The organism is Kocuria sp. KH4, assembly GCF_053711175.1.
Genome location: NZ_JBSJYX010000002.1, coordinates 111,144 through 166,396 on the forward strand (window position 1 = coordinate 111,144; position 55,253 = coordinate 166,396).

General features: G+C 73.1%; 49 protein-coding genes (1 of these 49 only partly in view). 14 read left to right on the forward strand and 35 right to left on the reverse strand.

All coding sequences use genetic code 11. The annotated features are described in order from the left end of the window. Positions 1 to 48 precede the first annotated feature (48 nt). The 3 genes from ACWCOM_RS02630 to ACWCOM_RS02640 form a co-directional block, all read right to left on the reverse strand. Positions 49 to 1,284, reverse strand: a complete 1,236-nt coding sequence (locus tag ACWCOM_RS02630) for a heparan-alpha-glucosaminide N-acetyltransferase domain-containing protein (RefSeq protein WP_454547181.1) — start codon at positions 1,282 to 1,284, stop codon at positions 49 to 51. Positions 1,285 to 1,452: 168 nt separating this feature from the next. Continuing rightward, a complete protein-coding gene (locus tag ACWCOM_RS02635; protein ID WP_454547182.1) occupies positions 1,453 to 2,703 on the reverse strand; it encodes an MFS transporter in 1,251 nt (416 codons plus the stop codon). A gap of 3 nt (positions 2,704 to 2,706) precedes the next feature. Next, positions 2,707 to 3,066, reverse strand: a complete 360-nt coding sequence (locus ACWCOM_RS02640; protein ID WP_454547183.1) for a universal stress protein — start codon at positions 3,064 to 3,066, stop codon at positions 2,707 to 2,709. A gap of 286 nt (positions 3,067 to 3,352) precedes the next feature. Between ACWCOM_RS02640 and ACWCOM_RS02645 the strand changes: the two genes are divergently transcribed. The 3 genes from ACWCOM_RS02645 to ACWCOM_RS02655 are packed head-to-tail and all read left to right on the forward strand — an operon-like array spanning position 3,353 to position 6,394. After that, positions 3,353 to 4,309, forward strand: coding sequence for a tripartite tricarboxylate transporter substrate binding protein (locus tag ACWCOM_RS02645; protein WP_454547184.1), 957 nt, complete (start codon positions 3,353 to 3,355; stop codon positions 4,307 to 4,309). Positions 4,310 to 4,311: 2 nt separating this feature from the next. Beyond that, positions 4,312 to 4,887 carry a tripartite tricarboxylate transporter TctB family protein gene (locus tag ACWCOM_RS02650; RefSeq protein ID WP_454547185.1) on the forward strand — a complete coding sequence of 192 codons (576 nt, stop codon included), beginning with the start codon at positions 4,312 to 4,314 and terminating at the stop codon, positions 4,885 to 4,887. Between the two features lies 1 nt (position 4,888). Further along, positions 4,889 to 6,394, forward strand: coding sequence for a tripartite tricarboxylate transporter permease (locus ACWCOM_RS02655; protein ID WP_454547186.1), 1,506 nt, complete (start codon positions 4,889 to 4,891; stop codon positions 6,392 to 6,394). A 58-nt stretch (positions 6,395 to 6,452) separates the two neighbouring features. Here the strand turns inward: ACWCOM_RS02655 and ACWCOM_RS02660 are convergent, their stop codons facing one another. The 10 genes from ACWCOM_RS02660 to ACWCOM_RS02705 form a co-directional block, all read right to left on the reverse strand. Next, complete coding sequence (locus ACWCOM_RS02660; protein WP_454547187.1) at positions 6,453 to 7,979, reverse strand: NCS1 family nucleobase:cation symporter-1; 1,527 nt, start codon at positions 7,977 to 7,979, stop codon at positions 6,453 to 6,455. Between the two features lie 189 nt (positions 7,980 to 8,168). Next, positions 8,169 to 9,632: a rhamnulokinase gene (locus ACWCOM_RS02665; protein ID WP_454547188.1), complete on the reverse strand. Its 1,464-nt coding sequence runs from the start codon at positions 9,630 to 9,632 to the stop codon at positions 8,169 to 8,171. A 28-nt stretch (positions 9,633 to 9,660) separates the two neighbouring features. Beyond that, the gene (locus ACWCOM_RS02670) at positions 9,661 to 11,706 is read right to left on the reverse strand and encodes a bifunctional aldolase/short-chain dehydrogenase (protein ID WP_454547189.1); all 2,046 of its coding nucleotides are present in this window, start codon (positions 11,704 to 11,706) and stop codon (positions 9,661 to 9,663) included. Between the two features lie 113 nt (positions 11,707 to 11,819). Then, entirely contained in the window at positions 11,820 to 12,992 is a 1,173-nt protein-coding gene (gene rhaI, locus ACWCOM_RS02675; protein WP_454547190.1) for an L-rhamnose isomerase, read from the reverse strand. Continuing rightward, positions 12,989 to 13,372 carry an L-rhamnose mutarotase gene (locus ACWCOM_RS02680; RefSeq protein ID WP_454547191.1) on the reverse strand — a complete coding sequence of 128 codons (384 nt, stop codon included), beginning with the start codon at positions 13,370 to 13,372 and terminating at the stop codon, positions 12,989 to 12,991. Before ACWCOM_RS02680 ends, rhaI begins: the two co-directional genes overlap by 4 nt. A 36-nt stretch (positions 13,373 to 13,408) precedes the next feature. After that, on the reverse strand, positions 13,409 to 14,884 hold the full coding sequence (locus ACWCOM_RS02685) for an arabinose isomerase (RefSeq protein WP_454547192.1): 1,476 nt from the start codon (positions 14,882 to 14,884) through the stop codon (positions 13,409 to 13,411). Between the two features lie 89 nt (positions 14,885 to 14,973). Then, positions 14,974 to 16,029 carry a rhamnose ABC transporter substrate-binding protein gene (gene rhaS / locus ACWCOM_RS02690; RefSeq protein ID WP_454547193.1) on the reverse strand — a complete coding sequence of 352 codons (1,056 nt, stop codon included), beginning with the start codon at positions 16,027 to 16,029 and terminating at the stop codon, positions 14,974 to 14,976. Positions 16,030 to 16,096: 67 nt separating this feature from the next. Further along, a complete protein-coding gene (locus ACWCOM_RS02695) occupies positions 16,097 to 17,155 on the reverse strand; it encodes an ABC transporter permease (RefSeq protein ID WP_454547194.1) in 1,059 nt (352 codons plus the stop codon). Continuing rightward, a complete protein-coding gene (locus ACWCOM_RS02700; protein ID WP_454547195.1) occupies positions 17,148 to 18,200 on the reverse strand; it encodes an ABC transporter permease in 1,053 nt (350 codons plus the stop codon). Before ACWCOM_RS02700 ends, ACWCOM_RS02695 begins: the two co-directional genes overlap by 8 nt. Then, positions 18,197 to 19,720, reverse strand: a complete 1,524-nt coding sequence (locus ACWCOM_RS02705; protein WP_454547196.1) for a sugar ABC transporter ATP-binding protein — start codon at positions 19,718 to 19,720, stop codon at positions 18,197 to 18,199. The genes ACWCOM_RS02700 and ACWCOM_RS02705 overlap by 4 nt, the downstream gene beginning before the upstream one ends. A gap of 194 nt (positions 19,721 to 19,914) precedes the next feature. Between ACWCOM_RS02705 and ACWCOM_RS02710 the strand changes: the two genes are divergently transcribed. From ACWCOM_RS02710 to ACWCOM_RS02720, 3 genes are all read left to right on the forward strand, one after another. Continuing rightward, positions 19,915 to 20,973 (forward strand): LacI family DNA-binding transcriptional regulator, encoded by a 1,059-nt coding sequence (locus ACWCOM_RS02710; protein ID WP_454547317.1) that lies wholly within the window; start codon positions 19,915 to 19,917, stop codon positions 20,971 to 20,973. A gap of 178 nt (positions 20,974 to 21,151) precedes the next feature. After that, positions 21,152 to 21,652 carry an RNA polymerase sigma factor gene (locus ACWCOM_RS02715; protein ID WP_454547197.1) on the forward strand — a complete coding sequence of 167 codons (501 nt, stop codon included), beginning with the start codon at positions 21,152 to 21,154 and terminating at the stop codon, positions 21,650 to 21,652. Next, on the forward strand, positions 21,649 to 22,269 hold the full coding sequence (locus ACWCOM_RS02720; protein WP_454547198.1) for a methylated-DNA--[protein]-cysteine S-methyltransferase: 621 nt from the start codon (positions 21,649 to 21,651) through the stop codon (positions 22,267 to 22,269). Before ACWCOM_RS02715 ends, ACWCOM_RS02720 begins: the two co-directional genes overlap by 4 nt. Positions 22,270 to 22,378: 109 nt before the next feature. On the opposite strand, the gene ACWCOM_RS02725 is transcribed toward ACWCOM_RS02720, so the two are convergent. After that, positions 22,379 to 23,830, reverse strand: a complete 1,452-nt coding sequence (locus ACWCOM_RS02725) for an amidase (RefSeq protein ID WP_454547199.1) — start codon at positions 23,828 to 23,830, stop codon at positions 22,379 to 22,381. A gap of 135 nt (positions 23,831 to 23,965) precedes the next feature. On the opposite strand from ACWCOM_RS02725, the gene ACWCOM_RS02730 reads away from it, so the two are divergent. Both ACWCOM_RS02730 and ACWCOM_RS02735 read left to right on the forward strand, forming a co-directional pair. Then, positions 23,966 to 25,750: an N-acetylglutaminylglutamine amidotransferase gene (locus tag ACWCOM_RS02730; RefSeq protein ID WP_454547200.1), complete on the forward strand. Its 1,785-nt coding sequence runs from the start codon at positions 23,966 to 23,968 to the stop codon at positions 25,748 to 25,750. A 152-nt stretch (positions 25,751 to 25,902) separates the two neighbouring features. Next, a complete protein-coding gene (locus ACWCOM_RS02735) occupies positions 25,903 to 27,204 on the forward strand; it encodes an Nramp family divalent metal transporter (protein WP_454547201.1) in 1,302 nt (433 codons plus the stop codon). A 16-nt stretch (positions 27,205 to 27,220) separates the two neighbouring features. Here the strand turns inward: ACWCOM_RS02735 and ACWCOM_RS02740 are convergent, their stop codons facing one another. The 5 genes from ACWCOM_RS02740 to ACWCOM_RS02760 form a co-directional block, all read right to left on the reverse strand. Further along, positions 27,221 to 28,297, reverse strand: coding sequence for an SDR family oxidoreductase (locus tag ACWCOM_RS02740; protein WP_454547202.1), 1,077 nt, complete (start codon positions 28,295 to 28,297; stop codon positions 27,221 to 27,223). A gap of 176 nt (positions 28,298 to 28,473) precedes the next feature. Continuing rightward, on the reverse strand, positions 28,474 to 29,439 hold the full coding sequence (locus ACWCOM_RS02745) for an AraC-like ligand-binding domain-containing protein (RefSeq protein ID WP_454547203.1): 966 nt from the start codon (positions 29,437 to 29,439) through the stop codon (positions 28,474 to 28,476). Positions 29,440 to 29,520: 81 nt separating this feature from the next. After that, positions 29,521 to 30,009: a hypothetical protein gene (locus tag ACWCOM_RS02750; protein WP_454547204.1), complete on the reverse strand. Its 489-nt coding sequence runs from the start codon at positions 30,007 to 30,009 to the stop codon at positions 29,521 to 29,523. Continuing rightward, positions 30,006 to 31,586 (reverse strand): APC family permease, encoded by a 1,581-nt coding sequence (locus tag ACWCOM_RS02755; RefSeq protein WP_454547205.1) that lies wholly within the window; start codon positions 31,584 to 31,586, stop codon positions 30,006 to 30,008. Before ACWCOM_RS02755 ends, ACWCOM_RS02750 begins: the two co-directional genes overlap by 4 nt. A 3-nt stretch (positions 31,587 to 31,589) precedes the next feature. Continuing rightward, the gene (locus tag ACWCOM_RS02760; protein ID WP_454547206.1) at positions 31,590 to 33,653 is read right to left on the reverse strand and encodes a primary-amine oxidase; all 2,064 of its coding nucleotides are present in this window, start codon (positions 33,651 to 33,653) and stop codon (positions 31,590 to 31,592) included. 381 nt (positions 33,654 to 34,034) lie between these two features. On the opposite strand from ACWCOM_RS02760, the gene ACWCOM_RS02765 reads away from it, so the two are divergent. Then, a complete protein-coding gene (locus ACWCOM_RS02765; protein WP_454547207.1) occupies positions 34,035 to 35,210 on the forward strand; it encodes a zinc-dependent alcohol dehydrogenase in 1,176 nt (391 codons plus the stop codon). Between the two features lie 69 nt (positions 35,211 to 35,279). On the opposite strand, the gene ACWCOM_RS02770 is transcribed toward ACWCOM_RS02765, so the two are convergent. Further along, complete coding sequence (locus tag ACWCOM_RS02770) at positions 35,280 to 36,563, reverse strand: saccharopine dehydrogenase NADP-binding domain-containing protein (RefSeq protein ID WP_454547208.1); 1,284 nt, start codon at positions 36,561 to 36,563, stop codon at positions 35,280 to 35,282. Between the two features lie 107 nt (positions 36,564 to 36,670). Here ACWCOM_RS02770 and ACWCOM_RS02775 point away from each other — a divergent pair, with 107 nt between their 5' ends. Continuing rightward, a complete protein-coding gene (locus tag ACWCOM_RS02775; RefSeq protein ID WP_454547209.1) occupies positions 36,671 to 37,555 on the forward strand; it encodes a tryptophan-rich sensory protein in 885 nt (294 codons plus the stop codon). Here ACWCOM_RS02775 and ACWCOM_RS02780 read toward each other — a convergent pair. After that, positions 37,552 to 39,471, reverse strand: coding sequence for a glycoside hydrolase family 15 protein (locus ACWCOM_RS02780; protein WP_454547210.1), 1,920 nt, complete (start codon positions 39,469 to 39,471; stop codon positions 37,552 to 37,554). The two genes, ACWCOM_RS02775 and ACWCOM_RS02780, sit on opposite strands and share 4 nt — an antisense overlap. A gap of 34 nt (positions 39,472 to 39,505) precedes the next feature. Between ACWCOM_RS02780 and ACWCOM_RS02785 the strand changes: the two genes are divergently transcribed. Next, on the forward strand, positions 39,506 to 40,861 hold the full coding sequence (locus tag ACWCOM_RS02785) for a glucose-6-phosphate dehydrogenase (protein ID WP_454547211.1): 1,356 nt from the start codon (positions 39,506 to 39,508) through the stop codon (positions 40,859 to 40,861). A gap of 41 nt (positions 40,862 to 40,902) precedes the next feature. Here ACWCOM_RS02785 and ACWCOM_RS02790 read toward each other — a convergent pair whose 3' ends face one another. After that, positions 40,903 to 41,811, reverse strand: coding sequence for a PIG-L deacetylase family protein (locus ACWCOM_RS02790; protein WP_454547212.1), 909 nt, complete (start codon positions 41,809 to 41,811; stop codon positions 40,903 to 40,905). A 385-nt stretch (positions 41,812 to 42,196) separates the two neighbouring features. On the opposite strand from ACWCOM_RS02790, the gene ACWCOM_RS02795 reads away from it, so the two are divergent. Continuing rightward, positions 42,197 to 42,418 carry a hypothetical protein gene (locus ACWCOM_RS02795; RefSeq protein WP_454547213.1) on the forward strand — a complete coding sequence of 74 codons (222 nt, stop codon included), beginning with the start codon at positions 42,197 to 42,199 and terminating at the stop codon, positions 42,416 to 42,418. Between the two features lie 98 nt (positions 42,419 to 42,516). Here the strand turns inward: ACWCOM_RS02795 and ACWCOM_RS02800 are convergent, their stop codons facing one another. Continuing rightward, positions 42,517 to 44,016 carry an FAD-dependent oxidoreductase gene (locus ACWCOM_RS02800; protein ID WP_454547214.1) on the reverse strand — a complete coding sequence of 500 codons (1,500 nt, stop codon included), beginning with the start codon at positions 44,014 to 44,016 and terminating at the stop codon, positions 42,517 to 42,519. A 190-nt stretch (positions 44,017 to 44,206) separates the two neighbouring features. Here ACWCOM_RS02800 and ACWCOM_RS02805 point away from each other — a divergent pair, with 190 nt between their 5' ends. Beyond that, entirely contained in the window at positions 44,207 to 45,274 is a 1,068-nt protein-coding gene (locus tag ACWCOM_RS02805; protein WP_454547215.1) for a spore photoproduct lyase family protein, read from the forward strand. Positions 45,275 to 45,370: 96 nt separating this feature from the next. On the opposite strand, the gene ACWCOM_RS02810 is transcribed toward ACWCOM_RS02805, so the two are convergent. From ACWCOM_RS02810 to ACWCOM_RS02835, 6 genes are all read right to left on the reverse strand, one after another. Further along, complete coding sequence (locus ACWCOM_RS02810) at positions 45,371 to 45,721, reverse strand: cupin (RefSeq protein WP_454547216.1); 351 nt, start codon at positions 45,719 to 45,721, stop codon at positions 45,371 to 45,373. Positions 45,722 to 45,753: 32 nt separating this feature from the next. Then, the gene (locus ACWCOM_RS02815; RefSeq protein WP_454547217.1) at positions 45,754 to 46,269 is read right to left on the reverse strand and encodes a methylated-DNA--[protein]-cysteine S-methyltransferase; all 516 of its coding nucleotides are present in this window, start codon (positions 46,267 to 46,269) and stop codon (positions 45,754 to 45,756) included. Positions 46,270 to 46,278: 9 nt separating this feature from the next. Then, entirely contained in the window at positions 46,279 to 47,007 is a 729-nt protein-coding gene (locus ACWCOM_RS02820; RefSeq protein WP_454547218.1) for a hypothetical protein, read from the reverse strand. A gap of 4 nt (positions 47,008 to 47,011) precedes the next feature. Beyond that, positions 47,012 to 47,293 (reverse strand): DUF3253 domain-containing protein, encoded by a 282-nt coding sequence (locus ACWCOM_RS02825; RefSeq protein WP_454547219.1) that lies wholly within the window; start codon positions 47,291 to 47,293, stop codon positions 47,012 to 47,014. 86 nt (positions 47,294 to 47,379) lie between these two features. After that, the gene (locus ACWCOM_RS02830; RefSeq protein WP_454547220.1) at positions 47,380 to 48,462 is read right to left on the reverse strand and encodes an alkene reductase; all 1,083 of its coding nucleotides are present in this window, start codon (positions 48,460 to 48,462) and stop codon (positions 47,380 to 47,382) included. 121 nt (positions 48,463 to 48,583) lie between these two features. Then, the gene (locus ACWCOM_RS02835) at positions 48,584 to 49,399 is read right to left on the reverse strand and encodes a helix-turn-helix domain-containing protein (RefSeq protein WP_454547221.1); all 816 of its coding nucleotides are present in this window, start codon (positions 49,397 to 49,399) and stop codon (positions 48,584 to 48,586) included. A 79-nt stretch (positions 49,400 to 49,478) separates the two neighbouring features. Between ACWCOM_RS02835 and ACWCOM_RS02840 the strand changes: the two genes are divergently transcribed. After that, positions 49,479 to 50,003, forward strand: a complete 525-nt coding sequence (locus ACWCOM_RS02840) for a VOC family protein (RefSeq protein ID WP_454547222.1) — start codon at positions 49,479 to 49,481, stop codon at positions 50,001 to 50,003. 271 nt (positions 50,004 to 50,274) lie between these two features. Here ACWCOM_RS02840 and ACWCOM_RS02845 read toward each other — a convergent pair whose 3' ends face one another. The 6 genes from ACWCOM_RS02845 to ACWCOM_RS02870 all read right to left on the reverse strand — a co-directional run. Further along, positions 50,275 to 51,144 carry a fructosamine kinase family protein gene (locus ACWCOM_RS02845; protein ID WP_454547223.1) on the reverse strand — a complete coding sequence of 290 codons (870 nt, stop codon included), beginning with the start codon at positions 51,142 to 51,144 and terminating at the stop codon, positions 50,275 to 50,277. A 75-nt stretch (positions 51,145 to 51,219) separates the two neighbouring features. Next, positions 51,220 to 51,552 carry a protealysin inhibitor emfourin gene (locus ACWCOM_RS02850; protein ID WP_454547224.1) on the reverse strand — a complete coding sequence of 111 codons (333 nt, stop codon included), beginning with the start codon at positions 51,550 to 51,552 and terminating at the stop codon, positions 51,220 to 51,222. Positions 51,553 to 51,627: 75 nt separating this feature from the next. Then, entirely contained in the window at positions 51,628 to 52,986 is a 1,359-nt protein-coding gene (locus tag ACWCOM_RS02855) for a M4 family metallopeptidase (RefSeq protein WP_454547225.1), read from the reverse strand. 26 nt (positions 52,987 to 53,012) lie between these two features. Then, the gene (locus tag ACWCOM_RS02860; RefSeq protein WP_454547226.1) at positions 53,013 to 53,402 is read right to left on the reverse strand and encodes a hypothetical protein; all 390 of its coding nucleotides are present in this window, start codon (positions 53,400 to 53,402) and stop codon (positions 53,013 to 53,015) included. 205 nt (positions 53,403 to 53,607) lie between these two features. Beyond that, entirely contained in the window at positions 53,608 to 54,498 is an 891-nt protein-coding gene (locus ACWCOM_RS02865) for a hypothetical protein (protein ID WP_454547227.1), read from the reverse strand. Positions 54,499 to 54,691: 193 nt separating this feature from the next. Further along, a protein-coding gene (locus tag ACWCOM_RS02870; RefSeq protein WP_454547228.1) for a DUF6318 family protein crosses the window boundary here: on the reverse strand, positions 54,692 to 55,253 show its 3' portion. 131 nt of this gene lie beyond the right edge of the window; the window shows 562 of its 693 coding nt (coding positions 132-693); the start codon falls outside the window, past its right edge; the stop codon is at positions 54,692 to 54,694.

A 55,253-nucleotide genomic window follows, 5' to 3' on the forward strand; every position in this document is an offset into this window, starting at 1 on the left:
GGTCGCGGCGGCCACGGCCGGTGGGGCCGCCCCGCCGGGCTGCGGCGCCTAGGCCCGCCGGCGCCCGGAGGCCAGGACGAGGCCGCGCCCGGCGCCGGCCACCCGGGCCACGACGCGCTCGAGCGGGCCCCGCCCGTAGGCCCGCTGCCACGCCACCGCGAACAGGGCGGCGACCCCGGCGTGGATGAGGAACCACAGCAGGGGCACCTCGTAGTGCAGCATGGCGGCCAGGGCCAGCAGGTGCGCGGTGTAGAGGGTCAGGGTCATGGAGCCCATGGCGCTCAGGGGCAGCAGCCACGCACCGACGACCCGCGCGAGCAGGAGGAGGGCGCCCAGCACGGCCGCGCCGGAGCCGAGGTCGTGCAGCAGGGCCACCGGCGTGTTCGTGTGCGGACCGGGGATCAGCAGCCACCACCACGACGTGTCGGGCAGGACGGGGTCGGGGCCCCACACGATGATCTCGTCGATCCGGTCCTCGCCCAGCCAGGGGGTGGAGCTCATCAGCCGGTCGTAGCCGCCGGACCGGAGGACCAGCACCCAGTAGACCAGCCACGCCCCCACGGCCAGGACCAGGCCGGCGCCGAGCAGCCGGGCCTGGACGTGCAGCGAGCGCAGGTTGAGCCGGCCGATGCCCATCCCGGCGAGCAGGTAGGTCAGGTACGGGACCGCGGGGTAGGTGCCGGTGAGCAGCACCTGGGAGAGCACGGTGCCGGGGTCGGACAGCACCCCGGTGAGGGTGGGGTTGTAGGTCGCCGGCGCGGGGAGCACGCCCCGCAGGGCCTGCATCAGCACGGGACCGGCCACGGCGGTCACGCCGGCGAGGACGAACAGGGTCCGGGCGGGCAGGTGCAGGAACGGGACGGCAAGCAGGAAGAACATCCCGTAGTACAGCAGGATGTCGTAGGCGGGCGGATCCTCCGGCATCACCTGGTTGACGAGCAGCCCCAGCACGGTGATCAGCACGGCGCGCACGAGCAGCCCCACGCGGTCCCCGGTCATCGCCCGGCCCCGGTGGGGCGTGCGCCCGCCGGAGGAGAACCCCAGGCCCACCCCGGCCAGCAGGGCGAAGAGCGCGGCGGCCCGGCCGGCGAACAGCTGCCACTGGAGGGTGGGCTCGTAGGTCCCGGGGTCCCAGGCGGGCAGGATGTGGATCGACATCATCCCGATCAGGGCCAGACCCCGGGCGGCGTCCACCCCCACGAGCCGGGGCTTCCGGAGCACGGGCAGCCCCGGGCCCTCTGCTGACGGCGGCGCCCCGGGGACGGACTGGTGGACGGTGACCATGCTGGTGCGTTCCTTCGCTCGGACGTACCGGCGGGTGCGGCCCGCCGGCCCGGGCCCTCGAGGCCCTCGTCCCCCATCCGACCAGGCACGATTGTGCCGCCCGTGTGGCGATCCTGTGCCGCGGCTGTCGAAGCGGCCCGTCCGGGCGGCCCCGGCCAGCGCACCGGCCTACCGCCGTACGGACTTCTCCAGCCCGCTGACCAGCAGCACCGCGCACGTGGACCAGATGGCCCCGGCCGGGCCCAGCGGCGCCGCGACCAGCCCGGCCAGCAGGGGCATGGCCACCTGCCCCAGCCGGTTGCCCACGAGCCGGACCGCCAGGGCCGAGCCCCGCCACGCGGAGGGCACCGCGGTGGAGACCAGCGTCATGGTGATCGGCTGGCCGAGCCCCAGGCAGAACCCGCCCACGAACAGGCACAGCGCCGCCAGCCACGGCACGGTGACCACCAGGGGCGGGGCGGCCAGGGCCAGGCCCGCGCCGTAGAGGCTCACCAGCAGCAGGGCCCGCCGGGACATGCGGTGGGCGAGCCAGGGCAGCAGCACGCGGGAGAGGATCGACGCGCCGCCGCGCACGGCCAGCAGCACGCCCACCCACGCCGGAGAGACCCCGGCCCGCTCCCCCACCAGCGGCAGGAACGCGGTGAGGATGTCGAGCATCGCCAGCAGGGCCAGCGAGGCCAGCATGTGGGACGGGATCCCCGGGACCCGCAGGATGCGCACCATCGAGGCCCGCGGCACCGGGTCCTGGACCACCTCCAGCTCCCCGGTGGCGGGATCGGGCACGGCGTCGTCGGCCCGGGCTCGGCCGCGCTGCGCGCCCGTCGCGCGGCCGCGCAGGAGCATCAGCGGCACCACGAGCAGGGACAGGGCGGCCGCGAGCCACAGCGACAGCGTGATGTCGGCGACCCGCTCGGGGGAGGCGACGTCGCTGCCCGTGCCCAGCAGCAGCCCGACCAGCAGCGGGCCCAGCAGCTGCCCGGCGGAGAACGCGGCGGTGAACCAGCCGAAGCCCTTGTCGAGCTGGTCCTCCGGGGAGAACCGGGCGACCGCGGACTGCCCGGCGATGGTGAACAGCAGGTGCCCCATCCCCAGCAGGGCGCTCGCCGCGGCGACCAGGGCCACCGAGGGGGCCACCGCCAGGCCCGCGGCCCCGAGGGCCAGGACCAGGGCGCCGGCGATCACCATGGTCCGCAGGTCCCGCACCCGGTCGGTCATCCGCCCCAGCCACATCGCGGTGGCCAGGGGCAGGACCGCGTAGGCGGCAGTGACCAGGCCGACCGTCACCGAGTCGGCGTGCAGGGCGAGCAGCTTGTAGGTGGTGACGGGCCGGACCAGGTTCAGGGCGGTCTGCGTCAGCAGCGCGCCGGCCACGAGGAACCACAGCCAGGCCCCGGAGCGCGGCCCCGAGGACGCCGGCACCCCTCAGGCTCGCCGGGGCTTGACCGCGATCACCGGGGCGTTGGCCTCGAGCAGGATCTGCTGGGCCGCGCTGCCGAGCAGCAGCTTGCCCACGGGGCTGCGGTGCTTCACGCCGATGACCACGGCGGAGGCGTCCACCTGCTCGGCGGCGTCGAGCAGCTCGCCCACGGCGTCCCGGTTGCGGGCGTCGGGCGTGCGGAACGTGACGGGCACGCCCTCGAGCTCGGCGCCCTCGGGGTCGAGCTGGGCGCCCTCGAGGTTGAAGACCAGCAGGTCCTCCTGGCGGCGCCGGGCCTCCTCGATCGAGGCCGCGAGCGCGGCCTCGCCCTCGGGGGTGCTGGTTCGGGCAACGACGACGGTCATGGGGGCCTCCGCGGTGGGTGGGGTGGACGGACACAGCGAGGTCCACCCTACGGCCGAACCTGTGACGCGCATCTCCCCGGCCGTGAGCAGAATGCGCAGAACCTGCACAACGATCAGTACGCACGAAAGCCGGAACAAGGGCCGCCGCGTGATCCGGGTCACTTATCGTCGGATGGACGGCTCGGTCGGAGCCATCTCTCGTCCCCTCCTCCGAAGGAAGCGAACTCCTGTGAGTGCACCACCAGATCAGGCACAGCCGGGCGCGCGGCGACGGCACCCCGTGGCCATGACCGTGTACGGCGCCGTCGCCGCCGTCGTGATCGGCCTGGCCGCCTTCTTCTCGATCCAGTCGGCGACCGCGGGCACCGACCTGCGGTCGAACCTGACCCTCATCGCACCGGCTGGCCCCGGCGGCGGGTGGGACACGTTCATGCGCGAGCAGCAGCAGGCCATGCGCGCGAACAACCTCGTCGTGAACTCCGAGGTGGTCAACATCCCGGGCGCGGCCGGCACCATCGGCCTGGGCAAGCTCTCCACGATGGAGGGCGAGCCCAACAAGATGATGGTCACCGGCGCGGGGCTGGTCGCCGGTGTGGAGCAGCTGGACTCGGCGGTCACGCACGAGGACGTGCGCCCCATCGCCCGCGTGGTCGAGGAGTACGACGTCGTGGTCGTGCCCGCCGACTCGCCCTACGAGACGCTCGACGACCTCGTGACCGCCTGGAAGGCCGACCCCAAGGCCGTGGCCTGGACCGGCGGCGGCACCTTCGACCAGCTGGTGATGACCGAGCTGGCCCTGGAGGTGGGCATCGACCCGCCCCAGACGACCTACATCCCCAACTCCGGCGGCGGCGAGGCCACCCAGGCCCTGATCACCCACACCGCCGACGCCGCGACCTCCGGCTACAAGGACGTCGCCGACCAGATCGACTCCGGACGCCTGCGGGCCCTGGGTCTGGCCGCCCCGCAGCAGCTGGAGGGCGTCGACATCCCCACGCTGACCGAGCAGGGGTACGAGGTCGACCTGGCCAACTGGCGGGCCGCGGTCGCGGCCCCCGGGATCACGGACGAGGAGTTCGCCGAGCTGCGCACGCTGCTCGAGGAGACCGTCGCCACCCCGGAGTGGCAGGACGCCGTGGAGCGCAACAAGTGGACCGAGGTGTACCTGGCCGGCGAGGAGTTCGACGAGTTCATGGCTTCGGAGCAGCGGCGCATCGCCGAACTGGTGAAGGAGCTGAAGTAGGAATGAGCACTCCCATGTCCTCGCACACGGACGCCGTGGCGGAGGTCCCCGACGGGACCGCCCCGCGCCACGCGGATGACGCCCGGGCCGAGCGCTCGTGGTGGCACGGCCGCAGCGGGCTGGTCCTGCCCCTGATCATGACGGCCTTCAGCTCCTACCTGCTGCACGGGATCCTCACCATGGCGGTGCCCGAGGGCACCGACTTCCCCGGCCCCCGGTTCTACCCCGGCATCCTGATGGTGGCCGGCTACGTCCTGGCGGCCCTGATGGTCCTGCACTACCTGCGCTCCCCGGAGCCCGTGGAGGAGACCGGCGGACGCACGTACCGCACCTACACGGACTGGTCCGCGCTGGTCTGGGCCGTGGGCGGGTTCCTGGTCTTCGCCCTGACCCTGGAGTTCCTGGGCTGGATCCTGGCCGCCGCACTCCTGTTCTGGTGCGTGGCCCGCGGGGTCGGCTCCCGGCGCCACCTCTTCGACATCTCCCTGGCGCTGACCCTGAGCAGCGTCATCTACCTGGCATTCGACGTCGGACTGGGCCTGAACCTCCCGTCCGGTCTCCTGGGAAGCGGATTCTGACATGGACACACTCAGCCTGTTGATGCAGGGCTTCGAAGGAGCCCTCAGCCCGATGAACCTGCTCTGGGTGGTGGTCGGGTGTCTGCTCGGCACCGCGGTGGGCACCCTGCCCGGCATGGGCTCCTCCATGGCGGTGGCGCTGCTGCTGCCCCTGACGTTCGCCCTGGACCCCACGGCGGCGTTCATCATGTTCTCCGGCGTGTACTTCGGCGGCCTGTTCGGCGACTCCACGATGGCCATCCTGATGAACACCCCGGGCCAGGGCTCGGCGATCGCCTCCACGTTCGAGGGCCACAAGATGGCCCGGGACGGCCGCGCCCCGCAGGCGCTGGCCACCGCGGCGATCGGCGCCTTCATCGGCGGCATGACCGCCTCCGTCGTCGTCGTGTTCCTCGCGCCGGCCCTGGCGGACCTCTCCGCGAACTTCGGCCCGGCCGAGTACTTCGCGCTGGCGCTGTTCGCCTTCGTGGCCACCTCCTCGGTGGTGGCCGACTCCGCGGTGAAGGGCCTGGCGGCCCTGGTGCTGGGGCTGGGCATCGCCACCGTGGGCATCGACTCGGTCTCCGGGACCGAGCGGTTCACCCTCGGCTCCCCCGACCTGTTCGACGGCATCTCCCTCGTGACCGTGTCGGTGGCCGTCCTGGCCCTGGGCGAGGCCCTGCACGTGGCCTCGCGCATCCGCCGGGACCCGGCCGCCCACCAGATGAAGCTCTCCGGCCGGCCCTTCCTCTCCCGCCGGGAGATCCGCGAGGCGGCCCCGGCGTGGGCGCGCGGCACCGCGATCGGCCTGCCGTTCGGCGTCATCCCCGTGGGCGGGGCCGAGGTGCCGACGTTCATGTCCTACGACCTCGAGCGCCGCCTCGACCGGCGCCGGGCCCAGCCGTCCTTCGGGCGCGGCTCGATCCGCGGCCTGGCCGCCCCCGAGGCCGCCGGCAACGCCACCACCGGCACGGCCATGGGCGCGCTGCTGGCCCTGGGCCTGCCCGTGTCCTCCACGGCGGCGATCATGCTCGCGGCCTTCCAGCAGTACGGCCTCCAGCCCGGCCCGCTGCTGTTCGAGCGCTCCCCGGACCTGGTGTGGTCCCTGTTGGCCAGCTTCTTCCTGGCGATGATCGTGCTGATCGCCATCAACCTGCCCTTCGCGCGGGTCTGGTCGAAGCTGCTGCTGATCCCGCGGCCCTACCTGTACGCCGGGATCACGGTGTTCTGCGGCCTGGGCATCTACGCGACCTCGGGCTCCACGTTCGACCTGTTCCTGCTCCTGGGCCTGGGCGTGCTCGGCTTCGTGATGCGCCGCTACGGCATGCCCCTGGCGCCGCTGATGATCGGCATCGTGCTCGGCCCGCTGGCCGAGACCAGCATGCGCGACGCCCTGCTCTCCTCCAACGGCGACTACTCGGTCTTCGTGTCCGGGCCGATCCCGCTGGTGCTCTACGGCCTGCTGTTCGTCGTGCTGGCCATCACGGTGCGCAACAAGATCGTCAACCGCGCCCGCCAGGACGTGTAGTCCCACCACCACGAGCCGACCCGGCCGGGAGTCCCCCGGCCGGGTCGGCTCGTCCGCGTCACGAGGCCGGCGCCGTCTCGGCCTGCGGGGCCTCCCGCCAGGGGCCGTGGACGGAGGCCAGCCAGTAGATCGCTGACCCCAGGCCGCAGCCGATGAACCAGTTGAACGCCGCGATGCCGCCGAGCCCCGGGACCAGGACGAGGACCAGGCCGACCAGGGCGGCCACGGACGTGGCGAGCACCGCGTTGGGGTTGATGCCGTTGCGGTACCAGTAGCGGCCCTCGGGGCTCATCGAGTAGAGGGCGTCGACGTCGATCCGCTGCTTCTTCACCACGTAGAAGTCGACCAGGAGCACGCCGAACAGCGGGCCGATGAAGGCGGCCAGGGTGTCCAGGGTGTAGTGGATCAGCTCGGGGCTGCTGTAGAGGTTCCACGGGGTGATCAGCACCGAGCCCACCGCGGCGATCATCCCGCCCATCCGCCAGGAGATCCTGCGCGGATCGACGTTGGAGAAGTCGAAGGCCGGGGAGACGAAGTTGGCCACGATGTTGATCCCGATGGTGGCGATCGTGAAGGTCAGCGCGCCGAGCAGGATCGCCCAGGTGCTGTCGAGCCGGGCGACGGTCTCGATCGGGTCGGTGAGGAGCTCGCCGTACACCGGGACGGTGGCCGCCGCGCAGGTGACGGTCAGCAGGGCGAAGAGGGTGAAGTTGATCGGCAGTCCCCAGAAGTTGCCCCGCTTCACGTCGGCGAAGCTGCGGCTGTAGCGGGAGAAGTCGCCGAAGTTCAGCAGCGGACCCGAGAAGTAGCTGACCACGAGGGCGATGGCCGTGAGCATCACGGGCAGGGCCTCCCAGCCCGTGAACTGCACCGTGCCCAGGGTCCAGTCGACGTTGCTCCACCCGGCGTTGGCCACCAGGTAGATCGCCAGGGCGAACATCACCACGTACACCGCGGGCCCCGCCCAGTCGATGAACCGGCGGATCGAGTCCATCCCGCGCCAGAAGACCAGGGCCTGGGCGATCCACAGGATCACGTACCCGGCCCAGCCGAGGGCGGACAGCCCCAGGAAGCCGTGCTGTCCGGCATCGGCGTAGGCCCCCAGGGACGGCCACAGCCGCAGCATCACCACGACGAGGGCGTTGGAGGCCAGGTACGTCTGGATGCCGTACCAGGCCACCGCGATCAGGCCGCGGATGATCGCGGGGATGTTCGCGCCCCGGACGCCGAAGGCGAGCCGGGCCGTCACCGGGTAGGGCACCCCGGCCTGCTGGCTCGGCTTGGCCACCAGGTTCGCGAGGACCTGCACCACGACGATGCCGACCACCAGGCACACGAGCACCTGCCAGCTGGCGAGGCCGAGGGCGAAGAGGCTGCCCGCCGTGACGTAGCCGCCCACGGAGTGCACGTCGGACATCCAGAAGGCGAAGATGTTGTACCAGGACCACTTCTGCTCCCGCAGGGGCGCGAGGTCCTCGTTGGTGAGCCGGTCGTCGTGGACGGAGCGGATCGCGGCGCCCTCGGGCGCCGCCGGTGCGGCCACCGCCGGAGGGTGCTGGATCGGGTCGGGAGCGACGGTGGACATGGTGCCGGCCTTCCAGGCGGGGCGCTCCCGGTCCCGCACGGGGTGCGGCCCGGGACGCCAGCGGATGAAACACAAATATCGACGTCCACATTCAATGGACGACCTGTTTCACAGCCGTTACCGTGCGAGGCCGGTTCCGTAAACACTGCCCGCACGGGGGTCCGCCCCGGCGCCTCCGCGCGGGCCGCTTCAGCGCGCCGTGGCCGTCACGGTCCGCGGTTGGTAGCGCACGGGCTCGAAGGTGGTGGCCACGATGCCGCGCAGCGCCTCGAGATCCCCCGTCACCAGGCCCGCGGCGCGGGCCTGGACCAGGACGTTGCCGACGGCGGTGGCCTCCACGGGACCGGCGACGACGGTGCGGCCGGTGCGGTCGGCGGTGAGCTGGCACAGCAGGGCGTTCTGGGACCCGCCGCCGACGACGTGGATCGTGCGGATCGCCCGCCCCGACAGCTGCTCGGCCTGCTCGATCGTGGTGGCGTAGGCGGCCGCCAGCGACTCCAGGATGCAGCGCACCACCTCGGCGCGGGTCCGCGGGGGCTCCAGGTCGTGCTCCCGGCACCAGGCCACGATCCGGGCGGGCATGTCCCCGGGGGCGGTGAACCGCTCGTCGGTGGCGTCGACGACGGGCACGGGCCGGGTCACCGCGGCGGCCTCGGCCAGCAGCGCCGCGAGGTCGCTGCTGCGCCTGGCGTCGGTGGCGCCGGGGCCGTCCCAGGTGCGCATCGACTCGGAGAGCAGCCACAGCCCCGAGACGTTCTTCAGGAAGCGCACCCGGCCGTCGACCCCCCCTTCGTTGGTGAAGTTGGCCGCACGGCTCTCCGCGGTCAGGACCGGGGCGTCCAGCTCGATCCCGACCAGCGACCACGTGCCCGAGGAGATGAACGCCGACCCGGCGTCGGCGGCGGGCACGGCGACCACGGCCGAGGCGGTGTCGTGGGAGCCCACGGCGGTCACCGCGAGCCCCGGTGCCGCCCCGAGCTCGGCGGCGACCTCCGGCAGCAGCTCCCCTATCGTGGTGCCGGGGGCGACGAGGGGGGCGAAGAGCTCGCGGGGATATCCGAGCAGGTCCATCAGCCCGGTGTCCCAGCGCCGGGTCCGGGCGTCGAGCAGTCCGGTGGTGGAGGCGTTGGTGGTCTCGGCGACCTGCCGGCCGGTGAGCCAGTAGGCGATCAGGTCCGGGACCAGCAGCATCCGGTCGGCCAGGTCCAGGTCCCCGCGGTCCCGGTCGACGGCCAGTTGGTGGACCGTGTTGAAGGGCAGGTGCTGCAGTCCGGTGCGGGCGTGGAGCTCCTCCGGGGGCACCTGTGCGTGCACGGCGTCCACCCCGGCGGCGGTGCGTTCGTCGCGGTAGTGGTAGGGCACCCCGAGCATCCGGCCGCCGCGCAGCAGCGCGTAGTCGACGGCCCAGGAGTCGATCCCGGCGGAGACGACGTCGTCGCCCTGTCGCAGGGCCTGGGCGAGCCCGGCGGTCAGGGACCGGTGGAGCTCGGTGATGTTCCAGTGCAGCCCGGTGCGCCCGCCCTCGTGCAGGCGCACGGGCTGGTTGGGGAAGCGGGCGACGTGGCGCAGCCGCAGCCGCCCGTCCTCGATCCCGCCCAGGACCACCCGCCCGCTGGTGGCGCCCAGGTCCACCGCCGCCACGGTCCTCGTCATGGTCGTCGCCTCCGCTGCCGGGCGCGCATCAGCGCAGGAACGCGGCGGCCACGCCGGCGTCGACGGGCACGTGCAGGCCGGTGGTGTGCGAGAGGTCCCCGGCGGTGAGGGCGAACACCGCGTTGGCGACGTTCTCGGGCAGCACCTCTCGCTTGAGCAGGGTGCGCTGGGCGTAGTACTGGCCCAGCTCCTCCTCCGGGACCCCGTAGACGGCGGCGCGCTTGGCGCCCCAGCCGCCGGCGAAGATCCCCGAGCCGCGGACCACCCCGTCGGGGTTGATCCCGTTGACGCGGATCTGGTGCTCGCCCAGCTCGGCGGCCAGCAGGCGCACCTGGTGGGCCTGGTCGGCCTTGGTGGCGGAGTAGGCGATGTTGTTGGGCCCGGCGAACACGGAGTTCTTCGAGGAGATGTAGACGACGTCCCCGCCCATGTCCTGGGCGATGAGCACCCGGGCGGCGTTCTTGGAGACCAGGAAGGAGCCCTTGGCCATGACGTCGTGCTGGAGGTCCCAGTCGGCCTCGGTGGTCTCCAGCAGCGGCTTGGACAGGGACAGCCCGGCGTTGTTGACCACCAGGTCCAGGCCCCCGAAGGCCAGCACGGCCTCGTCGATGGCCGCCTGCACGGCGGCCTCGTCGGCGACGTCGGCGGCGACTCCGACCGCCACGTCCGTCCCGCCGAGCTCGGCGGCGGCCGCCCGGGCCTTGTCGAGGTCGAGGTCGGCGATCACCACGCAGGCGCCCTCGGCGGCCAGGCGGGTGGCGATCGCCTTGCCGATGCCCGAGGCCGCCCCGGTGACCAGGGCGATCCGGGTGGCCAGGGGCTTGGGCCGCGGCATGCGGGCCAGCTTGGCCTCCTCCAGCGCCCAGTACTCGATGCGGAACTTCTCCGCCTCGTCGATGGGCGCGTAGCGGGAGATGCCCTCGGCCCCGCGCATGACGTTGATCGCGTTGAGGTAGAACTCCCCGGCCACCCGGGCGGTCTGCTTGTCCTTGCCGAAGGAGAACATGCCCACCCCCGGCACCAGCACGATCGCGGGGTCCGCTCCGCGGAGGGCCGGGGACCCGGCCGTGGCGTGGCGGTCGTAGTAGGCCTGGTAGTCCGCGCGGTAGGCCTCGTGCAGCTCCCGCAGCCGGCGCACGCACTCCTCCACGGGGGCGTCGGCGGGGAGGTCCAGGACCAGGGGCTTGACCTTGGTGCGCAGGAAGTGGTCCGGGCAGGAGGTCCCCAGCGCGGCCAGGCGCGGGTGCTCGGCGGCGGCCAGGAACTCCAGCACCCGGGCGTCGTCGGTGAAGTGGCCCACCTGGGGCCGGTCGGCGGAGGCCAGCCCGCGGATCACCGGGGCCAGGGCCGCGGCCTTGGCGCGCCGCTCGGTCTTGGGAAGGGCCTCGTAGCCGTCCAGGACGGGTCCGAAGGGCTCGGGCGTCGAGTGCTGGTCGATGTGGGCCTCGGCGGTGCGGATGATCCACAGCGAGTTCTCCTCGGCCTCCTCGCTGGTGTCGCCCCAGGCGGTGATGCCGTGCCCGCCCAGGATGCACCCGATCGCGCCCGGGTGGGCCTCCTTGATCGCGGCGATGTCGAGCCCGAGCTGGAAGCCGGGGCGGCGCCAGGGCACCCACACGACCTTCCCGCCGAAGATCTCCGCGGTGAGCCGCTCACCGTCGGCGGCGGTGGCGATCGCGATCCCGGAGTCCGGGTGCAGGTGGTCCACGTGGGCGGCCTCGACCAGCCCGTGCATGGCGGTGTCGATGGACGGGGCGGCCCCGCCCCTGCCGTGCAGGCAGTAGTCGAGGGCGGCGACCATCTCGTCCTCGCGCTCCACCCCGGGGTAGACGTCCACCAGGGCCCGCAGCCGGTCCAGCCGGAGGGTGGCCAGTCCCTGCTCGGTGAGCGTGCCCAGGTCCCCGCCGGAGCCCTTGACCCACAGCAGCTCGACGTCCTCGCCGGTCACCGGGTCCGTGGCGGTGCCCTGGGCGGAGGTGTTGCCGCCGGCGTAGTTGGTGTTCTTCGGATCGGCGCCCAGCCGGTGGGAGCGGGCGATGAGGTCGGCGACGACGGAGTGCGTGGTGGTGTGCATGATCGGGGATCTCTCTCGGGGTCGGTGGCCGGGACGGCCGAGGATGCGAACGGCCGCGGGCTGACGGCGGCGGGGGCACCCCGTTTTGCGAGGTGCGGCTCAGGAGGTGCGGCTCAGGAGGCCCACGAGGCCTGCGTGCCGCCGACCCGCTCGGCGCTGATGCGCTGCTGGTACCCGGAGGCGGCGTAGGCGGCCATCGGGTCGGCCGGCAGGCCGCGGGACTCCCGCCAGGCGGCCAGGGCGGGCCGGACGTCGGTGTAGAAGGCGTCCATCAGGATCTGGTGGGCCCCCAGCACGTCCCCGGCCTCCTGGGCGGCCGTCAGCGAGGCCCGGTCCAGCAGGAGGGCCCGGGCGGTCATCTCCTGGACGTTGAGCACGGAGCGGATCTGGCCGGGGATCTTCTCCTCGACGTTGTGGCACTGGTCGAGCATGAACGCCACCCCGGAGGCGGGGTCGAGCCCGCCTCCGCGGACGACCTCCACCATGATGCGGAAGAGCTGGAACGGGTCGGCCGCGCCGACGATGAGGTCGTCGTCGGCGTAGTTGCGGGAGTTGAAGTCGAACGAGCCCAGCTTCCCCAGCCGCAGCAGCTGCATCACGATGAACTCGATGTTGGTGCCGGGGGCGTGGTGGCCGGTGTCCAGGCACACCACGGCCCGCTCCCCCAGGGCGGCGACCTGGGCGTAGGCCGTCCCCCAGTCCGGCACGTCGGTGTGGTAGAACGCCGGCTCGAAGAACTTGTACTCCAGCACCAGCCGCTGCCCGGCCCCGACCTGGGCGTAGATCTCCGCGAGGGACTCGGCCAGCCGGTCCTGCCGGCCCCGCATGTCCTGCTGGCCGGCGTAGTTCGTGCCGTCGGCCAGCCAGATTTTCAGGTCCCGCGAGCCCGTGGCGTCCATGACCTCCAGGCACTCGAGGTGGTGCTCCACCGCTCGCCGCCGCACCGCGGGGTCGGTGTGGGTGAGGGAGCCGAACTTGTAGGCGTCGTCCTGGAAGGTGTTGGAGTTGATGGTCCCGACGGCCACCCCCTGGTCGGCGGCGTAGCGGGCCAGGCCCGCGTAGTCGTCGACCCGGTCCCAGGGGATGTGCAGCGCCACGGACGGCGCGAGCCCGGTCAGCCGGTGCACCTCGGCGGCGTCGGCGATCTTCTCCTCCACCGTGCGCGGCGTCCCGGGCGTGGAGAACACCTTGAACCGGGTCCCGGAGTTGCCGAACGCCCAGGAGGGCAGCTCGATGGCCTGGGCGGCCAGGTGGTTCTCGACGTGGACGGGAAGGGTGGCGGTCATCGGAGGTCTCCTGTGTGCTGGTGGTCGTGGTCCGCGCCGCCGGTGACGTGGGCGGTGAGCTGGTCCTCGAGGTGGAACACCTCGGCCAGCCGGAGGAACCCCTGGTCGGGTGGAAGCCCGAGGTCCTCGAAGAAGGGGGCCATCTCGGCCTGCCACCGGGCGTTGACCTCGGTGGCGGCCATGCCGGCCCGGGCGGCGGCCAGGTCCTCGGTCTCGAGGTAGCCGATCAGCAGGCCGTCCTCGCCCAGGAAGAGCGAGTAGTTGTGCCAGCCGGTGGCCTGCAGCGCCTGGAGCATGTCCGGCCACACCGCGCGGTGGCGGCGGGTGTACTCCGCGAGGTGCTCCTGCCTGACCTGGAGTCTGAAACAGACGCGTTCCACGTGGGGCTCCTGTTCGGTGGTGGGTCGTGAGGGGTGTCAGAGGGTGACGTGGCGGTGCTCGAGGCCGAGCAGGGACGCGGCGGCGGCGAGGTCACCGGCGCGGTGACCGGTGCAGAGCGCCCAGTGGTGACCGATCCCGGTCTGGCTCCACTCGTCGACCCACAGCCCGGGATCGCCGCCGAAGTCGACCCGGGAGGTCGTGTTGCCGATCTTCAGCAGCGGACCGTCCACCACGGTGCCCTCCGAGGTGATGAAGGCGTAGGAGCCGTCCCGGTCCTGGCCGATCCCGAACGTGGTGACCGGGCCGTGCTGGACGTCGAACTCGACGGAGACCCCCCACCCGCGCTTGCCGTGGTAGACGCCGAGTCCTCGCAGCAGCGGGTCGCGGGAGGAGACGCGCAGGTGGGCCGGCCCGTCGTGCCCCATCTCCACCACGTCGTCGTGGAAGTTCAGCGCCTGGATCTCGGTGAAGGAACCGCCCGCGCCGATGGACTCGGCGGCCAGCATGGCGATCGAGGTCCGCAGCTCGTACTCGCCGGCCGCCGGGACACCACGCGCCGTCAACAGGAACGCGCCCAGGATCATGCCCGCGCCCAGGCGCTCGTGCAGCTCTCCGGCCAGGCCGCGGTGGTAGTACGCGATGGAGTCGAGGTCGAAGTCCGCCACCAGCCGGTCCAGCCCCACCGAGACCTGGGCGGCCCAGGCGAGATCGGGTTCGTTCACCGACCCGTCGAGGTCGAAGACCTGCCGGGCCAGCGCCACCCGGTCGGCGGTCTGCTCCGGGGTGACCTCGGCGACGCGCTCGCGGAGGTCGTCGAACTCCAGGACCTCCACGTGAGAGCCGAAGGTCGCGGAGACGCTCGCGAGGTCCGTCGAGACGTCGAGCATGCCGGGGTAGAGGTGGCCCATCAGTCCGTGGCGTGCCGTCCGCAGCCGGGCGCGCACGGACGCCGCCGAGATCCACCGGTCGATCCGGACCCACGCCGACTCCTGCCGCAGGTGCCCCGAGACGGAGCGGAACGGGACACCCGCCCGCCGGAAGGCGTTGGCCACCTCCGGCACCGGGCACTGCCCACAGTAGGCCAGCCACTCCCCGGTCCCGAAGCTCGCGTGGTCCATGGCCTCGGTGGGCTGCAGGTCGATCACCAGCACCGGGGTGTGGGAGCGCTGGGCGATGGGCAGGACCATGGAGCTCGTCAGATAGGTGGCCAGGAACATGACGATCAGGTCGCAGTCGGCCGCACGGAGCTTCTCCGCGGCGGCGGCGGCCTCCTGGGCGTCGGAGACGAACCCGGCGTCGACGACCTCGGCGTCCCTGTCCCGGAAGCGGCCGGTGACGTAGGCCGCGGAGTCCCGCAGCTGGGGGAGCAGCTCGGGGAACTGGGGCCAGTAGGCGCCGAGACCGCCCGAGACCAGACCGATGCGGGTCCGGCGTCGCACCCCCCGGGGAGGGGATCCGAGGACCGCGGTGATCGAGCCGGTGGACGTCGGATCAGTGACTGGCGAGGACATGGTGGTCTCCTGGGTCGGGGCGGGACGGGGGTGCCGGCCGGGCGCGTCCCGGTGCAGGAGCGGGCTCCCTGCACCGGGACGGCGGCGACCTAGAAGTCGTAGTCGCCGATGTTCTCGGCGTTGAACTCGGTCGGCGGACCGACGACGACGATGCCGCCCTCCTCGATCGTGCGCTCCCCCAGCTCCCCGGCGGTGAAGGTCTCACCGGGCTCACCGGTGATCGTGCCGTCCACCAGGGCCTTGGCGGCGTGGGCGGTGACCTCGCCCAGCTGGGCCGGGTCCCAGAGGGCGAACTCGGTGACCGTGCCGTCCTCGACGAAGGACCGCATCTCGTTCGGCAGGCCGAGACCGGTCAGCGCGACCTCCCCCTTGTGCTCCGAGGTGGAGAGGTAGCGGGCCGTCGCAGCGATGCCGACGGTGGTCGGGGAGACGATGCCCGCCAGGTCCGGGTGGGCCTGGAGGAGGCCCTGCGCCTCCTGGAAGGACTTGTTGTCGTCGTCGTCGCCGTACACCTTGGCGACCAGCTCGATGTTCTCGTACTCCGGGTTGGACGCGAGCTCCTCCTCCATGTACTTGATCCACTCGTTCTGGTTGGTGGCGTTGGCGGTCGCCGAGAGGATGGCGATCTTGCCCTCCCCGCCGATCTGCTCGGAGATCATCTCCAGCTGGACCAGCGCGACGTCCTTGGCGTTGACCTGGCTGACGAAGAGGTCGCGGCAGTCCGGGTTCGTGTCGGAGTCGAAGGCCACGATCTTGGCGCCGGCCGAGCGGGCCTCGCCCAGGGCGCCGCAGACGGCGTCCGGATCGTTGGCCGCGATGGCGATGGCCTCGGTGCCCGCCTGGGTCTCGGCGTTGATGAACGTCACCTGGCTGGAGGCCGACGCCTCCAGGGGACCGACGACGTTGTTGGAGGCGAAGCCGGCGGCCTCGGCGGCCTCCTGGCCGCCGTTGAGCACGACATCGGTGTAGGGGTTGTTCAGCTGCTTCGGGACGAAGGTGATGGCGGCGTCGCTGACGGCCTCCTCGCCCCCCTCCCCCTGGGCGTCGGCGGACCCTCCGCCGCAGGCCGACAGGGACAGTGCGCCGGCGGTCGCGAGGGCCATGAGGCCGGTGAGGCGCTGGGCGCGGGATCGGGTGGTGAACATCGGTGGTTCCTTCCTGGCCGGGACGTGTCCGGCGAGCGGTGGGCGGACGAGCGGATGTGGAGGTGGATCAGGTGCCGGCCGGCTGCGCCAGCTGCTTCCTCAGGGTGCGGGCGTGCCGCCACCGTCGGACGGCGTCACCGATGCTGGGAGCGATCACCGAGGCGATGAGCAGCAGGCCGGTCACGGTGACGAGGACGACGTCGGAGACGCGGTCCAGGCGCAGCGCGTAGTTGAGCGCGCCGATGAGCAGGACGCCGGCCACGACCCCGGGCACGGTGCCCTTGCCGCCGAAGATGGAGACCCCGCCCAGCAGGACGGCGGCGATGACCGTCAGTTCCAGCCCGGAGGCGTTGTCGGACCGTGCGCTGGTGTAGCGGAAGGTCCAGAAGATGCCCGCCGCCGCGGAGACCAGTCCGCTGGTGAGGTAGAGCAGGAACTTGGAGCGGTTGACGTCGATGCCCACGAACCGGGCGGCGTCCTTGCTGTAGCCCATGGCGTAGAGGCCGCGGCCGAAGGCGGTCCGGTGGAGCACCAGACCGGTGACCAGGACCGCCAGTGCCACGGGGACCATGATGAGCGGGACGCCGGTCGCTCCCAGCCGGGCGGAGGCCAGGGCCGTGACCTCCACCGGGAAGCTGGCCACGGCGTTGTCCCCGATGATCACCAGCGCCAGGCCCCGGAACAGTGCCAGGGTGCCGATGGTCACGGCCAGCGAGGGCAGGCCGAGGTAGGCGATCAGCAGCCCGTTGAGGATCCCCGCCGCCAGACCGCAGACGAGGGCGATGCCGACCGCCGCCCAGATGCCCATGCCCGCTTCCCACAGCACGCCCAGGACGGCGCTGGTCATCCCGGCGATGGAGGCCACGGAGAGATCGATCTCCCCGGTGACGATGATGAGGGTCATCGGCATGGCGATGAGCAGCACGGGCACGACGTCGAGCAGCAGGAACCCGACGGTCACCGGGGTCGCGAACTGCGGGATGCTGAGTCCGGCGAAGAGCAGGAAGGCGACGAGCAGGTAGATCATGACGGCGTCCCGGCCGGCCCACCAGCGGGGCCCGGTGACCGAGGCGTCGGGCAGAGGCTTGGAGGTGTCGGCGACCGTGGCGGTGGCGGTGTCAGACATGGCGTCCTTCCTTCTCCCGAAGGTGCTTGGCCCGGCGCAGACCCGCCAGGCGGTCGATGAGGATGGCGGCGAGGATCAGGACGCCGACGATGGCCTGCTGCCAGAACTTGTCGACCTGCAGCGCGGTCAGGGACGAGGTGATGGTGTTCAGCAGCACCGCGCCGATCGCGGCGCCGAGGACGGTGCCGCTGCCGCCGAAGATGGCCACTCCGCCGACCACGGCGGCGGCCACGACGTCGAGCTCCAGGCCGGCGCCGGTCGTGGCCCCGACGGCGTTGAAGCGGCTCGCGTAGAGGACCCCGGCGAGGCCGGCGAGGGCGCCGTTGGCGACGAAGACGGTCAGGGTCCGCCTGGCCACCGGGATGCCGAAGAGCCGGGCGGCGTCCGGGTCGGAGCCGATCGCGTAAAAGTCCCGGCCGGGCCGCGTGCCGCCCATGAGGACGGCGACCCCGACGACGACCACGAGGGCGAGGACCGTGATGACGGGCACGCCCAGGACCGTGTCCACGGACAGCGCGCCGAACTCGGCGGGTCGGTCGCCGGCGAAGTACTGGGTGCCGCCGGCCCAGGCGTTGTTGAGGCCGCGGTAGACGTAGAGCGTGCCCAGCGTGATCACGAGGGCGGGGACCTTGGCCAGGGTCACCAGGGCCCCGTTGACAGCGCCGAGCAGAGCACCGAAGAGGATGCCGCCGAGCAGGACGAGCGGGATGGGCGTCCCCGGCGCCGCCGAGAAGACCGTGCCGGTGCCGAAGGCCACCAGGCCGAGCACGGAGCCCACGGAGAGATCGACGTTCCGCGTGATGATGACCATGGCCTGCCCCGCGGCCAGGATCACCATGATCGTGGCGTTGAGCATCAGGTCCTTCGTGCCCTGCGGGGAGAGGAACGCGGGGTTGTTGATGCTGGTGAAGACGATCAGCGCCAGCAGGGCCAGGATCACGGGCAGCTCCCGCTGCCTGAGCAACCGGGAGAACCGGTGTCCGTCCCCCTGGGCGGGCCGCGGTCCGGGTGTGGTGTCCGGTCGCTGGTCGACAAGCGTGCTCATCGGTGGTCCTCCGTGGCTCCGGTGGCGGCGTGCATGACGGTTTCGGGTGTGGCCTCGGCCCGGTCGAGCGTGCCGGCGATGCGGCCTTCGTGCATGACCAGCACGCGGTCGGCCATGCCCAGGACCTCGGGCAGCTCGGAGGAGATCATCAGGATGGCCAGGCCCTCCGTGGCCAGCTCCGAGATCAGGCGGTGGACCTCGCTCTTGGTCCCCACGTCGATCCCGCGGGTGGGCTCGTCGATGATCAGCAGCTTGGGCCCGGTCGCCAGCCACTTGGCCAGCACGACCTTCTGCTGGTTGCCGCCCGAGAGGGTGGAGACCGGCTGGTGCAGGGAGGCGGTCTTCACCTGCAGCCTGCGGGTCCACTCGCGGGCCGCCCCGGCCTCGGCGCGGCCGTTGATCAGACCGAGGCGGGTGAACTTGTCCCGCAGGGTCAGTGTGGTGTTGCGGCCCACGGAGAGGTCCATGACGAGTCCCTGCTTGCGGCGGTCCTCCGGGACGAAGCCGATGCCCGCGGCGATGGCCGCCTTCGGGTCGCCGCCCTTGAGCGGACGCCCGGAGACCAGCACCGCACCGGCGTCGTAGGCGTCGATCCCGAAGACGGCCCGGGCCACCTCGGTCCGCCCGGATCCCACCAGTCCGGCCAGCGCCACGATCTCGCCGGCACGGACCTCGAAGTCGATGTCCGCGAACACGCCGGTGCGCTGCAGCCCCTGGACGGTGAGCACCGGATCGCCGACCTCCGCGTCCAGTTTGGGGAACAGGGCGTCGAGGTCGCGGCCGACCATGTCGCGCACGATGGCCTCGACACTGGTCTGCTCCGTGCGGTGCGTGGTGATGTACCGGCCATCGCGCATCACGGTGATCCGGTCGGAGAGCGCGAAGACCTCGTCGAACCGGTGGGAGATGAACAGGATTCCTGCCCCGTCCGCACGCAGGGCGCGGGCCACCGTGAAGAGCCGCTCGACCTCGTTGCCGGACAGCGCGGCCGTCGGCTCGTCCATCACCAGGACCTTGGCATCGAGGGAGATCGCCTTCGCGATCTCGATGAGCTGCTGGTCGGCGATGGACAGGCCCTCGGCCGTGCGGGCGGGGTCCAGGTCGACGCCGAGGCGCTCGAACAGCGCGCTCGCGTCCCGGCGCATGCGCGCGTGGTCCACGAGGCCGAGGCGATTCTTGGGCTGGCGACCGATGTAGATGTTCTCGGCCACCGACAGGTCGGGGAACAGGGTCGGTTCCTGGTAGATGACCGAGATGCCGGCGGCCTTGCTGTCGGCCACGGTGCGGAAGGACACCGGTGCACCCGCCACCTCGAACGTCCCGGCGTCCGGCGCGTGCACTCCTGCCAGGATCTTCACCAGTGTGGACTTGCCGGCCCCGTTCTCGCCGCACAGCGCGTGGATCTCACCGGCCCGGAGTTCGATGGTGCCGTCCGCGAGGGCGACGACCGGCCCGAAGGTCTTCAACGCCCCCTGCAAGGACAGGACCGGGAGATGTCCCGGGTGGGCTGCAACGTCCATGATGAGTGCACCTTTGCGACGGAAGATCGGTGACCGAGCTAGTAAATCGTTTCAAAAGAACTGTGAGCCAGATCATAGACACGCCGCTGAATTGCCGTCAACGGCGTCCCAAGGAAAATTTCCTTCCGGTTGATCCGTTTCAATGACTGGGCGTAACGTGGGGGCTCCGCCCCGCGGAGAAGGAGGAGCCCGTGATGAACGTCGGCGTCAAGGACGTCGCCCGGCTGGCCGGTGTCTCCGTCGGCACCGTGTCCAACGTGCTCAACCACCCCGAGCGGGTCTCCGCGGCCACCCGCGACCGGGTCAACACCGCGATCGAGAAGCTGGGCTTCGTGCGCAACGCGGCGGCCAGCCAGCTGCGGGCGGGCCTGAGCCGCAGCGTGGGCCTGGTCGTGCTCAACGCCTCCAACCCCTTCTTCACCGAACTGGCGCGGGGCGCGGAGGACTACGCCGCGACACGGCAGATCAGCGTCCTGGTCGGGAACAGCGGGGAGGACGCCCAGCGCGAGGCGGACTACCTGGACCTCTTCGAGGAGCAGCGGGTGCGGGGCGTGCTCATCTCCCCGGTCGGTGACGTGTCGGTGCGACTGGCCCGACTGCGTGCACGAGGAATCCCCACGGTGCTGGTGGACCGCCAGACGTACCGGGAGGACTTCTCCTCGGTGTCCGTCGACGACGTCGAGGGCGGGCGCCTGGCGGCGGCCCACCTGGCGTCGCTCGGCCGCCGGAGAATCGCCTTCGCCGGCGGGCCGGGCTCGTTGCGCCAGGTGCGCGACCGTCTCGACGGCGCCCGATCGGCATTGCGGGCGGCAGGCCTGCCCGGTCCCGACGTGCACGAGACCCGGGCCATGACCACGACCGCCGGCCGCGAGGTGGCCGACACGCTCCTGCGGCTGCCCGCGGATCGACGACCCGACGCGGTCTTCGCCGCCAACGACCTCCTGGCCCTCGGCATCATGCAGGGGCTCCTCTTCCGGGGATCGCTGCGGATCCCGCAGGACATCGCTCTCATCGGCTACGACGACATCGACTTCGCCACGTCGGCTGCCGTCCCGCTGAGCTCCGTGCGGCAGAACGCGACCCAGCTCGGACGGAGCGCCATGGAGCTGCTGCTCGCCGAGGCGTCCGGCGGACCGGACTTCGCACCGCGTCAGATCGTGGCTCGGCCGGAGCTGATCGCCCGGGCCTCCACCACGGGTCAGGACGGGGGCACGGCGGCCCTCCGCGACGGCGGGGATGCCCCGCCCGCCTGATCCAGCGCGGCCCCGGCCGGCCCGTCCCCCGGAAGGACCCGGTGCGGGCACGGGCCCCTCCCGGCATGACGCCGGGGAACCCGACTCCGGTCGGTCCCGCGGCAGCGGCACCGACCGCGCCGACCCTTCGCGCCCGGTGCGATCTCACGTTCCGGCCCGCGCGGACGTCTACGGGGTGATGACGACGAAACAGCCTTTCGAGACGCTGGTGACCCAGCACGGCCCGGTCGTGTGGCGGGTCTGCCGGGCGGTGCTGAGCATCCCCGCGGACGCCGAGGACGCGTGGTCGGAGACGTTCGTGGCCGCGATGCGGGCCTATCCCGGCCTCCCGGACACGGCCAACGTGCAGGCGTGGCTGGTCACCATCGCCCACCGCAAGGCGGTGGACGTGGTCCGGGCCCGGGCGAGGGCGCCGGTGCCGGTGGCCGACCTGCCGGAACCGCCCGCCCACCAGGACGCCGTGCCCGAGCACGACTCCCCGGTGTGGGGGGCGGTGGCCGCCCTGCCGCCCCGGCAGCGCCACGTCGTGGCGTACCGCTACCTGGGCGGGCTGCCCTACCGGCAGATCGCCGAGCTGCTGGGCGGCACCCCGGAGGCCGCCCGCCGGGCCGCCGCCGACGGCCTGGCCGCCCTGCGCCGGACCCTGACCACGACCGAGCTCGAAGGAGAGGACCGATGAGCACCGACCACGACGTCCAGCAGGCGGAGACCCTGCTGGCCTCCGTCCCCGTGCCGGGGAGCACCCTCGCGCGCCTGCACCGGCGGCTGGAGGGCGCCGCCGCAGCCGCCGGGGCCCTCGACGTCGCGTACACCACGCTCGAGACCCCCGTGGGGACCCTGCTGCTCGCGGCCACGGAGCAGGGCCTGGTCCGGGTCGCCTACGACCGCGAGGACCACGAGAAGGTCCTCACGGACCTGGCCGACCGGCTCGGACCGCGGATCCTGCACGCCCCGGCCCGGCTGGAGCCGGCCGTGGAGCAGCTGCGCGAGTACTTCGCCGGGGCCCGCACCCGCTTCGACCTCCCGCTGGACCGGGCGCTCTCGCGGGGCTTCCGCCGCCTGGTGCAGGAGCACCTGCCGGGGATCGACTACGGCAGCACGCGGTCATACGGCGCGGTGGCCCGGGAGGTCGGGCGTCCGCGGGCGGTGCGGGCGGTGGGCACGGCCTGCGCCACGAACCCGCTGCCGGTGGTCGTCCCCTGCCACCGGGTGCTGCGCGGCGACGGCGGCCTGGGCGGGTACGTCGGCGGGCCGGGAGCGAAGTCGGCGCTGCTCGAGCTGGAGGCCGCCGCGTGAGGTGACCCCGGGCCGCACGCCCGGGCGGCCCGGGCGCTCCGGCGGCGCCGTCGCCGCCCGGACGTCCCGGCCCGGTGGCCGGACCCCGTGCGGGTCCGGTCCGGCCGGCTCAGAGCTCCGGCGCGACCTCCGCGTGCCGCGTGGCCCGGTCGTAGGCACGGGCCGTCCGCAGCAGCTCGACATCGCGCCCGTGGGCGGCGACCAGCTGTAACCCGACCGGCAGCCCGCCGGGGGCGAACCCGCCCGGCACCGAGACCGCGGGGCAGCCAGTGGCCGAGACGAGGCTCGCCGAACGCATCCACTCGACATATGTCTGCATCGGCATACCTGCCACCGTGCGGGGCCAGCGCTCCTCGGAGGGAAAGGGCAGGACCTGGGAGGTGGGCGTCAGCAGCGCGTCCCAGCGGTCGAAGAACGCGCGCACCGCCGTGTGCAGGCGGGTGCGGGCCAGGGCGGCGTCCATGAGCTGCGGTCCGGTGAGCGCCAGTCCCCGCTCCACGTTCCAGACGATCTCCGGCTTCACGAGCTTCCGGTGCTCGGCGACGGTGGCGCGCAGGGCCGTGGCCATGTCGAAGGCCCGGGTGGTGTCGAACACCTCGTCGGCGTCGCGGAGATCGGGCACGGCTTCCTCGACCACGGCCCCGAGCTGCTCGAACACCTGCGCCTGGGTCCGGAGCACCTCGAGGATCTCCGGCTCCACCGGCACGCCCAGGCCGAGGTCGGTGCTCAGCCCGATCCGCACCCCAGCGAGGGGGCGGCCGTCGGAATCGGGCAGCTCCTCGGCGGCCAGCGCCCGGAACCCGGACCGGCCCACCGGGCAGTCCAGGGGGACCCGGGGGTCGGGCCCGGCGAGCACGGACATCGCCAGGACGACGTCGTCCACGCTGCGGGCCAGCGGGCCCGACCGGCCCAGCCACGCCCAGGCGTTGCCGGCCGGCGCCGAGGGCACGACGCCGGCGGAGGGCCGGAACCCGACCACGTTGCAGAACGCCGCCGGGTTGCGCAGGGACCCGCCCATGTCCGAGCCGTCGCCCAGCGGCTGGATCCGGGCGGCGATCGCCGCGGCGGCCCCGCCGCTGGAGCCACCGGCGCTGCGGGTGCGGTCGTAGGGGTTGTGGGTGGTGCCGAAGAGCTCGTTGAAGGTGTGGGAGCCGGCGGCGAACTCGGGAACGTTGTTCTTCCCGGTGCTGATCACCCCGGCGGCCCGGAACCGGGCAACGATCAGGTCGTCGTGGTCGGGCACGTGCTCGGCGAACACCGGGGAGCCGGAGGTCGTGCGGATCCCGGCGGTGGCGTGGGTGTCCTTGTGGGTCATCGGCACCCCGTGCAGCGGCGGCAGCTCCTCCGCCGGGGTAACGGCGGTGCGCTCGTCCGCCTGCGCCGCGGCCGCGTAGGCCTGCTCGCGCACCTGGGTGACCACGGCGTTGATCGCCGGATTCACCGCGTCGACCCGGGCGAAGTGGGCGTCGAGGACCTCCCGCGCGGACACGCTCCGGGAGCGGACGGCCGCGGCGAGGTCCCGGGCGGACAGGTCGATCAGGTCGTCGAGATCCGTGGTCATACAAGCACCGTACGGCTCCTCCCCCGTCCCCGCACGGGCGGCCGGCGGCGCGCCCCCGTAGGATTGGGGAATGCTCTTCCGCCTCGGCTCGTCCCACCCGACCGGTTCCTGGACCTGCGGTGGAGGTGAGCGCTGATGTGCGGCATCGCCGGTGAGGTCCGGTTCGACGGCGCGGCCGCGGACCCGGGCACGATCCACCGCATGACCTGCGCCCAGTCCGGTCGCGGCCCGGACGGATCGGGTGCCTGGGCCCAGGGCCGGGTGGCCATGGGCCACTGCCGGCTCAAGATCGTGGACCTCAGCCCCTCGGGCGGGCAGCCGATGGTGGACTCCCGCCTGGGCCTGTCGATCGTGTTCAACGGCATGATCTACAACTACCGGCAGCTGCGCGAGGAGCTGCGCGGCATGGGCTACGAGTTCTTCTCCACCTCGGACACCGAGGTGGCCCTGAAGGCCTACCACCGCTGGGGCCGGGAGTGCGTCCACCGCTTCCACGGCATGTTCGCCTTCGCGATCACCGAGCACACGAGCGGGCGCACAGTCCTCGCCCGGGACCGGCTGGGGATCAAGCCCCTGTACGTCGACCACACGGGCGCGCGGCTGCGGTTCGCCTCCACGGTGCAGTCGCTGCTCGCGGCCGGTGACGTCGACACCTCGATCGACCGCACCGCCCTGTCCTACTACCTCACCTTCCACTCGGTGGTCCCGGCCCCGCGCACCGTCCTCCAGGGCGTGCGGAAGATGCCGCCGGCGACCGTGCGCACGGTCGAGCCGGACGGGTCGAGCTCCGACCACGAGTACTGGAACCCGCAGTTCACCCGGGACGAGGACCGCTCGGACTGGTCCGCGCAGGACTGGCAGGACGGCCTCGTCGAGAAGCTGCGCACCGCGGTGCGGCGGCGCATGGTGGCGGACGTGCCGGTGGGCGTGCTGCTGTCCGGCGGGATCGACTCCAGCCTCGTCGTGGCCCTGCTCGCGGAGAGCGGGCAGGAGGACCTGCAGACGTTCAGCATCGGCTTCGAGTCCCGGGGCGAGGAGTCCGGGGACGAGTTCGAGTTCTCCTCCCGGGTCGCCCGCCGCTTCGGGACCGACCACCACCAGATCGCGATCGACGACGCCCGGCTGGTCCCGGCGATCGACCGGACCGTGGCCGCGATGAGCGAGCCGATGATCAGCCACGACTGCGTGGCCTTCTACCTGCTCAGCGAGGAGGTCTCGAAGCACGTCAAGGTCGTCCAGTCCGGCCAGGGCGCCGACGAGGTCCTGGGCGGCTACCACTGGTACCCGCCGCTGGCCGACGTCGCGCGCGACGACGCACGCCACACCTACTCGGAGGCGTTCTTCGACCGCCCGTGGTCGCGGCTGGCCAAGGTCCTGTCCCCGGAGTGGATGGCATCCCACGACGCGCCCACGGCCTTCATCGAGCGCCACTTCGGCCGCCCCGGGGCCGAGACGGCCGTCGACGCCGCGCTGCGCACCGACTCCACGGTGATGCTCGTGGACGACCCGGTGAAGCGGGTGGACAACATGACCATGGCCTGGGGCCTCGAGGCCCGGGTGCCGTTCCTGGACCACGAGCTCGTGGAGTTCGCCGGGCGCATCCCGCCGGAGCTCAAGCTCGCCGACGGCGGCAAGGGCGTGCTCAAGCGCGCCGCGCGCGGGATCGTCCCGGACGAGGTCATCGACCGGAAGAAGGGCTACTTCCCGGTCCCGGCGATCCGCACCCTGGAGGGCGGGACCCTGGACCGGGTCGAGGCGGCGCTGACCGACCCGGCGGCGGTGCGGCGCGGGCTCTACAACTCCGAGGTGGTGGAGTCCCTGCTGGCGGAGCCCAACCGGCACCACACGCCGCTGCGCTCCAACGTGCTGTGGCAGCTGGGGCTGCTCGAGATGTGGCTGCAGGAGAACGGCATCTCCTGACCCGGCCCCGGACGGCACGGCCGCGGCCGTCGCGCCCACCCTGTACTGTGTCTCGGAGCACAGCGACTCCGGTGCGGACGTCGGTACCGCATCGCGCTCGCCGGCCGGTCCCGCCACGGAACGCGCACCGGACGCAACGACGAGGACACCCATTGCGCACAGACGACGACCACGCCTTCGGGGCGCACGCCGCCCGCACGGACGACGACGGCGGGGCCCCCGCCAAGTGGAAGATCGTGGGCCCGGGACTGGTGGTCGCGGCCACCGGCGTGGGCGCCGCGGACATGGTCGCCACCCTGGTGGCCGGGTCCCGCTACGGCTACGGGCTGCTGTGGGCCGTGGTCCTGGGCGTGATCCTGAAGATCATCCTGGTGGAGGGCGCCGGGCGCTTCACGCTCGCCACGGGCCGCACGATCTTCGAGGGCTGGCGCTCCCTGGGCCGGTGGACCACGTGGTACTTCGGGCCGTACATCATGATCTGGGGCTTCGTCTACGGCGCCACCGCGATGTCCTCCGCCGCGCTGCCCCTGGCCGCGGTCTTCCCCGTCCTGCCCCTGTGGGCCTGGGCCGTCATGATGGGCCTGCTCGGCTTCGTCATGGTCTGGTTCGGGAAGTACTCCACCTTCGAGAAGATCACCGCCGCGCTGGTCGGCCTGATGTTCGTCACCGTGGTGGGGCTCGCCGTGATCGCCACCCCCAACATCCCCGAGATGGTCGGGGGTCTCGTGCCGCTCATCCCGGAGGGCGGGGTGCTCTACACGCTGGCCCTCGCCGGCGGGGTCGGCGGCACCATCACGCTGGCCGCCTACGGCTACTGGCTGCGGGAGAAGGGCTGGTACACGCCCAAGTGGATGCGCGTCATGCGGATCGACAACTCGATGGCCTACGTGGTCACGGGCATCTTCGTCATCGCCATGCTGATCGTCGGGGCCGAGGTGGTCCGGTCCGCGGGCGTGGCGCTCAGCTCCGGGGACGAGGGCCTGCTGGACCTCTACGCCGTGCTCCGCGCGGAGTACGGGGACGTGGTCGGCACCGGCTTCCTCGTCGGCTTCTGGGCCGCCTCCTTCTCCTCGATCATCGGCGTGTGGAACGGCGTGTCCCTGATGTTCGCCGACTTCTGGGGCAACATCCGCGGCAAGGAGTCCGGCCACCCCGACACCCGGGTCGGCGGCAAGTACTTCCGCTTCTACGTGCTGTGGCTGACGTTCCCGCCCATGATCCTCTTCGTCCTGGGCCAGCCGATCGGCCTGATCCTCGCCTACGGCGTCCTGGGCTCCCTGTTCATGCCCTTCCTGGCGCTGACCCTGCTGGGCCTGCTCAACGGCCGCCGGGTCCCCCGGGAGTGGGCCAACCGGTGGCACACCAACATCGCGCTGGGGATCACCGCCCTGCTCTTCGGCGTCCTGGGTGCCCAGCAGCTCGTCAAGGCCGTCGCACCGCTCTTCGGCGGCTGACGGCCCCGGCCGGCCGTCAGGGGATGACGCGCTCGGCCCGGTAGCGCTCGAACAGCCGGGTGAAGCAGTCCTCGGTGCGGCGGTACCCCGTGAACCCGGCCAGCCGGCTCTTGGACATGTCGGCGACGACCTCGATCGGCCGGCCCAGGTCCGCGTCCGTGTGCCACCACGAGGCCACGCGCGCGAGATCGGGCTCGGTGAGTCCGTGCTGCTCGGCGATCCGGGCCCAGACGTCCTCGGTGCCGCGCATCTGTTCCTCCAGGGGCCGCGGGGCGCCCTGGAAACCCTCCCACTCCAGCCCGAACCACGCCGCCAGCGCCGGCCACATCCGTCGCCACCGGAAGACGTCGCCGTTGACCACGTTGTACGCCTCGTTCCCGGCGGCCTCCTCGGTGGCGGCCCAGACCATGTGCTCGGCCAGCAGGCCGGCGTCGGTCATGTCGGTCAGGCTGTTCCACTGCGTCTCGGAGCCGGGGAACACGAACGGCCGGCCGGTCTCCCGGCAGATCGCGGCCTGGGCGGCGAGGGTGAGCCCCATGTTCATGGCGTTGCCCACCGCGTGGCCGATCACCGTGTGCGCCCGGTGCACGGACCAGCGGAAGCCCTGCCGCTCGGCCGCGGCCCACAGCTCGTCCTCCTGCTCGTAGTAGAAGTTGTCCACCGGCAGCCGCGGCTCCTCCTCCCGGAAGGGGGTGTCCGGCATGGTGCCCCGGCCGTAGGCCTCGAAGGGGCCGAGGTAGTGCTTCAGCCCGGTCATCAGCGCCACGTGCTCCACCGGGGCGTGGGCCAGGGCGGCCAGGAGGTTGCGGACCATGCCCGCGTTGACCTCGATGTTCTCCTTCTCCGTGGCCTGGCGGGACCACGCGGTGAAGAACACGTGCGTGGGCCGCTCCTCGGCCAGGGCCGTCGCGAGGCTCTCCGGGGAGCGCAGGTCGGCGCCGAGGTGGCGGGCGGCGCTGCCGGGGACCGGGGTGCGGGAGAGGGCGAGCACGTCCCAGTCCTGGTCGGTGAGCTGCTCCACGAGCGCGGAGCCGGTGATGCCGCTGGCGCCGACGACCAGGGCGGTCCGGGCGGAGGGGTGAGGTGTGTCCATGGGCCCCACTGTGCCACCGGCACCGTGGACGCCGCCGCCCCGGCGGGCGCTGTCCGCTGCGGGGGGAATCCGCGACGTGCACGGCCTGCGACGTGGGTGGTCGGCGGCGCAGCGCGTCCGGAGCGCGGCAGCCCGGCGGCCGCGCCGCGGGGCGGTCCGCCCGGCGGGTGGGCGCGTCAGCCGGCGAGCGCCCGGGCGCGCGCCTCGGACGGGGCGATGCCGTAGGCCGCCTTGTACACGCGGGAGAAGTGGGCGGCGTCGGGGAACCCCCAGCGGGCGGCGATCCGGCCGACGGGCACCCCGGCGCTCACGGGATCCTCCAGGGCCCGCCGGCACCGCTCCAGCCGGCGGGTGCGGACCCACGCGGAGACGGTGGTGCCCTCCTCGTGGAAGAGCTGGTGGAGCCGCCGGACCGAGATGAAGTGGGCGCGGGCGATCGTCGTGGGGTCGAGGTCCGGGCGGGACAGGTTCGCCTCGATCCAGTCGTGCACCGTGGCGCGCAGCCGGTCCTTCTCGTGCGCCGAGACCGCCACCTGGTCGTCGAGCTCGAGGTTGAACGAGGTGGTGAGCAGGTCCAGGGCCGAGTTCCCCAGGCGCTGGGCGTTCATGCCGGTCAGGGCGTCCATCCGCTCGGCCATCGCGGCGAGGAAGCTCGAGACCATCCCGTGCACGGCGGTCTCCGACCCGAGCCGGGCCGCCCGCAGCTGCCCGGCCGCGGCCGGGGGGAGGTCGAGCACGCCGTGCGGGAACATCAGCACCAGCAGCCGGGCGTCCTCGGCGAACTCGAGCCGGTAGGGCGCGGACGTGTCGTAGAGCGCCAGGTCCCCCGGGCCCAGCACGCTGCGGCGGCCCGCCTGCTCCACGGTGCAGCGGCCCTCCAGCTGCAGGTTCACCTTGAAGCACCCGGCGCCGTCGGCGGCGCCGGGCACGCGCTCGACGGCGTGGGGCCCGACCCGCATGTGGGTGACGTGCAGGTTGCCGGCGTCCCGCGCCACGAGGCTCGCGCGGAAGGTGCGCCGGGCCGTGGTGGTGCACCGCAGCGGCACGAAGGACTGCGAGGCGAGCCGGGTCCAGTCCTGGATCGTCTCGGCCAGCACGGGCTGCACCGGGGCGGGCCGCGGCGGAGGCGGTGTCGAGGCCATTCGGGAGTCCCCTCTCCGGGACGGCGGGCGGGCCGCGCGGGACCGGCCCGCCGTGACTGGGATCACAGCGCTGGCCCCATCCTAGACCGAACGGTAGGTCGGCCGCCGCTCCGTACGACGCAGCCACACGACCGCCAGGACGGCCACGGCCATCTCGACGCCGACCACGGCCAGTACGCCGGACCCGTGGCCGGCGCCTCCCGCGGCGGCCGGCACCGTGCCGACGGGTGGGGCGCCGTGCCCGGCATGACCTCCGCCGGGGCTCAGCAGCGGCAGCAGCAGGACGTGGCCGAGCGCCATGGCCAGGGCCGTCCCCAGCGCCATCCGCACCGTGCGGGCCGCCGGGTGGGCTGCCGCCGGACGGAGCAGGGCGAGCAGACAGGGAAGGCACAGCAGCGCCATGAGCCCCATGAGCACGGACCACCCCCGCCCGTGGGCGCCGTCGAGGGCCATCCGTGCGTGCAGGGCCACGGAGACGCCGGTCCCCAGCACGAGTGCGGCCCTCAGGGGGTCGCCCAGCCGGCGCGGCGTCCGGGCCGCCGCGGCGGCGGCGGGTCCCGCGGTGCTCACCCGCGCTCCGCGGTGCGCTCGGGCCCCGCGGTCCCCGGCGGGCCGGCGTCCGGCCCGCCGTCCCCGGCGGCGCGGCCGGAGCCGACCCCGGCGAACACCGCGGGGCGACGGCGCCGCAGGTACTCGCCCCAGACCAGTCCGAGGAGCCCGGTGGCGAGGATGACCGCGGGCATGACGACCGCCAGGGGACTGGGACCCTCCGCACCGATGAGGACGTCGAAGTTCACCAGGATGAGCGCGAAGACCGTGCCCAGGCCCAGGGCCGAGAGGGCGGGGGCCACCCAGCGCACCCAGGCGGAGTGCCCGCCGGGATCCCGCCGGAAGTGCCCGATGACGGCCAGGGAGGTGACGGCCAGCAGGAAGATCAGCCCGAAGGCCCCGGCGTTGGTGAGCCACGTGAACAGGGTGAGCACGGGGAACAGGGGGCCCAGCTCCGAGTCCCGCCCGGCGACGGCGAACACGCTCACGAGCACCACGGCCAGTCCGCTCTGCGTGAGCGAGCCGGCCACCGGGGCGGAGCTTCGCCGCCCCACGGCCCCCAGCCGGCGGGGCAGCACGGACTCGCGGCCCAGGGAGAAGAAGTAGCGGGCCACGGCGTTGTGGAAGGCGATGAGCGCGGCGAGCAGGCTGGTGATGAACAGGACCTGGGCGATGTCGGTCAGCAGCACCCCGCCGTGCTCGCCGAGGAACACGAACACGAGATCCGGGCCGTGCTCCCGGGAGGCCGCGACGATCCGGCCGGGCCCCACGCCGACGGCCAGCGCCCAGGCGGACACGGCGTAGAAGACGGCGATGACCGCCACCGCAGTGTAGGTTGCGCGCGGCACGGCACGGGCGGGGTCCTTGACCTCCTCGCTGTAGATCGCCCCGGACTCGAAGCCCATGAACGCCGCGATCCCGAAGGCCAGCACCGCGCCGACGCCGTGGGTGAGGAACTCGGAGGGCATCAGCGGCTGGGCACTGACGCCCTCGGGGGCGACGGCCAGGGACAGCACGTCGACGACGACCACCACGAGGAACTCCAGGGCGACGAGGACCGCAATCACCTTCGCCGAGAGGTCCACCCTGCTGACCCCGAGCAGCCCCACGAGCACGAGCCCGGCCAGGGCGCACGCCCACCACGGCAGGACCAGGCCCAGCCGGGCCTCCAAGAAGGAGGAGAGGGCGAAGCCGAAGAGCCCGTACAGGCCGATCTGCATCGCGTTGTAGCTGACCAGCGCCAGCCAGGAGGCGCCGATGCCCTGCCGGGCACCCAGGCCGTCGGCCACGTAGGCGTAGAAGGCGCCCGCGTTGGTGATCCGGGCGGACATCGCCCCGTACCCCACGGCGAAGACCGCGAGCACCGCCCCGAGCACCACGTAGGCCAGGGGCACGCCCAGCACCCCGGACACGGCGTAGGTGGAGGTCACCCCGCCCGCGAGCACGGTCAGGGGCGCGGAGGCCGCGATGATGAGGAAGACCAGCGACGGGACGGTCAGGGTCCGGCGGTCCAGTCCCCCTGTCTCCTCGGAGCGGCCGCGGGCCGGGGCGCCGGCGGGCTCGGACGGGCTGCCGGAGGGGGCGGTCCGGGTGCTCACGGCTCAGCCCTCGCAGCGGCAGTCGTGGGCGGGCCGGTCACCGGTGCCGGTGACGGCGTGGGCGGTCCCGACCGCGGGGACCGGGTCGGCGGCGCCCACCTCGGTGCCGCAGCACCGCCCGCCGGCGGTGGACCAGTCGGGCAGGTCCAGGGCCGGGTTGCGGTCCAGGAAGCCGTGAGGCTTGAACCAGAAGCCGTAGTAGTCCACCGGCATGACCGGCCAGTCCTCGGTGCGCGGGATGTGGGTGGGACCGAAGGTGTGCCACAGCACCACGTCCGTGTCGGTCAGCTCCCGGTCCTGGGCCACCCAGTCGGCGATGCCGCCCCCGGCGTGCTGGTTGGGGAAGTCCCCGGCCGGAAAGCGTTCGTTCTCGTCGAAACGGGTGACCCACAGGTGGTGGGTGGCGAACGCCGCACGCCGGCGCGCCGAGGAGCCCTCGGCGGCCAGCAGCCGCGGACCGGGCATCGGGATCAGGTGGTAGGCGGTGGGCTCGCCCACGTGGTTGCGGCGGTTCGGGTTGGTGACGAACCACTTCCGGCCGGTCTCGGTGTCCGCGTCCCGGACCCCCTCGGACTCCCGGGTGAGGTCGGTGCGCGACCACGTGAAGGCGTTGCCGTAGGGGTTGTCCTCCCCCATGGGCAGGGCCACGAGGTTCTCCTCCTGCACGGTGTTGCCCGTGCCGTCGACGGCGACGTCGAGGCGGGCGCAGAAGATGTGCTGGTGCACCGGGGCCTGCACGCCCGGGGCGACCTCGGCCGAGTGCCGGTTGGGCTGCCCGGGCACGCACGCCCCGGCGAAGACGATGCCGGTGGCCTTGGCCTCCACCTGGATGGACCCGTCCAGGTAGAAGTACCAGAAGAACCCGTACTCGTAGTTGCCGATGGTCGCGAAGTAGCTGATCACCAGGCGCCGGGAGCGGCGCACCTGCGGGGCCTCACCGGGCTCGGTGTGCTTCCACAGGATGCCGTAGTCCTCCTCGTGCATGCACACCGCGTGCGGGATCTCCATCGGGTGGCCCTCGTCGTCGGCCACGAACGCGTCGAAGTACCGGATCACCCCGAGGCAGTCGCAGCCCAGCTTCAGGGAGTTGGCGTTCTTGCCCAGCAGGTACTCCCCCGCGTCGAAGTAGCTGATCCAGAACCGGGTGTTCGTGGTGTCCCCGTAGGGCACGACCATCTCCGGCACGGACCCGCGGTAGAGCACGGAACGGTCCTCGGGCTCCTCCCCGGAGTCGTCGCGGAAGGTGACCTGGTTGAGCACCAGGCCCTCCTGGGCGTTGAAGCCGATCCGCAGCTTCCAGTTCTCCCAGGTCACGTGGGTGCCGTCCACCCGGAAGGACGGACCCTCCGGCTGGACGATGTCCAGCGGCTTGAGCGTGGTGCGTGCCGGGCCGACGTGCTCGGGGGTGTAGTTGGCGTCGGCCATCGGCACCGGGACGTCGCCCTCGTCCTCCAGCCGGACGACCTCCCCGGCCGTGAGGTCCACGTGCGCGATCAGCCCCTCCACGGGGTGCCCCCAGGGGTTGTCCCCCTCGAAGCGGCGGTGGAAGGTCAGCGAGCGGATCATCCGCTTCCCCGTCTCGTCCTCCCGTGGGAAGAAGCCGGGCGCGAGCGGGGAGACGAACGCGTGGGTGGTGTCCTCGATCCCCCGGCGGGCCATGGCGGCCTGCCAGCGCGGGTCCGCCTTGACGATCTCCGCCGCCCGGTCGTACTCCTCGAAGAGGTACTGCGCCTGCCCGTAGGGGTGCTCCCCCGTGGGCAGGGTCTCGACCGATCGGACCTTCCCGGCCGTCACGGACACGACCGCGCGGCGGGTGCGGCCCGTGTCCGTGTCCAGCAGGGTGACGTCCACCGAGCGGTCGAAGTCGTCCGCGCCGTCGGCGTGGCCGAGCACCACGGCCTTGGGGGGTTCGACGGGCAGCACCCGCGGGAAGCGGGTGTCCGGCCCGAGCAGGCCGGCGTCGTCGAGGACGCTGCGGGCGGCACTGATCTCCGCCGGGGTGAGCATGTCCAGCGGGTGGGTGACCCCGAGCGCGGACGGCGGGGTGGCGAGCGTGGTCTCCTGCATGGCGGATCTCCTCGGGTGGTCCGGACGCGGGCGCGGCGGGCCCTGCGGATCGGGGCGGGCCGGAACCCGTCGACGATCAGTGTGGGACAGCTCACGGCCGGGTGGGCCGGTTCCGGCGCCGGGCTGCACCCGGTGGCAACCGGCCTGCGCTGTGGGTCAAGACCCGCGCGACATGCCGGGTCGCCCGGCACGGACCGGCGACGGGAACGGACCGGCCGCCGGACTTGAGGGGGACCTGCTCCCCGGCGACGAGGGCGCCCCCGGCGGCCCGCGGCCTATCGCCCGGACGGGCCCGGCGGGTAGGATCGGTCCCGACCGAACAGATCAGCAGGCTGACGTTTCCGTCCGACGACGGGGGCGCGGCCCTGAGAAGGAGGATCGATGAAGGCTCTGACATGGCAGGGAAGGCGCTCCGTGAGCGTGGAGGAGGTTCCGGACCCGAGGATCCAGGAGCCCACGGACGCGATCGTGCGGATCACCTCGTCGGGGATCTGCGGCTCGGACCTGCACCTGTACGAGGTGCTGGGCCCGTTCATGGACAAGGGCGACGTGGTCGGTCACGAGCCCATGGGCATCGTGGAGGAGGTCGGCTCCGCCGTCACGAACCTCAAGCCCGGTGACCGGGTGGTGGTCCCGTTCAACATCTCCTGCGGGCACTGCTTCATGTGCAACCAGGGGCTGCAGTCCCAGTGCGAGACCACCCAGGTCCGCGAGTACAACAGCGGGTGCGCCATCTACGGCTACTCCCGCATGTACGGCTCCGTTCCCGGTGGCCAGGCCGAGTACCTCCGGGTGCCGCACGCGGACTACGGGCCCATCAAGGTCCCCGACACCGGCGAGGACGAGCGCTACCTGTACCTCTCCGACGTGGTGCCCACCGCGTGGCAGGCCGTGCAGTACGCCGCGCCCCCGCAGGGCGGCTCCCTGGCCGTGCTGGGCCTGGGCCCGATCGGGCAGATGTCGGCGCGGATCGGCCGGCACCTGGGCTACCGCGTGATCGCGGTGGACCCCGTCGCGGAGCGCCGCGCCATGGCCGAGCGCCACGGAGTGGAGACGCTGGACCTGCACGCGGGTGTGGCCGACGAGCTGCGCGAGAGCACGGACGGGCGCGGTCCGGACGCCGTGGTGGACGCGGTCGGCATGGAGGCCCACGGCTCGCCCGTGGCGGGGGTGGCGCAGCAGGCCGTGGGGCTGCTGCCGGACGCGCTGGCCCGCAAGGCCATGGAGACCGCCGGCAGCGACCGGCTCAACGCCGTCTACACCGCGATCGACGCGGTGCGCCGCGGCGGCACGATCTCGCTCAGCGGCGTGTACGGCGGCTCGAAGAGCCCGCTGCCGCTGCTGACGATGTTCGACAAGCAGATCCAGCTGCGCATGGGCCAGTGCAACGTGAAGCGGTGGATCGACGACCTGCTCCCGCTGGTGGACGACCCGTCGGACCCGCTGGGCGTCCTGGACCTGAAGACCCACACGGCCTCCCTGGACGAGGCCCCGGACATGTACGAGAAGTTCCAGAAGAAGCAGGACGGCTGCATCAAGGTGGTGCTCAAGCCGTAGCGCTGCGCGCGGTGTCCCGGTGCGCCCCGGTCCCCTTCGTGGGGGCCGGGGCGCACGGCGTGCCCGGCTTCAGCCGACCGTGACGCGCACCCGGGCCGGCCGCAGCGCGTCGAGGTCCCCGTCCAGGGCGAGGGCCGGCGTGGCGGAGCCGAGCGCCGCCCCGGGGACGCCGCGCACCGCCATCCGCAGGGCCAGCTCCGTGGTCAGCCAGGGGGTGGTGCCGTAGCCGGGATTGCCCTGCGCCTCCAGCACCGCGGGGAAGGTGCTCCCCTGGTGGGTGGTGAAGACCCCGCGGGTCGTCCAGGACCAGCCGGTGAGGACGTCCCCCGTCGGGCCGGTGCCCACCTGCGGCAGCCGCGCCGCCAGGACGTCGGCGAGGCGGGCGCGCACCGGGTGCGGCAGGCGGCTGACGAGCCCGGCCAGGAACTGGACCGCGGCCACCGCCGTGGCCGCGGCGAACCGCCCGGCGCCCGGGAGCCCTCCCGCGCGGCCCAGGTCCGCGGCCTCCCGGAACGCGAGGGGGTGGGCGGCGGCCCCGGGCACCGGGCTGCGGGCCTGGGTGCGGTGGACCACCGGCGGGTTGATCGCCGCGAGCGGGCTCATGGGGGCCAGCACCCGGCCGCCGGCGGTCCGGGCGCGCAGGCGCAGCGGACCGGTGCGGCGCACCGCCCCCGGATCGGCGGCGGTGCCGGTGCCCGGCGCCGGCGCGGGCAGGCGCGCGGCGACGTCCCCCATCCGGGCGGGGTCGGGGTCCCGCAGGACCTCGACGAGGCTCTGCAGCGTCCCGCCCGAGACCGACTCCGAGAACCCCGCCCCCGGCGGGGTGCGCACGGAGGTCACGAGGTCCGCGGTGCGCAGGGTCTCCCCGCGGGCGGCGGCGTGCCGGCGGGCGGCGTCCACGAGGACGTCGGCGGGCAGGGCCTCGAAGCCGGCCGTGTGCACCAGGGAGACCCCGGCGGCCCGCGCGGGGGCGTCCAGGTCCCGGTCGGTGCGCCGGGCCAGCTGCGACTCGCCCGTCAGGTCCAGGTAGTGGGTCCCCTCCGCGACGCACGCGGCCAGCACCGGCGGGGCCAGCCGGGTGTAGGGGCCGGCCAGGTTGACCAGGACGTCGGCCCGCCGCACGAACGCGCGCAGGGATCCGGGGTCCGTCACGTCGGCGGGCACGATCTCGGGGGCGGGGATCCCGCGCTCCGCGCACAGGGCGCGCACGCGCTCGGGGTCCCGGGCGCCGACGACGACGTCGACCCCGGCCTCCGGCGCCCGCGCCACGAGGTGGGCCAGTGCCACGCGCCCGGTGATGCCGGTGGCCCCGAGCAGGCCCACGACGGGCCGGGGGTGCTGGGTGGAGTCCATCCGGTCACTCTAGGGGACCGTCCCGCGCGGGTCTCCCCCGGAGCCGGCTCCCAGGTCCGTCCCCTACCGTGGCGGCAGGATCCGCGCCCCTCGAGAAAGGTCCTCCCGTGAGCACCGCCCCCGTCCGCCCCCCTGCCGGACCCGCCCGGACGACCGCCGCGGACCGCGTCCGCCAGGTCGTGGTCACGGTCAGCGAGATCGCGTGCGTGCTGGGCACCCTGGTGGGGATCGGCCTGTTCGGCACCCGGGTCGCGGAGTCCTCCGGCGGCACCCTGGCCGCGGACGCCACCCTGCTCGCCCCGGCGGGCACGGCGTTCTCCATCTGGTCGGTGATCTACCTGGGCCTGTTCGCGTACACGCTCTGGCAGTGGCTGCCCTCGCGCGCCGCCGACCCGCGCGCCCGCGCCACCGGATGGCTCGCGGCGGTCTCCATGCTCCTCAACGCCGGCTGGCTGCTGGTCACCCAGCAGGGGTGGATCCGGCTCAGCGTCGGCGTCATCGTGGCCCTGGCCCTGGTCCTGGGCCTGCTCGTGCAGCGCCTGGCCGAGCTGCCGGACCGGGGCACCCGGCTGGACCGGCTCGTGGTGGACGGCACGTTCGGGCTGTACCTGGGCTGGGTCGCCGTCGCGACGGCGGCCAACGTCGCGGCCGCCCTCGTCGCCTCGGGCGTGCGCCAGGACGGGCCGGGCGCGGAGTGGATCGGCGTGGCCGTGGTGCTCGGTCTGGCCGCGGTGCTGGCGTGGATCCAGCACCGGGTGGGCGGGCGCTGGGCCGTGGCCGCCGCCTCGGCCTGGGGCCTGTCCTGGATCGCGGCCGGCCGGGCCCTGGGCGAGCCCCCGTCGCCGACCCTGGCCTGCGGCGCGGCCCTGGCCGCCGTCCTGGTCGTGGTCGCCACGGCGTCCGCGCGCGGGCGCGCCCCGGCGCCCGGGACGGCCCCGCACGCGGCGGGGCGCACGGAGCGCGGTGCGCGCACGCCGACCGCGCGGAGCTAGGGCGCCGTGCGCTCCTCGAGGTCCTCGCCGGCCCGCGCCCGCACCACGGCGTCCACGGCGCGGATGAAGCCCAGGTGGCTGAACGCCTGCGGGAAGTTCCCGGCCAGCCGCCCGGTGTCGGGGTCGAACTCCTCGGCGTAGAGGCCCAGGTCGTTGGCGTAGCCCGCCAGCTGCTCCAGCAGCTGCCCGGCGTCGTCCACCCGGCCGCTGCGCGCGTACTGCTCCACGAGCCAGAACGTGCAGATGAGGAACGGGTACTCCCCGCCCTCCAGCCCGTCCAGCCCGGAGGCCGTCCGGTAGCGGTGCACCAGCCCGTGCTCACCGCGCAGGTCGGCCTCGATCCGGGCGACCGTGCCGAGCATCCGCGGGTCGTCATAGGCCACGAACCCGGTGTGCGGCAGCTGGAGCAGGGAAGCGTCGACCTCGGTGCCGCCGTAGGTCTGGGTGAAGGTGTTCAGCTCCGCGTCGAAGCCCTGCTCCATGATCTCGGTGCGCAGCCGCTCCCGCAGCTCGTGCCACCGCTGCACCGGCCCGCTCAGGCCGTGCTCCCGCACCGCGCGGATGCCCTGGTCGAAGGCGGCCCACATCATGGCCCGCCCGTGCACGAAGAACGCCGGGTCCCCGCGCATCTCCCAGATGCCGTGGCCGGCGCGGTCGTAGTGGTGCTCGCAGAAGCGCAGCAGGTTCTTCTGCAGCCCCCAGGAGTACTCGTCCTCCGCCACGCCGGCGTCGCGCAGGGCGGCCAGCGCCAGCATGACCTCGCCCACCACGTCGGCCTGGTACTGGCCCACGGCCCCGTTGCCGATCCGCACCGGCGCCGAGTCCTCGTACCCGGCGAGGTGGCCCAGCTCGGTCTCGGCCAGCCGCCGCTCCCCGGCCAGGCCGTACATGATCTGCACCTGGTCGGGATCCCCGGCCACGGCCCGCAGCAGCCAGTTGCGCCAGTGCAGCGCGCCGTCGGTGAAGTCGTGGGCGACGAGCACCTCGATGGTCAGGGCCGCGTCGCGCAGCCAGGTGTAGCGGTAGTCCCAGTTGCGCACCCCTCCGAACTCCTCGGGCAGGGAGGTGGTGGGAGCGGCCACGATCCCGCCGGTGCCGCGGTGGGTGAGCGCCCGCAGCACGAGCAGGGAGCGCAGCACGGCCTGCTCGTGGCGCTTGTGCGTGCTCACGTGGGAGGACCACTCGGTCCAGAACGTGACGGCCTGGTCCAGGGCCCGGGCGGGGTCCACCGGCCGGGGCAGCGGGTGGTGGGACTCGTACCAGGTCAGCGCCCAGTCGAGGCACTCCCCGGCGGAGAGCGCGAACCGCCCGGCCAGCCGGTCGGACACCCCGCCCGCGTCCTGGTCGGGCCGGCCGGGCTCCTCCGCCGCCGCGCCCGGCGGCGGCCCGGCCTCGTGGGCGTGCAGCATGGGCCCGGTCAGCAGCAGGGCGTCGGGGCCGGCGATCGAGAGCAGCCCGCAGGTGCCGTCCGCGTCCACCGCCACGCGCCGGGTCCAGGGCAGGGCGCGGTTGTAGTCGAAGCGGATCCGCAGGTCGTGCTCCACCTCCACCGTCCCGGCGGTGCACTCGACCCGGCGCACCAGGTCGGCGTGGTCGGGGTGGCCCTCCGGTCCGCCCGGGGGCAGGAAGTCGGTGACCACGGCGGTGCCGGTGGGGGTGCGCCACGTGGTCTCGAGCACGAAGGTGCGGGGCAGGTAGCGGCGGGAGGCGACCTCGCCGTCGACGGCGGAGAGCTTCCAACGCCCGTCCTCGGGGCCGCCGAGCAGGGCGGCGAAGACCGACGGGGAGTCGAACCGGGGGAAGCACAGCCAGTCCACGCTCCCGTCGCGGGACACCAGCGGGCCGGTGTGCAGGTCGGACAGGAGGGCGTAGTCCTCCAGGGGCGTGGACGGGGACCGCCGGGATTCGTTGCTCATGCGACCAGTCAACCAGCCGGGGTAGCGTGCTGGTATGACGCCCATCAGGACCCTGGTCATTCTCGGCGCCACCGGCGACCTCACCTCCCGCCTGCTCCTGCCGGGGCTGGGCACGCTGCTCAGCTCGCAGCCGGATTTGCGGATCGACGTCGTCGGCTCCTCGCGCGAGCCCGCGGACGGCTGGGAGCGGGTGGTCGCCGAGGCCTTCGACGCCGTCGGCGCCTCCGGGCCCGCCGCCGCGCACACCCGGGAGACGGCTCGCTACGTGGCCGGCGACGTCACCGACGCCGGGGACCTCGCCGGCCTGCTCGACGCCGCGGAGGGCCCGGTCTGCCTGTACTTCGCCCTGCCGCCGGCCGTCACCGCCCGGGCCTGCGAGGTCATGGCCGGGATGGACCTGCCCGACGACCTGGTGCTGGCCCTGGAGAAGCCGATCGGCTCGGACACGGAGACCGCCCGGGAGCTCAACCGTCTCGTGGGCCGGCTCGTGCCCGAGGAGCGCACCTTCCGGGTGGACCACTTCCTCGGCATGCCGGCGGTGCTCAACTTCGTGGGGCTGCGCTTCGCCAACCGGCTGCTGGAGCCGCTGATGAACAGGGACCACGTGGAGTCCGTCGAGATCGTGTTCGACGAGACCCTCGGCCTGGAGGGGCGCGCGGGCTTCTACGACTCCACGGGCGCGCTGCGGGACATGGTCCAGTCCCACCTGCTGCAGGTGATGGCCCTGGTCATGATGGAGCCGCCGTCCTCCTTCGACCAGGTGGAGATCCCCACGCTGACCAGCCACGTGCTGCGGGCCGCGAAGCCCTGGCGGGGCGACCCCGCCCGGGCCGCGGTCCGCGGCCGGTACACGGCCGGCACCGTGGGCGGCCGGGAGCTGCCCGACTACACGGCCGAGGAGGGGGTGGACCCGAGCCGCGGCACGGAGACGTTCGCCCAGCTCGTCCTCGAGGTCGACACCTGGCGCTGGAACGGTGTGCCGGTCACCCTGCGCTCGGGCAAGGCCGTGGGCCGTCCGCGCCAGGAGATCGCCATCACGTTCCGCCGCCCGCCGCACGACTACGACCAGCTGCCCCGCTCCGGGGACGTCGCCCCGGACGTGCTGCGGATGGGTCTCGAGGAGGAGCAGCTGTCCCTGGAGCTGAACGTGGGCGGCCCCTTCGACTCCCGCGGACTGACGCGGGTGACGCTCTCCTCGGGGATGGCCCGGCCGGGCCTGACCGCCTACGGCAGCGTGCTGCGCGGCATCCTCGAGGGCGACCACACCTTCAGCGTCCGCGGGGACGCGGCCGAGCAGGGCTGGCGGATCGTCGACGAGGTGCTGGCCGCCTTCGAGGACGGCCGCGTGCCGCTGCTCGACTACCCCGCGGGCAGCTCCGGGCCGGTCTGAGGGCCGGCCCGGAGCTCAGCGCCCAGGAGCCCGGTCACCGCTCACAGGTCGCCGATGGCGGAGCCGAGCAGGCGCACCGGCTCGAAGGCCTCGGCGTTGGTGTTCTTCGCCTGCGCGCCCCGGAAGGCGGCCATGCCCCGCACCCGCCCCGGGGTCATGTACGGCTTGCCGGCCTGGTCCCGGTGGGAGAGCACGGCCTCGACCTTCACGTCCACGTAGCCGTCGATGTCCACGAACACCGACGGGTCGAAGTCGCGGGTCACCGAGGGGGACTCGAAGCACAGGATGGAGTGGTGGGCCCGCGCGGCGCGCAGCGTCGCCTGGTGCACCGCGTAGTGGTCCTGGTGCTGGTCATGGGCCGAGTGCGTGAAGATCACATCGGGCTGGAACTCCTTGATCGCGGCCTCGATGGCCCGCACCAGGTCGTTGGTCACCGTCTCCAGCTTGGTGTCCGGGAAGTCGTGCACCCGCAGGCCCGACAGGCCCAGGAACGAGGCGCCGTGCTGGGCCTCGGCCGGGCGCAGCGACGCGTTGCCGCCGACCTCCCCGGAGCTCATCACCAGGCCGCGGACCTCGTGGCCGGTGTCCACCAGCTTGGCCAGGGTCGCCCCGCAGGCCAGCTCGAGGTCGTCCGGGTGCGCCCCCACGGCCAGCACCCGGCGGCGCTGCACCACGGTGGCCGCCGGGATCCGCCGCTCGGCGATGGCGAAGCCGAAGACGCCGGTGGCGACCAGCGTCGAGACGGCGATCGCGTCGCAGACCAGCGTCACCGGCATGACCGTGGCGCACCACAGGTTCAGCGCCAGCAGCACCGAGTAGACGACGACGATCGCCCGGCGCAGTCCCCTGGCGCCGACGATGAACCGCTTGTGGCGCTTGTAGTTCGCGTCCGGCAGCACGTAGGCGAGGACGACGGCGCTCAGCAGAGCGCCCACGACGGATGGCAGCATGTTTCCCCCCAGAAATCATCAGCTCGACCCGGGCACTCCGTCGCGCCCGGGCCGTCGACGCCACCGGCCCCCCGACCGGTTCGGCGTCCACCCGACGACGGTGGTGGCCGGTGCGTCGGGTATGGATCAGTTTGCATGAGGAAACACATTTTTGCATCGGCTAACGCGGTTTTCGGGGACCACACATCTGGCCACAACCGCGGCACCGCCGAAGGAGGCGCGCCCTCAGTGACCGCCGGCCCTCGAGGGCCGGCGGACCCCGGGAACGGCCGCCCACTTTTATCGTCAGCCTGCTTTCCTATTTGCCGGATTCGTGTGAGACTGGGCGGACACGGCTCGACGAGCTCACCTTCGACGGTGACCACCACAGGAAAGAGGAACCTCCATGATCAGCACGATCCAGAACCTCGGTGTCCGTAGCGAGCACGCCTACGCGGCCGGCTTCGCGTCCATCGGCCTGTCCGTCCTGTCCTGGGCGGCCAGCCTCGGCAAGAGCAAGTCCAAGCCGCAGGCCGACCGCTGGGGCCTGTTCGTGGGCGAGTGGACGCCGACCTTCTTCGCGATCGGCGTCGCGCTGAAGCTCGAGGAGAGCTCCTCCAAGAAGTAGCCTTCTCCCCCGGCGCGGCGCACGGCACGCCTGCTGCAGGAGCACCGACGGCCCCCACCGATCGCGGTGGGGGCCGTCGTCGTGTCCGCGACGCGGGGTCAGCCGTCGATCCGCGGGAGGTCCTTGACCGCGGGGCCCTCCAGCAGGGCGCCGTCGGCGGCGAAGCGGGAGCCGTGCAGCGGGCAGTCCCAGGACCGTTCGGCGTCGTTCCAGCGCAGCACCCCACCGAGGTGGGTGCACACCCCGGAAACCCGGCACGTCTTCCCGTCGACCGTGGACACGGCCACGGGGCGCCCGCGCTCACGGCCGACGACGCCGGTCCCCTCCGCCGGCGCGCCGGCCGGCAGCTCCTTCAGCTCGGCCTTCAGCCAGTCCTTCGGGGCGTTGAGGCCCACGCTCGCGTTGAACTTCAGGGCGGTGAGCACGTCCGACGGCGAGGTCACCCGCCGGCCCAGGGTCTGTGCCCACGGCACGCTGCCGCCGAGGATCTCGCTGCTGAGCGCGATCGCGGCGGCGACGGCGTTGCTCATCCCCCACTTGTTGTAGCCCGTGGCCAGGTAGATGTTGCCCCCACCGCGCGGCAGGGCGCCGATGAAGGGGATGACGTTGATCGACTCGTAGTCCTGCGCGGCCCAGGCGTGGGTGCGCTCGGCGCCGGGGAAGTGCCGCTGGGTCCACTCCTCCAGGTCGTCCACCGCCGCCTGCGGTGAGGCGGAGCGTCCCACCACGTGGTCGTTGCCGCCCACGAGCAGCAGCTCCTGCCCGTCGACCGGAACGGTGCGCAGCGTGCGCGTGGGGCTGTCCGCGGTGATGTACATCCCCTCCGGGATCGACCCCGGCGCGCCGGGGACCCGGTAGGTCAGGGCGTAGGAGCGGTTCGGGGAGACCTTCGCGAAGTACGCACCGCGGTCCAGCACCGGGATGCCGGTGGCGAGCACGAGCCGGTCGGCCCGGACGGAGCCCTCCGAGGTGCGCACGGTCAGGGGCGAGCGGACTCCCGCGCCCGTGATGCGCACGCCCTCCACGAGGGTGCCGCCGCGCTCGCGCAGCTCGGCGACGAGGGCGCCGAGCACCTCCATGGGGTGGAACTGGACCTGGTCCGGCAGCGTGATCGCCCCCGCGACCTCGTAGGGCAGGCCGGTGTCGCTGCTCCAGCTCACGTGCAGGTCCGCCGCGTGGGCGGCTTCGAGCTCCTTGCGCAGCTGCGCGGCGCCCTTCGACGTCGTGGCGTAGGTGTAGGCGGCGCGGCGCTGGAAGGGGACGCCGCGCTCCTCGAGGTAGCGGACCAGCCAGGACTGCCCCTCCCGGTTGCCCTCCACGTAGGCCCGCAGCACCTCGTCGGACTGGTGCCGGCGGATCTGGGAGAGCGTGGTGCCCTGCAGCAGGGACAGCTTCGCCGTGGTGTTGCCCGTGGTCACCGCGCCCACGGAGCGCGCCTCGAGGACGGCGACGCGCTGCCCCGCGCGGGCCAGCAGGACCGCGGTGGTCAGCCCGGTGAGCCCGGCCCCCGCGACCACGGTGTCGTAGTGCGCGCCGGGGACGAACGGGTCCGACGCCGCGGACGGCACCTCGTAGGTGTCGAGCCATACGGATTTCATGGGGTTGCTCCCTCGTGGTCGGTGCGGATCGGCGGACGGGGCGCTGCGGGGGCGGCGGGCCCCGATCGGCGCGGCACCCGCGCGGGGGTCGTGCGGACGGCACGGCCGCTCCCGCGGGCGGTCATGGTGCCATCCTGTCCGCCCGGGAGTGGTAAGTCCACTGTCGGAGGGGGACCCTAGACTCGTTGGCATGCCCCCGGATCCGTCACTGGTCGACATCACCCGCATCTACTACGAGCCGGCGGCGGCCGAGCTGCCCCGCGGCCGGGAGGTGCTCGAGCGGTGGCCGGACGCCACCCTGGTGGAGGTCCCCAGCCACTGGCAGATCCCGGAGCTGCACGGGGACGAGACCAACGTGCGGCGGTGGGTGCGGATCAAGCGCGAGGCGCTGGTCCTGGGCGTGAAGAAGTCGCTGGCGGCGCGGCCCAACGGCCGGTCCGCGGACTTCATCGCGCCGTCCACGGCCAACGGATGCGCCATGGCCTGCGCCTACTGCTACGTGCCGCGCCGCAAGGGGTACAGCAACCCGGTGACGGTCTTCGCCAACATCGAGCAGATCAGCGGCTACCTGGACCGGCACATCCGCCGGCAGGGCGTGAAGCCGGAGCCCAACCAGTGCGATCCGGCCGCGTGGGTCTACGACCTGGGCGAGAACAGCGACTGCTCGGCGGACGCGCTGTTCAGCGACAACGTGCGCGACCTCGTGGACCTGTTCCGCGGCCACCCGACGGCGAAGGCGTCCTTCGCCACGAAGTACGTCAACCGGGAGCTGCTGGACTGGGACCCGCAGGGGCGGACCCGGGTGCGGTTCTCGCTGATGCCGGAGCGCCTGGCCAAGCTGACGGACATCCGCACGACCCCCGTGCCCGAACGGATCGCGGCGATCGACGACTTCGTGGCGGCCGGGTACGAGGTGCACGTGAACTTCTCCCCGGTGATCGTCACGGACACGTGGCTGGAGGACTGGGCGGAGCTCTTCGACCAGCTCGACGCCGGTCTGGGCGCCGCGGCCAAGGAGCAGCTCGCCGCGGAGGTCATCTTCCTGACCCACAACGCCCAGCTGCACGAGGTCAACACGCAGTGGCACCCCAAGGCCGAGGAGGTGCTGTGGCGCCCGGACCTCCAGGAGGCGAAGCGGTCGCAGAACGGAGCGCTGAACGTGCGCTACCGGTTCCGGGACAAGCAGCGCTACCTGGAGGAGTTCCTGGACCTGCTGCACCGCAGGCTGCCGTACTGCGAGGTCCGCTACGCGTTCTGAGCCGCGCCCGCCGAACCGAGCATGCCGGACGAGGCATACGACAGGGGCATCCCGCGCGTCCGGCGCGGAGGCACCTTGGTGAGCGGCGACCCGCCTTCAGGCGACCCGGGGATCGTAGCCGTCCGAGGGCCGGGAGACCGTGGTCAGCAGGAAGACCGAGTCCTCCAGGGCCTCCACGGAGTGCCGCGAGTCGGTGAGGGACAGCAGGTCCCCGGGGGCGAGCTCCTCGGCGAGCTGGCCGCGCTTGAGCACGCGGATCCGGCCGTGCAGCAGCTGGAGCGTGGCGGCCGGCGGAGCCACGTGCTCGGCGAGCTCCCGGCCGGAGCACAGCGCCATGACCGTCAGGCGCAGGACGCCGTCGTGGACCACCAGTTCCGTGCTGCGTCCGCTGACGGCCGCGCGGGCCTTCGCCAGGTTGGCGCCGGCAAGGTCGTCGAGGCGGGGCATGGGTCCTCCTGGTGGGGCGGCGTCCGGACGGGTCAGAGCAGGGCGCCCTCGAGGCGCAGCAGGTATTCCTTGCGTGCCATGCCGCCGGCGTAGCCGGTGAGCCGGCCGTTCGCGCCGATGATCCGGTGGCAGGGGACGAGCAGGCTGACGGGGTTGCGGCCGTTCGCCGCGCCCACCGCCTGGGCCGCCCGGGGGGCGCCGATCGTGCGGGCGAGCTGCCCGTAGGTGCCGGTCGTCCCGTACGGGACCTGGGCGAGGGCGTTCCACACCCGCACCTGGAACGGGGTGCCGTGGAGCACGACGTCGGCGTCGAACTCCCGGAGCCGGCCCGCGAAGTAGGCGTCCAGCTGCTCGCGCACGTGCGGCAGCACGTCGTCGTCCCGGGCGCCGAAGGAGTCGGGGACGGGTCCCTGCCGGGCCCCCTCGACGGACAGCGCCGCGAGCGCACCGTCCTCCTCGACGAGGGCCAGCGGGCCGATGGGTGATTCCACCAGGGCGTGGCGGCGGGTCGCCGAGGCGGAAGGAGCCGGGCTCAGTCTCAGTCCCATGGCGCCAGTCTACGTCCGGCGCGGCTCGTCCCCCGGGATGCGGGCGAGGCTGTAGGAGGGTTCGCGCAGGCGGTAGGTCCAGTCGTAGTTCTCGGCGCCCGTGGGGACGTTGAGCAGGGGGTCGAAGCGCTCGTCGTCGCCGAACGGCGTGCCCGGGGAGAGCTCCACGGTGGCGAAGCGGCGCCACGGGCCCAGCGGGGTGGCCCAGGACAGGCTCAGCCGCCAGGGCTCGGCCGCCACGGAGGCCCGGAACCGGTCGGGGCGAGCGGGCAGCGGTTCCGACCGGGGCTGCGGGTGCGCGGCCAGCAGGACCGGGCCGTTCAGGCCGCGGTAGGGCATGAAGGACGTGAACGGGCTCTCCGGGACGTAGCGGTGGAGGGTCGGCACGAACCGGGAGAGCCGTCCGTTGCCGGCGGTGGCGAGCAGGAGGTCGGCGCGGCCGTCGCTGCGGCCGTCGATCTGCCCGGAGGGCGGCACCGGGCAGCGCAGGGCGAGGCCCAGGATGTCGGGCCACCCGTGCGGGAAGCCGGCGGAGCGGGAGAACCGGGCCCGCACGGGGTCCTCGCCGGCCTCGTCGATCCACCGGATGCCGCTGGACCCGCCGCCGGTGCGGGTGAGGACGCCCTCCAGCCCGGCGCCCTCGGAGTGGATGGGCCGCTGCGGCCGGACCTGCTTGAGCAGGACGAACGGCACGCGGAGTGCGGAACCGAGCAGGGCACTGAGAGGGGCGGTCGTCATGGGCTCACGGTACCCGTGGCGGGGGTCCGGGCGGTCGACGGAGTCGGACGCGGATCGGCCCGCGCGCCGACCGGCCGTCGACCGCACGGCCCTGCTGGGTGATGTCCACGAGCCCGTCGTCGGCCAGTCGGTACGCCTCCTGCCGCACGTCCTCCATCAGCTCCCGCCAGCGGGCGGGGGCCAGGACCCGGGCCGCCTCGGAGGGGCAGATGGTCTTGTCCGCGCCGCGACGGCGCACCAGCTCGAGCAGCACCGAGCGCATCTCGGCGGGTGACGGGGTGCTCACAGGCGGCTCCTCTGCGGGCGGGCACAGCACGGGTCCGGCACCCGCACCGGTGCCGGTGCGGGTGCCGGTGGGGCAACGGTACCGGCTCAGGCCTCCGCGAAGGGGTAGTCGGTGTAGCCCTCGGCGCCCTGGGAGTAGAAGGTCTGCGGGTTCGGCACGTTCTCGGCGAGGCCCTCGGCCCACCGGCGGGCCAGGTCGGGATTGGCGATCGCGGGACGGCCGACGACGACGCCGTCCGCCACGTCCTCCTCGAGCAGCCGGACGCCCTCCTCACGGCTGGTGGGGGTCCCGAAGCCGCTGTTGGCGAGGAACACCCCGCCGAAGGCGCGGCGCAGCCCCTGCACCAGCTCGCCCTCCGGCTCGCGGTGCAGGACCGAGAGGTAGGCCAGTCCCAGGTCGGCCAGGCCGGCCGCCAGGGCGGTGTAGGTGGCCACGACGTCCGCGTGCTCGAGCTCCCAGGCGTCCTGGATGTTGTGCTCCGGGGAGATCCGCAGCCCGACCCGCTCCGCGCCGATCTCCTCGACCACGGCCCGCACCACCTCGAGCACGAAGCGCGCACGGTTCTCGGGCGTGCCGCCGTACTCGTCGGTGCGCTGGTTGGCGCCCGGGGCGAGGAACTCGTGCAGCAGGTAGCCGTTGGCGCCGTGGAGCTCCACGCCGTCCAGGCCGGCCTCGACCGCGTTGCGGGCGGCCCGCACGAAGGAGTCGACCACGCCGGGCAGCTCCTCGGCGGTCAGGGCGTGCGGCACGGGCAGCGCGGACTTCCCGCGGTAGGTGTGGATCTCGCCCTCGATGGCGACCGCGCTGGGTGCGACCGGCTGGGCGCCGCCGTTGAGGTCCGGGTGGGAGACCCGGCCGGCGTGCATGACCTGCATGAAGATCCGCCCGCCGGCGGCGTGCACGCTGTCGGCCACGCGCCGCCAGCCCTCGACCTGCTCGGGGGTCTGGATGCCGGGCTGGAAGGCGAAGCCCTGCCCGACCACGTCCGGGTAGGTGCCCTCGGTGACGATGAGGCCCATCGAGGCGCGCTGGGTGTAGTGCTCCACGTTGAGCTCGCCGGGGACGCCGTCGCGGCCGGAGCGCATCCGGGTCAGCGGCGCCATGACGAGACGGTTCGGCAGCTGCAGGGAGCCGAGATCGAGCGGGGTGGTCAGGGAGGACTTCGGCACGGGAAACCTTTCATCAGGGAACTGCTTCTTTCCGTGTCAACGGGATCGGGGGCCCAGATATTTTCGTTCCCGGTGTCTCGTGCCTCACACCCGCGGCCGGGGACGGCACCGGCACCTCGTCCTATCCCGGGCGCGAGCGGCCGTAGCCGCGCGGGGTGGCCCCCAGGACCGAGCGGAACTCCCGGGTGAGATGGGCCTGGTCCGCGAAACCGAGGTCCCCGGCGAGCGCCCCCAGGTCCGCGCCCGGGTCCGCGCGCATCCGTTCGGCGGCCTCCTGGAGCCGGCGACGGCGCAGCAGCCGCTGCGGCGGCATCCCCACGAACCGGGCCGCGAGCCGCTGCAGGGAGCGCACGGACACGTGCAGCTCCCGCGCCAGGTCGTCCGGGCTGCGCATCCCGGTGTCCGCCTCGACCAGCTCCACCAACCGGTTGGCCAGGGCGCCGTCCCGTGCGGCCTCCGGGGGCAGGACTGCCGCCCGGGCGCGGACGTGGTCCACCAGCAGCGCCGCGGCGCGCTCCCGCCGGGCGGCGGCGTCCCCGGCCGGCACGGCTGCGGACATCAGCTCCGCCACGGCACGGTGCAGTCCCGGCGCCTCGTGCGGCGCCGACGCGTCGAGCAGACCGGCCGGTCGCTGCGTGAAGAGCAGGACCCCCGCCGGGCGCAGCAGGGCGCCGACCGCCCAGCCCCGCCCGGTCAGCAACCGGGTGGACGCGCGGGTCGTGGGCCCGTGCAGCGCCACCCCGTCCGGTTCGACCACCACGTTGCTCGCCGGGTACCCGAGCACCAGCTGCTCGACGCGCTCCCCCGCCGGCAGGTCCCACTCCGGGATCCACAGCTGCCGGACGAGGTGGGCGACGTCGTCGGGCGCGGGAAGGCGCGTCACCGTGGCCTGCGGTCCCGGGGTGAGATGGCCCCGCGTGGTGGGCGGCTCGCTCATGTCCCGAGCGTAGCCAGCCATCCTCCGGCGTGGCGGGAATCTTCAAGACCGCGCCGAGGCCGCGCCCTAGGCTCGCGGCATGAGCACAGAACAGAGCGTCCGCGGCGTCACCGGCGCGCACACGACCGACGGCACCCCGCGCGGCTTCACCGCCCTCACCCCGTTCCTCGCCGTGGTGGACGCCGCCGCGGCGATCGACTTCTGCACCCGCGTCTTCGGGGCCGTCCTCGTGGACCGCACCGACATGCCCGGCCCCGGCGGGACGCCCGTGGTGGTGCACGCGACCCTCGACCTCGGCGACGGACGCCTCCAGCTCGGCGAGGCCCATCCCGCCTTCCGCCTCGTCCCGCCGCCGGACAGCGATGACGCCTGCTACTCCCTGGGCCTCTACGTCCCGGACGTCGACGACGTGGTGGCGCGCGCCGTCGCGGCCGGTGCCACGGTGCGCGAACCCGTCAGCACGTTCGTCTCCGGGGACCGGTACGGCAGCGTCCGCGATCCGTTCGGCATCCGCTGGTCGATCATGACGCGGGTCGAGGACCTCTCCGACGAGCAGAGCAGCGCCCGCGTGGCCGAGTGGGCGGCGTCCGCCGGCCAGGAGTGAAGCCCGCGTCCGCCGGACCCGGGCGCAGGCGGGGACGGGGAGCGCCAGGGCCTCGCGCCGGACGCCGGGTCCGGATCCCGTGCGCGGACTCCTCGGTACCGCGCACGGGACCCGGCTCCCGGGACACGTCGCCGGTCGCCGCCCCCCGGCTCGCGACCGGCGACCGCCAGCACTCCCTGGCGTCCCGGGGATCCCCCGCGGGACCCAGACAACCAGCGCGGCCTGAAGCGCACCTGAAGCGAGGCGCCGCAGGCCGCTCCCACGCCGCGGCTCAGCCCCGCAGCCGCCGCAGCGCCCTCGTCGCCGCGTCCCCGTAGCCACCGCCGAACCGCACGGCGTGCACCAGCAGCGGCGGGAGCTGGTACCACGGCACCCGGTCCTCCCAGCCCGGGGCGAGCGGGTGCTGCGCACGGTAGGCGGCCAGGCACTGCTCGCCGAAGCCGCCGAACAGCAGCATCATCGCGATGTCGACCTCCCGGTGCCCCCAGTACGCCGACGGGTCGATCAGCCAGTTCCGTCCCTCGGCGTCCACGAGCCGGTTGCCGGCCCAGAGGTCCCCGTGCACGAGCGTCGGCGGCTCGTCGGGCCCGGCGAGCTCGCGGGCCCGCGGCGCGAGCTCCTCGAGCAGGTCGGCGGCACCCGGGTCGATCCGGCCGGAGGCGACCGCGTCCCGCATCAGCGGACGGATCCGCCGCTCCAGCAGGAGCTCCGCCCAGTCCTGCGTCGGGGACAGGTCCACCGCGAAGGAGCCGATCCGCCCGGGCAGATCCGGGGTCAGCGCGCCGAAGGCCGGCCCCCGGGCACGGTGCAGGTCCGCCAGAGCCCGCCCGAAGGCCTCCTCGGTCCCGGGTCGGCGGGGGCCGGCGGCCTCCTCGACCCACTCGAGGACGATGCCGTCCTCCGTCCAGCGCACGACCTCCGGCACCCCGAGGGCCTCCGGTGCGTGCTCCCGGAGGGCGTGCAGCCCGGCGACCTCCACCGCCATCATGCCGGCGGGCGGATCCGCCATCGTCTTGGCGAACAGGGGGCCCCGGGGCGTCTCGAGGCGGAACGCGGCGGCGGTGTCCCCGCCGCCGAGCGGGTGGGCGCGGCGGACGCCGAGGCCGTCGACGAGGTCAGGGGGCAGGTCCGGGGAGGTCATGCCTCCTGTTCTACTGCATGGCCGGCCGCACGGAGTCGGCGCGCACGACGGAGGGCCGCGGCGTCCGGGAGCGCCTCACCGTGCGCCGCCGACCTCCCCCTGGTCGGCGCAGTCGCGCAGGCGCGCCAGCAGCTCCCGGGCCACCGGGTCCTGGTCGAACTCGCCCACCACGAGGCGCCGCACCCCGGAGGCCTCCTGGACCTCGATGACGTAGGTCTGCTGGTCGGCCGCGCCCTCCGGGACGGTCGGGCCGGTCGAGGACAGCCGGTGCGTGCAGACGGTGTCGAAGAGGCCGAGCAGCTCGTCGCGCCGGGCCGGGGGCAGGGCCTCCGTCTCGAAGGCCCGTTCCGCGGCCAGGCCGGGGAAGAAGGCGATGCCGCCTTCCACGTGGTAGCGCACTCTCGCCATGGAGGACACCGTCCCTTCCTCGGCCGCGGACGGTCCGGGCGCCCCCGCGCGGAGGGGTGGCGGGCCCGGGTCGGATCACCTCCCGAGTGTAGTCGCGGCACCCGGCCGGGTCAGGTGCCAGCACCCGTCCGCTCCCGTGAAGGTGGACATGGCACCGGTGGCGACGTCACCGACCAGGGTGCCGGCGTACTGGGCCGGACCGTCGTCGAAGCTCAGCAGCAGCGTGCCGTCCTGCTGGTGCCACCGGCCCGAGAGGTCACCGGTGAAGGAACCATCCTCGTGGAACGCCAGGCACGCACGCGCCCAGGAGCCCGTGCAGCCCCAGCTGTAGTGCAGCACCCAGGCGTCCGCGGTCGGTTCCGCGGCGGGCGCGATCTCCGCCGCGATGCCGACCTGCTGCCAGGCGTCCTCCACCACCGCCCGCTCCGCGGGGCCGTGCAGCGCGGCGGCGTGCTTGAGCGTGAGCCGCGCGAAGTCCTGGAAGCGGGCGACCCGGCGCAGGCGCCGCAGCTCGGGGTCCCGCATCGCGGCGTACCAGATCCCGCCGGCCTTCTCCCAGGTGTGCCCGCCCAGTCCGGTCGCCGCCAGGTAGAAGGCCCGGTTGGGGATGCCGGAGTTGATGTGCACGCCGCCGTTGTCGCTGAGCGTCTCCACGAAACGGGACATGTGGTCCGGCTGGGGGTCCTTGCCGAGCACGGCGTCGTCGAACGCCGTTCCGGGCGCCTTCATCGAGCGCAGGCCGACGCCGTCGACGGCGCTCGTGAACAGCCCGGCCCCGATGATCCAGTCGGCCTCCGCGGCGGTCTGCCGGGGCACCGCGACGTACTGCTTGACCATGGCCCCGATGACGTCGGAGAAGTGCTCGTTGAGCGCCCCGGCCTGGTGCAGGTACAGGAGGTCGGACTCGTGCGTGGTGACACCGTGGCCCAGCTCGTGGCCGATGACGTCCACGGCCGCCGTGAAGCGGTTGAAGTGCCGGCCGTCCCCGTCGCCGAAGATCATCTGCCGCCCGTCCCAGGCCGCGTTGTTGTACTTGCTCCGATAGTGCACCGTGGCGAGCAGCGGCATGCCGGCGTCGTCGAGCGAGTGCCGCCCGAAGACCTCCCGCAGGAGCTGGGCCGTGGCGCCCAGCCCGTCGTACGCCTCGTCCACGGCGGGATCGCCGGTGGGCGGCTCCCCCTCGGAGCGCACCGGGGTGCCGGGCAGCTCGCCGGTGTTGCGGGCCGTGTGGACCGTGCGGCTCGTGGAGGCCGCCGCCCGCCCCCCGACCCCGCCCGCGGACAGGTCCGTGAGCAGCCGCTCGGCCCGGACGGTCGTGTCCACGGACAGGGCGGCCAGGGCGTTCCTGCGGGTCGGCTCGTCGCCGTGCTCGGCCATGTGCTCGTGCACGAACGGCGGAATGACACCGCAGAGGGCTCCGTGGGGGTGGTGCATGGCGCTCTCCTCCCGACGCTCGCGCATCAGATCCGGTTGCCCGCGGCGTCCAGGCCGCCGGGTGCGGGCGCAGCGGGCTCGGTCCTGCGCCCGGCGGCGTCGGCGGGCTGGTCGGCCCCGGGGTCCGCCGGGTCCGCGGGGCCGGACGCGCCCTGCTCCGCCAGGTACCAGCAGCCGTTCAGTGCGCCGTCGAAGGCGGACATGGCGCCCGTGCCCACGTGGCCGGTGACCGTTCCGCCGTACTGGGCCGGCCCGTCGGCGAAGCGGAGCAGCAGGATCCCGTCCAGCTGCCGCCAGGAGCCGGAGAGGCCGCCGCCGGAGAAGGTGCCGTCGGCCCGGAAGTCGAGGCTCGTCCGCCCGTAGTCCCCGGTGCAGCCCCAGCTGTAGTGGAGCACCCAGGTGCCGGAGATCGTCACCGTGCCACCCCTCTCCTCTCGCGGCGCAGGGATGCCGGAGCGGCCGTCCGTCACAGGACCTCGCCACCCGTGGCACCGCTGCTCCGCCGTGGCGGCCCCCGGACGTCCGTCCGGGGGCCGGTCACCGGTTCGTCGGCGGGGCCGGGGAACCGGTGTGCACCGATCGTGCCACGCGGGTCGGACGGCTCAACAGCCGCCGCGTGGGTCAGCAGCCGGTGCCCTGCGGGTTCTGCAGGCAGTCGTCCGCGTAGTTGCGCACCGTGGAGCGCCAGACGCTGAGCGGCACCGGCGCGCTCGTCACGTCGTTCAGCCCGGCCACGGGCAGCCACGGCCCGCCCGCCACGGAGTACTCGCCGGAGAACCAGGTGGTCAGCGTGACGGCGTAGTCCCCGGTCTCGGTGTAGACGTGACTCGTGTCGGTCTGCACGTCCCACGCCCCCTCCTCGAGCGGGGCACCGCTCAGCTCGGTGGGCCCGAGCGCGCTGCCGTCCCCGTAGTCCCAGGCGAACTGCACCGGGAAGGCCCGCACCTGCACGGGGAAGCCGCCGAGTTCGGTGGCGAACTGCTGGGCCTGGGCCTCCGCGTAGACGTTGGTGTGCATGCCCTTCAGCGTGTCCGGAGCCGGCTGGACCACACTGGCCGCAGGGGCGACGGCGAGCGTCCTGAAGTCCTGCAGGGTGAACGTCGGCAGCTCCACGATCTCCTCGTCGCCCTCCGCCTCGGCGGCCGCCACGCACATGGGCTCTCCCCACGGCGTGCTCGGCCCTTGCCCCTGGCGCACGACGACGTTCATGTAGACGCCTTCACCGCCCCCGTCCGTGGTGCAGACCCGCTCGGCGAGGCAGTCGTCGAGGACTGCGCCCCTCCGGTTGGTGCACGGGTTCTGCAGGCCGAACGTCTGCGACTTCGACTGCGCGATCGTGTCCGGGTTGAACGGCCGGTCGATCCCCTGGTCGCTCAGATACCGGCGGAGCGCTTTCTGGAAGGCGGGATCCTCGTCGGGGTCATAGGCGGCCGGTCCTGGACCGACGGCAACTACGGCTTCTTCGCTATTGTCGACGATAGCTGGTGGCCCATCCTCGAGCCTAACCTCCATTTTCATTTTGTTCCCGTCCGCAACAGCAGTCATCGCCCTCGATAAATCGGCACCTCTTTGACTAGAAACGGAATGGCCGCTTCCTGCTCGAGCTACTCGATCCGATAGTTTCGACGGGCCCGTAGATTCCGCCGAAGCTACATCGACAGGAACGCAAATAAGTCCTATCAAGAGAACTACGACTTGAAAGGGTTTATTCATTTAACACCTCTGTACCGGACATGTTGGCTGCGGTGATGTAGACCCAGGCCCCTCGGTGAAAATCTAAGTAGATTGGGAATGGATCCCCTTTCCCCGTTCGGGATCGCGTCTCATAAGTTACCCGCCCTTCTTCGACCAGCTTTATGCCTTCAGAGTTGGACAAAGCAATAGGTTTATATATTCCGTCATTCGCGGACGCAAGCACTGAATCCTGAATAAATATGCTTTCCCTGCCTCCAATAAACCAGGCACCTTCCTTATAAACATCCTCAATGACATCGAATTGATTGATGCACACCTCACACGATTCACTCACTATGGCGCGAACGTATGTTGTATCGCCGGTTTGATTTGCGTACCACATCGCGTCGGACCAGTAGTCAAGGAAGGCCTGCGCCCCCTCCCGGGACTCCTCCCGCGCGAGCGGGGGCATGACCGGCTTCGGCACGTTCTGCGCCGGCCCGTCCAGCGAGGCCGGCACGTACTCGCCGGGCTCGGCGCTGGGGTCGGGCGTCCGCGCCGGCGCGGGCGAGCCGCCGGCCGACCCGTCGGCC

Excerpts from the sequence above, each read along its gene's own strand:
- ACWCOM_RS02630 (WP_454547181.1), bottom strand. The coding sequence starts at position 1,284 with ATGGTCACCGTCCACCAGTCCGTCCCCGGGGCGCCGCCGTCAGCAGAG.
- ACWCOM_RS02640 (WP_454547183.1), bottom strand. The coding sequence starts at position 3,066 with ATGACCGTCGTCGTTGCCCGAACCAGCACCCCCGAGGGCGAGGCCGCG.
- ACWCOM_RS02645 (WP_454547184.1), top strand. The coding sequence starts at position 3,353 with ATGACCGTGTACGGCGCCGTCGCCGCCGTCGTGATCGGCCTGGCCGCC.
- ACWCOM_RS02650 (WP_454547185.1), top strand. The coding sequence starts at position 4,312 with ATGAGCACTCCCATGTCCTCGCACACGGACGCCGTGGCGGAGGTCCCC.
- ACWCOM_RS02655 (WP_454547186.1), top strand. The coding sequence starts at position 4,889 with ATGGACACACTCAGCCTGTTGATGCAGGGCTTCGAAGGAGCCCTCAGC.
- ACWCOM_RS02660 (WP_454547187.1), bottom strand. The coding sequence starts at position 7,979 with ATGTCCACCGTCGCTCCCGACCCGATCCAGCACCCTCCGGCGGTGGCC.
- ACWCOM_RS02665 (WP_454547188.1), bottom strand. The coding sequence starts at position 9,632 with ATGACGAGGACCGTGGCGGCGGTGGACCTGGGCGCCACCAGCGGGCGG.
- ACWCOM_RS02670 (WP_454547189.1), bottom strand. The coding sequence starts at position 11,706 with ATGCACACCACCACGCACTCCGTCGTCGCCGACCTCATCGCCCGCTCC.
- rhaI (WP_454547190.1), bottom strand. The coding sequence starts at position 12,992 with ATGACCGCCACCCTTCCCGTCCACGTCGAGAACCACCTGGCCGCCCAG.
- ACWCOM_RS02685 (WP_454547192.1), bottom strand. The coding sequence starts at position 14,884 with ATGTCCTCGCCAGTCACTGATCCGACGTCCACCGGCTCGATCACCGCG.
- rhaS (WP_454547193.1), bottom strand. The coding sequence starts at position 16,029 with ATGTTCACCACCCGATCCCGCGCCCAGCGCCTCACCGGCCTCATGGCC.
- ACWCOM_RS02695 (WP_454547194.1), bottom strand. The coding sequence starts at position 17,155 with ATGTCTGACACCGCCACCGCCACGGTCGCCGACACCTCCAAGCCTCTG.
- ACWCOM_RS02700 (WP_454547195.1), bottom strand. The coding sequence starts at position 18,200 with ATGAGCACGCTTGTCGACCAGCGACCGGACACCACACCCGGACCGCGG.
- ACWCOM_RS02705 (WP_454547196.1), bottom strand. The coding sequence starts at position 19,720 with ATGGACGTTGCAGCCCACCCGGGACATCTCCCGGTCCTGTCCTTGCAG.
- ACWCOM_RS02710 (WP_454547317.1), top strand. The coding sequence starts at position 19,915 with ATGAACGTCGGCGTCAAGGACGTCGCCCGGCTGGCCGGTGTCTCCGTC.
- ACWCOM_RS02715 (WP_454547197.1), top strand. The coding sequence starts at position 21,152 with ATGACGACGAAACAGCCTTTCGAGACGCTGGTGACCCAGCACGGCCCG.
- ACWCOM_RS02720 (WP_454547198.1), top strand. The coding sequence starts at position 21,649 with ATGAGCACCGACCACGACGTCCAGCAGGCGGAGACCCTGCTGGCCTCC.
- ACWCOM_RS02725 (WP_454547199.1), bottom strand. The coding sequence starts at position 23,830 with ATGACCACGGATCTCGACGACCTGATCGACCTGTCCGCCCGGGACCTC.
- ACWCOM_RS02730 (WP_454547200.1), top strand. The coding sequence starts at position 23,966 with ATGTGCGGCATCGCCGGTGAGGTCCGGTTCGACGGCGCGGCCGCGGAC.
- ACWCOM_RS02740 (WP_454547202.1), bottom strand. The coding sequence starts at position 28,297 with ATGGACACACCTCACCCCTCCGCCCGGACCGCCCTGGTCGTCGGCGCC.
- ACWCOM_RS02745 (WP_454547203.1), bottom strand. The coding sequence starts at position 29,439 with ATGGCCTCGACACCGCCTCCGCCGCGGCCCGCCCCGGTGCAGCCCGTG.
- ACWCOM_RS02760 (WP_454547206.1), bottom strand. The coding sequence starts at position 33,653 with ATGCAGGAGACCACGCTCGCCACCCCGCCGTCCGCGCTCGGGGTCACC.
- ACWCOM_RS02765 (WP_454547207.1), top strand. The coding sequence starts at position 34,035 with ATGAAGGCTCTGACATGGCAGGGAAGGCGCTCCGTGAGCGTGGAGGAG.
- ACWCOM_RS02770 (WP_454547208.1), bottom strand. The coding sequence starts at position 36,563 with ATGGACTCCACCCAGCACCCCCGGCCCGTCGTGGGCCTGCTCGGGGCC.
- ACWCOM_RS02780 (WP_454547210.1), bottom strand. The coding sequence starts at position 39,471 with ATGAGCAACGAATCCCGGCGGTCCCCGTCCACGCCCCTGGAGGACTAC.
- ACWCOM_RS02785 (WP_454547211.1), top strand. The coding sequence starts at position 39,506 with ATGACGCCCATCAGGACCCTGGTCATTCTCGGCGCCACCGGCGACCTC.
- ACWCOM_RS02790 (WP_454547212.1), bottom strand. The coding sequence starts at position 41,811 with ATGCTGCCATCCGTCGTGGGCGCTCTGCTGAGCGCCGTCGTCCTCGCC.
- ACWCOM_RS02795 (WP_454547213.1), top strand. The coding sequence starts at position 42,197 with ATGATCAGCACGATCCAGAACCTCGGTGTCCGTAGCGAGCACGCCTAC.
- ACWCOM_RS02800 (WP_454547214.1), bottom strand. The coding sequence starts at position 44,016 with ATGAAATCCGTATGGCTCGACACCTACGAGGTGCCGTCCGCGGCGTCG.
- ACWCOM_RS02805 (WP_454547215.1), top strand. The coding sequence starts at position 44,207 with ATGCCCCCGGATCCGTCACTGGTCGACATCACCCGCATCTACTACGAG.
- ACWCOM_RS02810 (WP_454547216.1), bottom strand. The coding sequence starts at position 45,721 with ATGCCCCGCCTCGACGACCTTGCCGGCGCCAACCTGGCGAAGGCCCGC.
- ACWCOM_RS02815 (WP_454547217.1), bottom strand. The coding sequence starts at position 46,269 with ATGGGACTGAGACTGAGCCCGGCTCCTTCCGCCTCGGCGACCCGCCGC.
- ACWCOM_RS02820 (WP_454547218.1), bottom strand. The coding sequence starts at position 47,007 with ATGACGACCGCCCCTCTCAGTGCCCTGCTCGGTTCCGCACTCCGCGTG.
- ACWCOM_RS02835 (WP_454547221.1), bottom strand. The coding sequence starts at position 49,399 with ATGAGCGAGCCGCCCACCACGCGGGGCCATCTCACCCCGGGACCGCAG.
- ACWCOM_RS02840 (WP_454547222.1), top strand. The coding sequence starts at position 49,479 with ATGAGCACAGAACAGAGCGTCCGCGGCGTCACCGGCGCGCACACGACC.
- ACWCOM_RS02845 (WP_454547223.1), bottom strand. The coding sequence starts at position 51,144 with ATGACCTCCCCGGACCTGCCCCCTGACCTCGTCGACGGCCTCGGCGTC.
- ACWCOM_RS02850 (WP_454547224.1), bottom strand. The coding sequence starts at position 51,552 with ATGGCGAGAGTGCGCTACCACGTGGAAGGCGGCATCGCCTTCTTCCCC.
- ACWCOM_RS02855 (WP_454547225.1), bottom strand. The coding sequence starts at position 52,986 with ATGCACCACCCCCACGGAGCCCTCTGCGGTGTCATTCCGCCGTTCGTG.
- ACWCOM_RS02865 (WP_454547227.1), bottom strand. The coding sequence starts at position 54,498 with ATGGAGGTTAGGCTCGAGGATGGGCCACCAGCTATCGTCGACAATAGC.